This is a genomic window from Pseudomonas sp. BRG-100, assembly GCF_000737955.1.
GTDB lineage: Bacteria > Pseudomonadota > Gammaproteobacteria > Pseudomonadales > Pseudomonadaceae > Aquipseudomonas > Aquipseudomonas synxantha_A.
In genome coordinates, this window is sequence record NZ_JPRX01000001.1 from 1 (window position 1) to 57,671 (window position 57,671).

At 57.3% G+C, this 57,671-nt stretch carries 46 protein-coding genes and 2 pseudogenes (1 of these 48 running past the window's edge); 13 read left to right on the plus strand and 35 right to left on the minus strand.

Annotated features, from left to right (window positions below; translation table 11 throughout):
- Nucleotides 1–292: 292 nt before the first annotated feature.
- Together JH25_RS27720 and JH25_RS26705 are read right to left on the minus strand one after the other, a co-directional pair.
- A pseudogene (locus JH25_RS27720) lies at nt 293–815 on the minus strand (hypothetical protein).
- Between the two features lie 94 nt (nt 816–909).
- Nucleotides 910–1,296: a TIGR03067 domain-containing protein gene (locus JH25_RS26705; protein ID WP_032875090.1), complete on the minus strand. Its 387-nt coding sequence runs from the start codon at nt 1,294–1,296 to the stop codon at nt 910–912.
- A 338-nt stretch (nt 1,297–1,634) separates the two neighbouring features.
- Between JH25_RS26705 and JH25_RS26700 the strand changes: the two genes are divergently transcribed.
- Both JH25_RS26700 and lpxO read left to right on the plus strand, forming a co-directional pair.
- Complete coding sequence (locus JH25_RS26700) at nt 1,635–2,972, plus strand: Wzz/FepE/Etk N-terminal domain-containing protein (RefSeq protein ID WP_032875096.1); 1,338 nt, start codon at nt 1,635–1,637, stop codon at nt 2,970–2,972.
- 264 nt (nt 2,973–3,236) lie between these two features.
- The gene (lpxO, locus tag JH25_RS26695; RefSeq protein WP_032875099.1) at nt 3,237–4,136 is read left to right on the plus strand and encodes a lipid A hydroxylase LpxO; all 900 of its coding nucleotides are present in this window, start codon (nt 3,237–3,239) and stop codon (nt 4,134–4,136) included.
- Between the two features lie 19 nt (nt 4,137–4,155).
- Here the strand turns inward: lpxO and ligD are convergent, their stop codons facing one another.
- Nucleotides 4,156–6,675 (minus strand): DNA ligase D, encoded by a 2,520-nt coding sequence (ligD, locus tag JH25_RS26690; protein WP_032875102.1) that lies wholly within the window; start codon nt 6,673–6,675, stop codon nt 4,156–4,158.
- 24 nt (nt 6,676–6,699) lie between these two features.
- The gene (gene ku / locus JH25_RS26685) at nt 6,700–7,539 is read right to left on the minus strand and encodes a non-homologous end joining protein Ku (protein ID WP_032875104.1); all 840 of its coding nucleotides are present in this window, start codon (nt 7,537–7,539) and stop codon (nt 6,700–6,702) included.
- Between the two features lie 184 nt (nt 7,540–7,723).
- Between ku and JH25_RS26680 the strand changes: the two genes are divergently transcribed.
- Together JH25_RS26680 and JH25_RS26675 are read left to right on the plus strand one after the other, a co-directional pair.
- On the plus strand, nt 7,724–8,038 hold the full coding sequence (locus JH25_RS26680) for a hypothetical protein (RefSeq protein ID WP_032875107.1): 315 nt from the start codon (nt 7,724–7,726) through the stop codon (nt 8,036–8,038).
- A 12-nt stretch (nt 8,039–8,050) separates the two neighbouring features.
- Nucleotides 8,051–9,208, plus strand: a complete 1,158-nt coding sequence (locus tag JH25_RS26675; protein WP_032875110.1) for a PQQ-dependent sugar dehydrogenase — start codon at nt 8,051–8,053, stop codon at nt 9,206–9,208.
- A 62-nt stretch (nt 9,209–9,270) separates the two neighbouring features.
- On the opposite strand, the gene JH25_RS26670 is transcribed toward JH25_RS26675, so the two are convergent.
- Complete coding sequence (locus JH25_RS26670) at nt 9,271–9,750, minus strand: nuclear transport factor 2 family protein (RefSeq protein ID WP_032875113.1); 480 nt, start codon at nt 9,748–9,750, stop codon at nt 9,271–9,273.
- A 56-nt stretch (nt 9,751–9,806) separates the two neighbouring features.
- Entirely contained in the window at nt 9,807–10,358 is a 552-nt protein-coding gene (locus JH25_RS26665; RefSeq protein ID WP_005788500.1) for a TetR/AcrR family transcriptional regulator, read from the minus strand.
- Between the two features lie 125 nt (nt 10,359–10,483).
- Between JH25_RS26665 and pssA the strand changes: the two genes are divergently transcribed.
- The gene (pssA, locus tag JH25_RS26660) at nt 10,484–11,827 is read left to right on the plus strand and encodes a CDP-diacylglycerol--serine O-phosphatidyltransferase (protein ID WP_032875119.1); all 1,344 of its coding nucleotides are present in this window, start codon (nt 10,484–10,486) and stop codon (nt 11,825–11,827) included.
- Between the two features lie 71 nt (nt 11,828–11,898).
- On the opposite strand, the gene efeO (JH25_RS26655) is transcribed toward pssA, so the two are convergent.
- Genes efeO (JH25_RS26655) through efeU form a run of 4 tightly spaced genes read right to left on the minus strand, consistent with a single transcriptional unit; the run spans nt 11,899 to nt 16,118 of the window.
- Nucleotides 11,899–12,717, minus strand: a complete 819-nt coding sequence (efeO, locus tag JH25_RS26655; RefSeq protein ID WP_032875122.1) for an iron uptake system protein EfeO — start codon at nt 12,715–12,717, stop codon at nt 11,899–11,901.
- A 24-nt stretch (nt 12,718–12,741) separates the two neighbouring features.
- A complete protein-coding gene (gene efeB, locus JH25_RS26650; protein ID WP_032875125.1) occupies nt 12,742–14,046 on the minus strand; it encodes an iron uptake transporter deferrochelatase/peroxidase subunit in 1,305 nt (434 codons plus the stop codon).
- A gap of 13 nt (nt 14,047–14,059) precedes the next feature.
- On the minus strand, nt 14,060–15,262 hold the full coding sequence (gene efeO, locus JH25_RS26645; RefSeq protein WP_032875128.1) for an iron uptake system protein EfeO: 1,203 nt from the start codon (nt 15,260–15,262) through the stop codon (nt 14,060–14,062).
- 10 nt (nt 15,263–15,272) lie between these two features.
- On the minus strand, nt 15,273–16,118 hold the full coding sequence (gene efeU, locus JH25_RS26640) for an iron uptake transporter permease EfeU (protein WP_032875131.1): 846 nt from the start codon (nt 16,116–16,118) through the stop codon (nt 15,273–15,275).
- Between the two features lie 168 nt (nt 16,119–16,286).
- On the opposite strand from efeU, the gene JH25_RS26635 reads away from it, so the two are divergent.
- A complete protein-coding gene (locus JH25_RS26635) occupies nt 16,287–17,306 on the plus strand; it encodes an AraC family transcriptional regulator (protein WP_032875133.1) in 1,020 nt (339 codons plus the stop codon).
- A 725-nt stretch (nt 17,307–18,031) separates the two neighbouring features.
- Here JH25_RS26635 and JH25_RS26630 read toward each other — a convergent pair.
- The 17 genes and pseudogenes from JH25_RS26630 to JH25_RS26560 form a co-directional block, all read right to left on the minus strand.
- On the minus strand, nt 18,032–18,556 hold the full coding sequence (locus JH25_RS26630) for a hypothetical protein (RefSeq protein WP_032875136.1): 525 nt from the start codon (nt 18,554–18,556) through the stop codon (nt 18,032–18,034).
- A gap of 291 nt (nt 18,557–18,847) precedes the next feature.
- On the minus strand, nt 18,848–20,263 hold the full coding sequence (locus JH25_RS26625; protein ID WP_032875139.1) for an efflux transporter outer membrane subunit: 1,416 nt from the start codon (nt 20,261–20,263) through the stop codon (nt 18,848–18,850).
- Nucleotides 20,260–23,439: an efflux RND transporter permease subunit gene (locus JH25_RS26620; RefSeq protein ID WP_032875142.1), complete on the minus strand. Its 3,180-nt coding sequence runs from the start codon at nt 23,437–23,439 to the stop codon at nt 20,260–20,262. Before JH25_RS26620 ends, JH25_RS26625 begins: the two co-directional genes overlap by 4 nt.
- Nucleotides 23,440–23,454: 15 nt before the next feature.
- Nucleotides 23,455–24,696 carry a multidrug efflux RND transporter periplasmic adaptor subunit MexE gene (gene mexE / locus JH25_RS26615; RefSeq protein ID WP_032880943.1) on the minus strand — a complete coding sequence of 414 codons (1,242 nt, stop codon included), beginning with the start codon at nt 24,694–24,696 and terminating at the stop codon, nt 23,455–23,457.
- A gap of 178 nt (nt 24,697–24,874) precedes the next feature.
- On the minus strand, nt 24,875–25,771 hold the full coding sequence (locus JH25_RS26610; protein WP_032875145.1) for a LysR substrate-binding domain-containing protein: 897 nt from the start codon (nt 25,769–25,771) through the stop codon (nt 24,875–24,877).
- An 84-nt stretch (nt 25,772–25,855) separates the two neighbouring features.
- On the minus strand, nt 25,856–27,199 hold the full coding sequence (locus JH25_RS26605) for a TolC family outer membrane protein (RefSeq protein WP_032875148.1): 1,344 nt from the start codon (nt 27,197–27,199) through the stop codon (nt 25,856–25,858).
- Nucleotides 27,200–27,221: 22 nt separating this feature from the next.
- Entirely contained in the window at nt 27,222–28,739 is a 1,518-nt protein-coding gene (locus JH25_RS26600) for a DHA2 family efflux MFS transporter permease subunit (protein WP_032875151.1), read from the minus strand.
- Nucleotides 28,736–29,803 (minus strand): HlyD family secretion protein, encoded by a 1,068-nt coding sequence (locus JH25_RS26595; protein WP_032875154.1) that lies wholly within the window; start codon nt 29,801–29,803, stop codon nt 28,736–28,738. The genes JH25_RS26600 and JH25_RS26595 overlap by 4 nt, the downstream gene beginning before the upstream one ends.
- 29 nt (nt 29,804–29,832) lie before the next feature.
- Complete coding sequence (locus JH25_RS26590) at nt 29,833–30,648, minus strand: DUF3050 domain-containing protein (protein ID WP_032875157.1); 816 nt, start codon at nt 30,646–30,648, stop codon at nt 29,833–29,835.
- Nucleotides 30,649–30,694: 46 nt separating this feature from the next.
- On the minus strand, nt 30,695–31,654 hold the full coding sequence (locus JH25_RS26585) for a fatty acid desaturase family protein (protein WP_032875159.1): 960 nt from the start codon (nt 31,652–31,654) through the stop codon (nt 30,695–30,697).
- A 10-nt stretch (nt 31,655–31,664) separates the two neighbouring features.
- Nucleotides 31,665–32,492: an SDR family NAD(P)-dependent oxidoreductase gene (locus tag JH25_RS26580; protein ID WP_032875162.1), complete on the minus strand. Its 828-nt coding sequence runs from the start codon at nt 32,490–32,492 to the stop codon at nt 31,665–31,667.
- Nucleotides 32,489–33,631, minus strand: a complete 1,143-nt coding sequence (locus JH25_RS26575; protein ID WP_032875165.1) for an acyl-CoA dehydrogenase family protein — start codon at nt 33,629–33,631, stop codon at nt 32,489–32,491. Before JH25_RS26575 ends, JH25_RS26580 begins: the two co-directional genes overlap by 4 nt.
- A 3-nt stretch (nt 33,632–33,634) precedes the next feature.
- Nucleotides 33,635–34,078, minus strand: a complete 444-nt coding sequence (locus tag JH25_RS26570) for a type II toxin-antitoxin system RatA family toxin (RefSeq protein ID WP_032875168.1) — start codon at nt 34,076–34,078, stop codon at nt 33,635–33,637.
- Between the two features lie 15 nt (nt 34,079–34,093).
- A complete protein-coding gene (locus tag JH25_RS0126715; RefSeq protein ID WP_268872671.1) occupies nt 34,094–35,035 on the minus strand; it encodes an aspartate aminotransferase family protein in 942 nt (313 codons plus the stop codon).
- A pseudogene (locus tag JH25_RS29180) lies at nt 35,002–35,352 on the minus strand (aminotransferase class III-fold pyridoxal phosphate-dependent enzyme); the annotation flags it as partial. The gene JH25_RS0126715 and the pseudogene JH25_RS29180, both read right to left, overlap by 34 nt.
- Complete coding sequence (locus JH25_RS26565) at nt 35,349–36,413, minus strand: SDR family oxidoreductase (RefSeq protein ID WP_081883348.1); 1,065 nt, start codon at nt 36,411–36,413, stop codon at nt 35,349–35,351. The gene JH25_RS26565 and the pseudogene JH25_RS29180, both read right to left, overlap by 4 nt.
- Nucleotides 36,414–36,595: 182 nt before the next feature.
- The gene (locus JH25_RS26560) at nt 36,596–37,324 is read right to left on the minus strand and encodes a helix-turn-helix domain-containing protein (protein ID WP_032875173.1); all 729 of its coding nucleotides are present in this window, start codon (nt 37,322–37,324) and stop codon (nt 36,596–36,598) included.
- A 673-nt stretch (nt 37,325–37,997) separates the two neighbouring features.
- Between JH25_RS26560 and JH25_RS26555 the strand changes: the two genes are divergently transcribed.
- From JH25_RS26555 to JH25_RS26545, 3 genes are all read left to right on the plus strand, one after another.
- Entirely contained in the window at nt 37,998–38,798 is an 801-nt protein-coding gene (locus JH25_RS26555) for a hypothetical protein (protein WP_032875176.1), read from the plus strand.
- Nucleotide 38,799: 1 nt separating this feature from the next.
- Entirely contained in the window at nt 38,800–41,265 is a 2,466-nt protein-coding gene (locus JH25_RS26550; RefSeq protein WP_032875179.1) for a DEAD/DEAH box helicase, read from the plus strand.
- Nucleotides 41,266–41,468: 203 nt separating this feature from the next.
- Entirely contained in the window at nt 41,469–42,668 is a 1,200-nt protein-coding gene (locus JH25_RS26545) for a hypothetical protein (RefSeq protein ID WP_032875182.1), read from the plus strand.
- 181 nt (nt 42,669–42,849) lie between these two features.
- Here the strand turns inward: JH25_RS26545 and JH25_RS26540 are convergent, their stop codons facing one another.
- From JH25_RS26540 to hxsD, 7 genes are read right to left on the minus strand one after another with little or no spacing between them, the layout of a single operon-like run.
- A complete protein-coding gene (locus JH25_RS26540; protein WP_032875185.1) occupies nt 42,850–44,583 on the minus strand; it encodes an ATP-binding protein in 1,734 nt (577 codons plus the stop codon).
- 9 nt (nt 44,584–44,592) lie between these two features.
- On the minus strand, nt 44,593–45,606 hold the full coding sequence (locus tag JH25_RS26535; protein WP_032875188.1) for an SIR2 family protein: 1,014 nt from the start codon (nt 45,604–45,606) through the stop codon (nt 44,593–44,595).
- A 53-nt stretch (nt 45,607–45,659) separates the two neighbouring features.
- The gene (locus JH25_RS0126720) at nt 45,660–45,992 is read right to left on the minus strand and encodes a hypothetical protein (protein WP_032880944.1); all 333 of its coding nucleotides are present in this window, start codon (nt 45,990–45,992) and stop codon (nt 45,660–45,662) included.
- Between the two features lie 50 nt (nt 45,993–46,042).
- On the minus strand, nt 46,043–46,651 hold the full coding sequence (hxsA, locus tag JH25_RS26530) for a His-Xaa-Ser repeat protein HxsA (protein WP_032875191.1): 609 nt from the start codon (nt 46,649–46,651) through the stop codon (nt 46,043–46,045).
- Nucleotides 46,648–47,883, minus strand: a complete 1,236-nt coding sequence (hxsC, locus tag JH25_RS26525) for a His-Xaa-Ser system radical SAM maturase HxsC (protein WP_032875193.1) — start codon at nt 47,881–47,883, stop codon at nt 46,648–46,650. Before hxsC ends, hxsA begins: the two co-directional genes overlap by 4 nt.
- Nucleotides 47,883–49,370: a His-Xaa-Ser system radical SAM maturase HxsB gene (gene hxsB / locus JH25_RS26520; protein ID WP_032875196.1), complete on the minus strand. Its 1,488-nt coding sequence runs from the start codon at nt 49,368–49,370 to the stop codon at nt 47,883–47,885. The genes hxsC and hxsB overlap by 1 nt, the downstream gene beginning before the upstream one ends.
- Nucleotides 49,367–49,666 (minus strand): His-Xaa-Ser system protein HxsD, encoded by a 300-nt coding sequence (hxsD, locus tag JH25_RS26515; RefSeq protein WP_032875199.1) that lies wholly within the window; start codon nt 49,664–49,666, stop codon nt 49,367–49,369. Before hxsD ends, hxsB begins: the two co-directional genes overlap by 4 nt.
- Before the next feature lie 2,045 nt (nt 49,667–51,711).
- Between hxsD and JH25_RS26505 the strand changes: the two genes are divergently transcribed.
- The 4 genes from JH25_RS26505 to JH25_RS26490 are packed head-to-tail and all read left to right on the plus strand — an operon-like array spanning nt 51,712 to nt 56,535.
- Nucleotides 51,712–53,148 (plus strand): hypothetical protein, encoded by a 1,437-nt coding sequence (locus JH25_RS26505; RefSeq protein ID WP_032875205.1) that lies wholly within the window; start codon nt 51,712–51,714, stop codon nt 53,146–53,148.
- 10 nt (nt 53,149–53,158) lie between these two features.
- Nucleotides 53,159–53,968, plus strand: a complete 810-nt coding sequence (locus JH25_RS26500; RefSeq protein WP_032875209.1) for a hypothetical protein — start codon at nt 53,159–53,161, stop codon at nt 53,966–53,968.
- Nucleotides 53,969–55,492 carry a hypothetical protein gene (locus JH25_RS26495; protein WP_032875214.1) on the plus strand — a complete coding sequence of 508 codons (1,524 nt, stop codon included), beginning with the start codon at nt 53,969–53,971 and terminating at the stop codon, nt 55,490–55,492.
- The gene (locus tag JH25_RS26490; RefSeq protein WP_032875217.1) at nt 55,492–56,535 is read left to right on the plus strand and encodes a hypothetical protein; all 1,044 of its coding nucleotides are present in this window, start codon (nt 55,492–55,494) and stop codon (nt 56,533–56,535) included. Before JH25_RS26495 ends, JH25_RS26490 begins: the two co-directional genes overlap by 1 nt.
- A gap of 19 nt (nt 56,536–56,554) precedes the next feature.
- On the opposite strand, the gene JH25_RS26485 is transcribed toward JH25_RS26490, so the two are convergent.
- Nucleotides 56,555–57,671, minus strand: partial view of an ImmA/IrrE family metallo-endopeptidase gene (locus JH25_RS26485; protein WP_032875220.1) — the 3' portion only. Its footprint extends 179 nt past the window's final position; only the last 1,117 of its 1,296 coding nucleotides appear in the window; the start codon falls outside the window, past its right edge — the gene reads right to left on this strand; the stop codon is at nt 56,555–56,557.

Consider the following 57,671-nt stretch of genomic DNA (forward strand, 5'->3'; position numbering starts at 1 on the left):
ATCAGCACCGGTCAGTGGGCCGGGTAGTCGGCTATGTATGTATGGACTCGCCCCCACTTTCAACCCGCTTTTCAAACATTGGTACCCGGTTGCATCTATGTATCAGGCCTATCCGAGGAAGCTCCAAACAGCTTCTGGCCAACATTGGATCAGCTCGCGATCTGCCCATTACAAAAAGGGCCTCAAGGGCCGGTAGGAGCGCAGGCATCAATTCGCGACGGTCTGACCAGGGGTCAATGTTCGTTAGCGCGGGTTGGAGCGGCTAAACGCCCCGGTGGCAGAACTCTGTAAATCAGTGGCTCATCGCAGCCTCCTGACTATTGCCTGGCTGACTTCGATAAGTCTGGTCGTTTTGCAAGAGCCGCCAGAGGATACGCAGGTTGCGGTTGGCCAAACGCACCGCCGCTTCCTTGCGCCCTAAGGCGAGATACCCAACGCTGTAGCCGCTGGTCGTCGGGCTGTTCTGAATCCGGTCGCACCTGTCTTAACACGGCGTGGGCCCCCTGGACCGCCAGGCTGCGCAAATACGCATCACCCTTCTTGCTCATCTTGCCGAAATTGCCCTATGCCTGCAGTAATCACGCCCATGCCTGAGCACCTGGCCCGGTTTCCACCAGCACCGTCACGCTTGCTGGAAGCTTAAGAAGAAAGGTTTGAAAGGCCTCTCGTGACTTAATCCGATCCTCGAATATCACCTGTCCGAGCGCATTCTCACCGGCCACCTGGAAGACCTTTTTGGCAAGGTCTACCGCGACGTTTACGCAAGTAGATACATCGGCTGACAAAGACTGATTGATCGTCGTATGCTTTTTCATGGGCTCGCCCTCGCTGTCGTTGGCTTCTATAAGAATGCCACCGTGGCGCATAGACGCCTCGGCTTGGGCGAGTCCATCTAATTACAGAGGTAACTCATGAGCGCCGCACAAAGGTGCGCATGGTTTGCCCAGGGCCGGTGCTGAATACGGTGGGCCTGGGCATGCCTTCATCCGCTGCGATAAATACGAAATCATCGCCGTCGAGCCGGTAACTGGCGGGAAGCTGCTTGCCCGCGTCATCGCCGATAGCGTCAATCCAGGTAATGCTTTTGGGCGTGGTACTGGCATCCAGGAAAAAACGGCCCGCCAGCAGTTGATCACCATTGACGGTGGTCACTTCGAAGCAATCGCCCGTGATGGTGGTAATAGCCCCTGGCGCACTGTGGGCGTCGGCGGGGTTGAGGATGCCGCTGTCTTCAAGGGCAGTCTGCTCCCAGGTGCCTTGTAAGCCGCGTAAATCGAGAGTTGAAACAGACAGCATGCAAATTCCTTATTGCTGATCAGGGAAGCGCCCCGTTGCATCAGGTACGCAACCACGACGTAGGCGGATAAGTTTTTTCTTTAGAAGACAGCTATTTGACAGCATTTTGATGTTCTATTGACTATGCTTGCAAGCGCGCAAGTCCGACGATGCTGCGCCATTTGTACTACTCCTCGATATAAAACCGAAATAATCCTTGGAAATGTGGGATATTTCGGCTGGCTAAGTGGTCACATCGCCACCGGTCCGGCGTATCCAGGGCGTTGTCCCTGATTTTTGAAGCCATTTAGGTTTCTGAGAATGATGGCCTTTTAGTATTATTTTAAGGTGTTCTTATTTTGAATCGCACTTCCCCGCTCCCGCCCTCCGTAGCGTCTGATGAAATTGACTTGTTTGAATTGTTTCACGCCATCTGGCGACAAAAAAAGCTGGTAGTCGGATGTACGCTTCTGGTGGGCGTATTAGGGGCAGGGTACGCGTTCCTGGCACCCAAGACTTATGAAGTCAGCAGTGTGCTGCGGCCTGCGGCAATCAATGAACTGGATGCGTTGAACCGTTCGGAAGTCTATAAGTTGCCTCCCGCTGACGCCCTGATGAAAGTGGGAGCACAGTTAGACTCTTACGAGGCGCGCTTGGGATTTTTCAAGGAACACGAGGAATTGTTCAAGGCGTTCAAGAAGCCGGGGCAGAGCCTTGAGCAAAGCTTTGAGGCGTTCAATCGAAACTCTGTCAACCTGATCTTGCCGGACCCGAAGAAATCAGACTCGCTGAGCAGCTATATTCGCTTGGAACTGCAATATCCGACAGACGTTGATGGTGTCGCGATCCTCAACGGCTTTGTAGACTACGCCATCGCCGCCGAGCGTCAGCAGGTTGGCGCCGACCTCAAGGTGATCGTCAATAACCGCTTGAGCGAACTCAAAGGCAAGATCGCCGCCGCCCGTGACAACTACGATACGGAAAAGGAATCCAAGATCGCCAAGTTGCTCGAGGCTGACCGACTCAAGCGTGCCCAGTTGCAGGATGAGCTCAGCGCGCTGCGCTTGCAGATGAAGATGGAGCGTACCAATCGCCTGGCCGAGCTGGCGGAAGCCATCGCCATTGCCAAGTCCATGGGCATCCGCACCCCGACGACACCATCTTCCATGGCGGACTCCACGCGCAGTGGGTCGAGCCAGGTCATGCGCACAGAGGTGAACAATCAGAAGATCCCGCTGTACTTCATGGGCACCGAGGCTCTGGAAGCCGAACGCGCTGCGCTGCAACAGCGCACCAGCGATGACTTCACCAACCCGCGAATTGCCGAGATCGGCAAGGATTTGCAACTGCTCGAAAGCAACCGCGAAGTCGAGGTGCTGCGCAAGCGCGGCAATGAGGACATATTCCTGCAGGACGTCGAGCCGCTTCGTGCTGAAGTTGCCAGGCTGCGTGGCTTGAACATCGACATGAGCAACCTCAAGCTGGTAACGGTCGACCGCCGCGCCCAAGAGCCTCTGGCGCCGATCAAACCGAAAAAATCGCTGATCATTGCTTTGAGTCTGGTGGGCGGCCTGTTGGTGGGACTCATGATCGCGCTGATTCGCTACTTCATCCGCAGCCGCAGCCAGGCCGTACCCTTTACGGCGTTGGGAGACGGCAGTTTGCCCCGCCGCGAGATTAAGGACACCCCGCAATAATTTCAGCAAAACCTTTAAGCAGGTGGGCGGGAACGCCCGCCTGTTCCCTTCCCCAGCACACTCAGTAGACAGCTTTTCACAATTCTTAGTTAACCTTTGGTTACAAAGTATGGCTAAATAACGGCCAATGGTTACACGCCGCAGGTCGCCCAGCCTGCCGTGTCACCTGTACGTGAATTGTGATTTCAGGTGCTGCATATCCATCCTCGGCCGTTGTGGGCCCGCAGGAGCAGCCTGTTCTCTCCCTGACTTGTGACGAATCCCTTGAAACTCATCATTGTTGCTCTCTACGTTGCCTCCATTGCGTATGTACACCTGCGTGGTCGGGTGCGACACAAGCTGGGTCGCCAGCTTAGCGATCACTCGACGTTCCTGGCGCCGATCAACTGTTTCCTGTACTTGTTCTCCAAGCAGCCCAGCCGTCCCTATCTGTCGCCCAGCGATTTTCCAGACCTGAGCCCCCTGCAGGAACATTGGCAAGAGATCCGCGAGGAAGGCCAGAACCTGATGCGGGCCGGGGAGATCAAACGTTCGGATCAGTACAACGACGTGGGTTTCAACTCGTTTTTCAAGTCGGGCTGGAAGCGCTTTTACCTCAAGTGGTATGGCGACAGCCACCCTTCGGCGATGAAGCTGTGCCCGCGCACCACCGAGTTGGTGCAAGGGATCGGCTCGATCAAGGCCGCGATGTTCGCCGAACTGCCGCCGGGCTCCAAGCTGGTGCGCCACCGTGACCCGTACGCGGGCTCCTATCGGTATCACCTGGGGCTCGATACGCCCAACGACCCGGGGTGCTACATCAATGTGGATGGCGAGAGCTATTACTGGCGCGACGGCGAGCCGGTGATGTTCGACGAGACCTACATTCACTACGCAGAAAACACCACCCAGCAGAACCGCATCATTCTGTTCTGCGATATTGAACGCCCGATGAAGTACCGCTGGGCGGCGGCATTCAACCGTTGGTTCAGCCGCAATGTAATGGCCGCTGCAGGCTCGCCCAATGATGATGGCGACAAGACAGGCGGCCTCAACCGCGCCTTTACCCGCTTGTACAAGATCCGCCTGCGCGGCAAAGAGCTCAAAAAGCGCAACCGCACACGCTACTACCTGGAAAAATGGGCGATCTTTGCCGGTCTGGCGCTGATCTTCATTCTTATCTGAACCCTGTGCCGGGCGCGAATCACTGCGGTGGTTTTGCGCCCAGCTTGTCCCACATCTTCTTGCCGATTTTCTGCCGATTGGCATAGCCGGCCCATGGGTCGCCCTTCAACCCCTGCAGACGCTCATGCAGGTTCGCCACCGTCCACTGCTGGGCCCCGCGCAATCCTTTCAATTCTTCCCGACTGACCGGCACCGATACCGGCAGACCCGGCCGCGCACGCACGGAGTATGCCGCCACAGTGCTGGCGCCACGGGCGTTGCGCAGGTAGTCGATAAAGATCTTGCCCACACGGTTTTTAGGGCCGCTGGTGGCGGTAAAGCGTTCGGGCAGTTGCTGGCTCATAAATTGGGCGATGGCCTTGGCGAATGCCTTGACGGCGTCCCAGCCATCACGCCGGGCCAGCGGCACGATCAGGTGCAGACCTTTACCGCCGCTGGTCTTGACGAAGGCTTGCAAGCCCAGCTCATCCAGCACCGACAGGGTCAGTTCGGCCGCTTCCAGCATGGATTTCCAAGGCAGGGCCGGGTCCGGGTCGAGGTCCAGGACGAACAGGTCAGGGGTTTCAATCTTGCCCGTAGTGGCGCCCCAGGTATGCAACTCGACAGTGCCCATTTGCACGGCGCCGGCCAGCGCCTCTGCGCTGTCTACCTCCATCAGGCGTGCATGACCGGGATCCAGGGCCTGATCCAGTTGCTTGATGTGGGGTATTGCCAGGCGTTCGGAGTGCTTCTGAAAAAACTGCTCCCCTTCGATGCCTTCGGGTGCGCGCAGCAGCGACACAGGACGACCGCGCAGGAACGGCAGGATCCATTCGCTGATGTCGGCGTAGAACTGCGCCAATTGCTGTTTTTGCGTGCCACTGTGCTTGTCGATAATGCGATCGGGGTGGGTGATTTTCACGTTCTTCACCGCTATGTCGGCTTTATCGGTTTTCTGCTTCTTCGAGGCATTGACCGACTTTGCCGCACGCGGCTGTTCATGAATGATCTGCGACGCAGGCTTATCAGTGCGCAGCCCCACAAAGGCCGCCTGGCGCACCACGCCTTCACGCGTCCATTCGGCGAATTGCACTTCACCCACCAGGCGCGGCTCGACCCAATGCACGCCACGGGCCTGGGTGCTGGTCAAAGGCTTTTGCAAGGGCGAGTCCTTGCGCTCCAATGGCGTGAGCTTGGCGTAGATGGATTTCAACGTGGCCTGATCAAATCCGGTGCCCACACGCCCGGCATATACCAGCCCGGTTTCATCGTTGACGGCCAGCAGCAGCGCGCCAAACCCGCTGCGCGAACCCTGAGGGCGGGTGTAGCCAACAATCACAAACTCCTGGCGCAGGCGGCATTTGAGCTTGATCCAGTCAGCACTGCGGCGGGACACATAGGGGCTGCCTGCACGCTTGCCGATCACGCCTTCGAGCGCCAGGTCGCAGGCGCTTTCGAAAATATCGCGGTGGTTGGCGGCAAAGGCTTCGGAGAAACGCAGCAGTTTGCTTTTGCTGCCGGCGAGCGCAGCTTTAAGCGCAGCCCGACGCTCCTCGACCGGATCTTCGCGTTGATCACGGCCGTTCAGGAAGGGGGCATCAAACAGGTAATAGACGATGTCCAGGCTGCGGCCGATATCGAAGGCATTCTGCAACGCCTGGAAATCCGGCAACCCGTCGCCGTTGAGGCTGACCACTTCGCCATCCAGCCAGCTGTCCTTGAGCTTGAGGGCTTGCAAGGCTTTGGCCTGGCGCGGCAGGCGTTCGGTCCAGTCGTGGCCGTTGCGAGTGAACAGGCGCACTTCACCGTCATGGATGCGCGCGAGAATGCGATAACCGTCGAACTTGATCTCGTAGCTCCAATCGCCCTCGGGGGCGCGATCGACCAAGGTCGCCAATTGCGGGGCAAATTCTTCGGGTATGGCGCTCACTTGCGTGCGGGCCTTGGCCTTTGGCGCTGGCTTTTTTTTGACTGGGACCTTGGCCTTGGGCGTGCCGACCACCGCATCGCTGAGCACGCTGGCAGGCTCGGCGTCGACAATATCGTATTCAGAAGCGGGGCGTGCCTGCTGGTCTTTTTCCTTGATCAGTAGCCACTGCTCCTTGTCGCCACTGCCCTTGAGTCGGGTGCGTACCAGGGTCCAATCCCCAGCGAGTTTTTCGCCCACCAGCGTGAACTTGAGCTTGCCGGCCGCATAGGCTTTGCGCGGCTCGTCATGGGGCTGCCAGATACCTCGGTCCCACACAATCACATCGCCTGCGCCATATTGGCCGGCTGGGATGCTGCCCTCGAAACCGCCATAGCTCAGGGGGTGGTCTTCAACGTGGACCGCCAGGCGCTTCTGGCTTGGGTCCAGGCTCGGGCCCTTGGGCACCGCCCAGCTCAACAGCACGCCATCGAGCTCCAGGCGAAAGTCATAATGCAGGTTGCGCGCATCATGCTTTTGAATCACGAAGCTCAGCGCCGAGGCTTTCCGCTTGCTGGCGGGTGAGCTGCCGGCGGGTTCGGCGGTGATCTTGAAATCGCGCTTGCGGTTGTATTCGCTCAGGGGCTTTGCCATGTCGCGCTCCAGTCAATGGCAGGCTCAAGAGGCCTTTTTGTTGGATTTCTTCGCGGCGGGCTTTTTCCCCGCGGGTTTGCCCGCCAGGCTGCGTTTAAGCAGTTCGGTCAGGTCGATAACGTCGGCGGATTTGCGCTCTTCGCTGTCTTGGCTCGACTCCACGTCTTCGATCTTGCCGGCCTTGGCCTTTTTCGCCACCAGCGCCATGATCTTGTCCTGGAAGCTGTCGCGGTACTCGTCGGGTTGCCAGTCTGCACTCATGTCTTCCACCAGGCGCTTGGCCATGTCCAACTCACCCTTGGCCAGGGTCGGTTTGGTTACATCGGCACCGAGTTCCAGCTCGTCCAGGCTGCGCACTTCTGCGGGCCAGCGCAGCATCACCAGTACCAGGGCCGATTCGAGCGGCATCAACGCGGCCAAGTGCTGTTTGGTATGCAGCACCACATTGGCCAGGGCGACCTTGCCGGTTTTCTTCAGGGTTTCGCGCAGCAGTGCATAGACCTTGCCGCCACGTTTGTCCGGCGCCAGGAAGTAGGGCGTGTCGATGTTTTGCAGGGGGATCTGGTCAGCGGCGACAAACGCGATGATCTCAATGGTCTGGGTCGATTTCGGATGGGCCGAGCGAATTTCATCTTCGCTGAGCACCACATAACGGCCCTTCTCAAAGGCGACGCCCTTGACGATATGTTCCTTGGTGACTTCCTTGCCCGTGGTTTTGTTGATGCGCTTGTAGCCGACCGGGTCCATGCTGCGTTTGTCCAGCCAGTCGAAATCAACGCCTTGGGAAGATGTCGCCGAGACCAGCGACACCGGGATATGAACCAGACCGAAACTGATAGCGCCTTTCCAGATTGCCCGTGGCATAACTCCGATTCCTTAAAAAGTGAGCCTGTTCTGGTGACTCGCAGGCCGCGGCAAAAGTTTCGGCGGGCAGATGCTCGGACAGATCGTGTTACACCTGATGAGAAACTATTTAGTGTCGCAAGCCGAACCCATGGCGTAGCGTGTTATCGAAAGCACGTAGTACTCGGCATAGAGAGGCTCCGTCATGAATGCTTATGTACGTTATCTTGCAGTACTTGCGCTGGGCCTGGCCCTGGCGCCTTGGGCCCAGGCGCAAAACCTGCCAGGCCAATACGACACCAACAACAGCCCGATTCACCGGGCCAACCCCAATAGCATGCAGGGCACTCAGCCCAATGCACCTGCGGCCGGCGTTATCCAGACTGCGCCCACCGGCCCTCGGCCGACCGTGGAAAACCGCGGAATCGGCAATACGTATCCCAAGCGCGACGTCGCTCCCAGTCGCCCGGCCACCGAAACCAAAGCACCCACCTATGATGCCAACGGCAATCGCCGGTAAGGACTTCGCCTTATGTTTCTACGCAAAACTCTGCTAGCGGCTGTCTGTGCCGCCACGCTGCTGCCGCTGACCACCGTGTATGCCGCCGATAGCCAGCAGTTCCCCAGCGAGCAAGGCAGCATCACCGTCACGCCGATCGCCAAAGGCCTGGATCATCCCTGGGCGCTGGCGTTTCTACCGGATCGGCAGGGCTTCCTGGTGACCGAGCTTCCCGGGCACCTGCGATTTGTCAGCCCCGACGGTAAGCTTTCCGCTCCGTTGAAGGGGGTGCCGCAAGTGTGGGCCAAGGGGCAGGGCGGGTTACTGGATGTGGTGTTGTCACCAGACTTCAAGCAGGACCGTATGGTCTACCTGTCGTACGCCGAAGGCGGCGGGCAGGATGGCAAAGCCGGAACCGCTGTGGGGCGCGGGCGCCTGTCTGCTGACATGAGCGGCCTGGAGGACTTCAAGGTGATCCTGCGCCAGGAGCCCAAGCTGTCTACCGGCAACCACTTCGGCTCGCGCCTGGCGTTCGATCGTGACGGCTATCTGTTCGTGACCCTGGGCGAGAACAACGACCGCCCGACCGCCCAGGACCTGGACAAGCTGCAAGGCAAAGTTGTGCGCATCTATCCAGATGGCCGCGTACCGGATGACAACCCCTTCGTCGGTCAACCCGGTGTACGTCCCGAGATCTGGTCCTACGGCCAGCGTAACCCACAGGGCCTGGCGCTGAACCCGTGGAGCGGCACGATCTGGGAAAACGAGCATGGGCCGCGTGGGGGCGATGAAGTGAACATCATCGAGCGCGGCAAGAACTACGGGTGGCCGCTGGCGACCCACGGCATCAACTACTCTCTGCTACCGATTCCCGAAGCCAAGGGCAAAACGGCAGAAGGCACGGTGCAGCCCCATCATGTCTGGGAGAAGTCCCCGGCCATCAGCGGCATGGCGTTCTATGACGCCGACCGGTTCAAGGTGTGGCAGCACAATCTGTTTATCGGTGCGCTGGGCACTCAGGAGTTGATTCGGTTGCAGTTCGAGGGTGACAGGGTCGTTCACGAGGAACGTTTGCTGGGCGAGTTGAAAGCGCGAATTCGTGACGTGCGGCAGGGGCCGGATGGGTTTCTGTATGTGCTGACGGATGAGGATAATGGCGTGTTGTATCGGGTCGGGCTGAATCAGGACTGATGCCTTTCGGTAATCGCTTTTTGTAGGAGCGAGCAAGCTCGCTCCTACAAAGGGTAAGAGAGCTACAGCCCTAGGTCTGACAAGCCCGGATGATCATCCGGGCGACGCCCCAGCGGCCAGTGGAACTTGCGTTCGCTTTCCTGGATCGGCTTATCGTTGATGCAGGCAAAGCGGTTGGCCATCAGGCCGTTCTCATCGAACTCCCAGTTTTCATTTCCGTAGGAACGAAACCAGTTGCCGGAGTCGTCATGCCACTCATAGGCATAGCGCACGGCGATGCGGTTGCCGGTGAACGCCCACAACTCCTTGATCAATCGATAATCCAGTTCCCTGGCCCATTTACGGCTCAGGAACTGCCTGGCTTCTTCGCGGTTGTGGGCGAATTCGGCGCGGTTACGCCACTGGGTGTCCAGGGTGTAGGCCAGGGAAACCCGTTCTGGGTCGCGGGAGTTCCAGCCGTCTTCGGCCAGCCGGACTTTTTCGATGGCTGACTCGCGAGTAAAGGGCGGTAGGGGCGGGCGGGCTTGTGCATTGGCTGACATGGGGTGGCTCCTTAAAACAATAGGGTTGAATGATAGAAGTTGCCAATTCCGAGAATTCAAAGTCCCAATAACGTTCGCGCCATGCATTGCGCATTATCGGCAGCTGTTGAATCACCCATGATCAGGGCAACGGTAATGGCGCCATCGATCAGGATCAGCAGTTGCGCGGCCTGCTGTTGCGGGTCGGGGGTGCCATGTGCTTGACACAGTTCAAGTGCGTACTCGAACAGTTTGTGTTTATGGGCCTTGGCCAGCAGGCGCACCGGATCTTGAGCGTTGCCGGTTTCGCCACTGGTGTTGATAAAGGCGCAGCCGCGAAAATCCGCGGAACCGAACCAGCTTTTCAGGGCGCTGAACAGCGCCAGCAAGCGCTCGCCGCTGTTGTCGCTGCGTTCCACTTCGCTGCGCAGCCACTGCATCCAGCGTTCGTCGCGACGCTGCAGGGCGGCAATCACCAACTCGTCCTTGTTGGCGAAATAGCGATAGATGCTTTTTCTCGATACGCCAGCGGTTTTTACCAGCAAGTCCATGCCGGTGGCGGCGATGCCATGGCGATAGATCAGCTTTTCGGTGACGTCGAGGATAATGTCGCGGGTTATGTCGTTCATGCTTATTACAGTAGAACGATCGTTCTTCTTGGTCAACCGGCTTTTTTCCATGCCGTACGGCGAGACCTGAGCAGCCCCATGGTGTAAGCTCTGGACCTCTTCGGATTCGACCCATTGCGAGCCCTATGCCGTCGTTCTTCAAACGCTCCCTGTTGCCCAAACTACGCGGTTTCCCGCTGTCCCCGGAGGCCATCGAGGTGCTGTCCGGCGCCGATGCCTATCGTCGCTGCCTGCTGGAAAAAATCTCCCAGGCGACGCGTCGCATCTACATCGTCGCCTTGTACTTGCAGCACGACGAAGCGGGGCAGGAGATCTACGACGCGCTTCACGCTGCCAAGGCGGCACGGCCGGAGTTGGACATCGTGGTGATGGTCGACTGGTTGCGCGCCCAGCGTGGCTTGATTGGCGCCGGCAAGCAGCCGGGCAACAGCGCCTGGTACCAGGCCATGACGCAAAGCCACGCCAGCGAAGTGCCGGTGTATGGCGTGCCGGTGCAAACCCGCGAGCTGTTTGGCGTATTGCACCTCAAGGGCTTTGTGATCGATGACAGCGTGCTGTACAGCGGCGCCAGCCTCAACAATGTGTATTTGCACAAGTTCGACAAGTACCGCTTTGATCGTTACCACCTGATCCATAGCCAGGTGCTGGCCGATTCTATGCAACACCTGATCGAGCACGGCCTGGTGGCATCCAAGGCCGTGCACCGCCTGGACCTGCCCAACCCGCCGACCACCCGCAGCCTGCGCAACGATATCGGCGACCTGCGCAGCCGTCTCAAGCACGCGGCCTATGACACCACGGCCGGGCAGTTGCCCAATGGTCACCTCTCGGTGAGCCCGTTGCTCGGCGTTGGCAAGAACAACCCCCTGAGCCGGGTCATTCTGGAGCTGATCGCCAGCGCCCAGCAGCAGTTGACCATCTGCACCCCGTATTTCAACCTGCCGTTGCCGGTGACCCGCGAGATCAACCGCGCACTGGCACGTGGGGTGAAGATCGACATCGTGGTCGGCGACAAGACGGCCAACGACTTCTATATTCCGCCCAGCGAGCCGTTCAAGGTGATCGCGGCATTGCCTTATCTGTATGAGATCAGCCTGCGGCGCTTTGCCAAGCGTCACCAGCCGATGATCGACAGCGGCCAGTTGAACCTGCACCTGTGGCGCGATGGCGACAACACCTACCACCTTAAGGGCATGTGGGTTGACCAGCGCTATACCTTGCTGACCGGCAACAACCTCAACCCCAGGGCATTTCGCCTCGACCTGGAAAACGGCTTGCTGATCGACGACCCCAAGGGCCAATGGCTGGAGCCGCGGCGTACCGAGCTGGCGCAGATTTTCCAGCACACCACGCGTATCCGGGGCTACCAGCAATTGCAGACGTTGGTTGATTACCCGCCGGCAGTGGGTAAATTCCTGCGTCGGGTCAGCCGAGTGCGTATTGAGCGTTTGCTGTACCGCATTTTGTAGCCGTTATCCTGCAGGCAAAAAAAACACCCAGGCCCTGTTGAGGGGCCTAGGTGTTTTTTTGCCGGTAGTCTTTAATTCAAACCCAGCTTGCCGCGCAGCATCGACAAGTCTTCAGCCAGGGTGTTGACCGGGCCAACCAGGGCCTTGCGGTCGTTGTCCTTGACCTTGTCGTAGGTTTCAAAGCCGCCATCCTGGGTCTTGTACTTGGCCAGGATCTTGTCCACGGTGGCGAAGTTTTTATCGACCTTGGCCAGGAACGCCTGGTCCTGCTGCCCGATCTGGCCACGGAACAAATCGACGATTTTCTTCGCACCGTCGATGTTGCCCTGGAAGTCATACAGGTCGGTATGGCTGTAGCGGTCTTCTTCGCCGGAGATCTTGGTGGCAGCGACTTCCTCCAGCAGCGCCGCAGCGCCGCCGACGACTTTTTCCGGCGGGAAGGTCAGGCCATCGACCCGCGTCTTGAGATCGTTCACATCGGTATTGAGCTTGGCGGTCAGTGCTTCCAGGCCCTTGGTCGAGTTTTGCGAGAACAGCGCGTATTCAATCCGGTGAAAACCGGTGAAGTCTTCGGCCGTTACACCTTTTTCATGGTCATCGACACGCGAATCGATGGACGCGTCGAGGTCGCTGAACAGCTCGGCGATCGGCTCGATGGCCTCATAGTGCACGCGGGTCGGCGCATAGAGCTTCTTGGCGGTGGCCAGGTCACCTTTATTGATGGCGTTGGTAAACGCCTGGGTCTGGGTGACCAGTTCGCCGATTTCCTCGGTAACGTAGATCTTGTAGTCCGATACCGGGCCTACCAGGTCGAGCGGCGCGGTAGCGGCGAAGGCAGCCAGCGGCGCAAGGCTCATTAACAACGACAACGCGATAGACGACTTCTTCATGGGGGCATTCCGCTCTGGTGTGTTTCAGGTCTTGGCAGGGGTGGTGGAGTGCGTTGCAGCAAGCAGCGTGCGCCCGATGAAATCCTCAGGGCCGGTGACGCCGGGCAAGGTGAAGAAATACCCGCCGCCGACCGGCTTGAGGTATTCCTCCAGCGGTTCGCCGTTGAGCCGCGTTTGCACGCTGATAAAGCCTTTCTCCAGGTCAGCCTGATAGCAGATGAACAATAGGCCCATGTCCAGCTGACCGTTTTTGTTGACGCCGTTGGAGTAGTTGAACGGCCGCCGCAGGATCAGGTTGGCCTGGGTCTGCGGGGTGCGCGGGTTGGCCAGGCGGATGTGCGCATCAAGCTTGGTCAACTTGCCATGCGGGTCTTTGCTGTAGTCCGGCACCTGGGTTTCATGCTGGCCATCCATGGGGGCGCCGGTGGGTTTGACGCGGCCGATGATGCTTTCCTGTTCTTGCAGTGGGGTGCGATCCCAGCGCTCGACAAAGTTGCGGATGATACGCACGGCCTGGTAACTGCCATGGGCCGCCCAGGCGGGTTCGTCGCTGCTCGGTTGCACCCAGACGATCTGGTCCATGGCCTTGGCATCGTTGGAGTCGGGGTTGGCCGAACCGTCGCGAAAACCCAGGAAGTTACGCGCACTCTGCGCCGGTTCGCCGGGCTTGGCCGGGGCCTGGGGCGGCACGCTGCCTTCTTGTTTCCAGCGCACCAGCAGCAAGTCAGGCAGGTTTTTCACGATATCGCGCAGGGCGTGGATGTTGGTATCGGGCGTGTTGGAACTGAACTGCAGGCTCAGGTCGCCGTGGCACTGCGCCGGCTCCAGTGCATCGTTGGGGAAACCCACCATGCGGATCAGGCGCTTGGGCTTGACGGCACTGAGGCCGAAGCGCTCATCGAACAACGATTCGCCGACCGACACGGTGATGGTCAGGTTATCTGGGGTAACCACCGGGCCAAGGATGCCGGAGTCGGTGGGTGGCAGTTTCGGGTCGACCTGCGGCACGGTGCCGCCGCTCATCAGGAACGCGATACGCTCGTTCAGGGTGCGGAACAAACGTTCGAGGTCTTCGCGGTCGCTGGCCAGTACGTCGAAGGCCACCACCATGCCGCAGGCCGGGCGCGGCGTGACAATGCCGCTCTGATGCTGACCGAAAAAAGCCTGGTGATCGTGGGTCTTGTCGCTGCGCGGAGCGCTGGTGACTTGCTCGGCCGCTGCGGCCATGGCCGGACAGGTCAAGGTGCTGCCGGCGATGGCCGCGCCGGTGGCCGCCATGCCCAGCAGGACGCGGCGACGCGCAAGGTTTAGCTGTTCTGAATCACTCATGTATGCGTTCGTCTCACTGCAGGCCGGAAAGGCCAAGGGCGGGGTCGATTCCATCGAGTGCGGCGGCCAGTGCCTTGGCCTTGTCGGCGATCTGCTGGCGCTGATCGGCGGTGATGCTGTCGTACGTGCTGTAGGTATTGCCGACTTTGAATGCAGCGAGTTCGGCGTCGAAGGCATTCAGCGCGCTGTCGATATCGGTCAGCAAGCCGGCTGCGGACTTGTCCAGCAGCGGGCGCATCAAGTCGACCACTTTACGAGCGACGTCCAGGTTGGCGGCAAAGCCGTTCAGATCGATATGGCTGTAGCGCTCCTCTTCACCACTGCGGGCACGTACATCCGCCAGGCTGTTGAGGTTGCGTACCACAATGCTCACCAGTTGCTCTGGGGGCAGCGATTGCGCCAGCAACTGTTGCTTGAGCTTGGTGACGTCGGCCACCAGGCGTTGCGCGACCGGCGCCAGGCCGTCGAGACTGTGTTGCTGGAACAGGCTGTATTCGAGGCGATGGAAGCCGCTGAAGGCCGGGTCCTGCTCGCGCTTTTCAAAGTAGTCGGCGCGGGCGTTGATTGCGTTATCCAATTCGGCCAGGCGTTGAGAGGCAGGCGCCAGGCGCTGATACGCCTCACGGGCCGGCACATACAGGGCCTGCGCCTGGGCCAGATCACCGGCGTCGATAGCCTGTTGCAGCGCCGTCACCGCCTTGATCAGCGCACCGCTCTGGCCGCTCAAGTACACACGGAACTCCGACAACGGGCCGATAAACGCCACCATCGACGGCTTGGCCTTGGCCTGGGCGTCGGACTCCGTGGTGGGGGTGACATGCAAGGTGCCACGCGGGTTGCTCAACAGGCCACAGGTGATGGCGTAGTCACCGGGCAACAGGTTGGCGTTGATCACCTGGCTCAGGCCAGGGGCAATGTTTTCCCGTTCCTCGACCACCAGCACACCGTCGAGGATTTCCCACTCCACCGCACGGTCGGAGCGGTTGATGATACGAAAGCTTGCGCGCCCGGCCGGCACGGTGAGGGCGTTGGGCTCGCAGGCGTGGCTGTGAATCGTGACTGCGATTTCATTGTGGTTGGTCTGGCGCTTGGTCGCGGCCAATTGCGAGGCGTAGTAGAACAGGCCACCGGCGGCGATCATCACCACCACCGAGCCGGCCACACCCCAGCGCAAGGCGCGGGATGGCGGGGCCGATTGAGGGGTTGGGTTGGACAAGAGACGGTCCTTACTGGCTGGAAACGGAAGAAGTCGTGGCGACAGGCTTGGCGGGGGCCGAGGGCAGGAAGAACATCACCAGGGCCACCACCAGGTAAATCACATAGGCACCCAGGGTGCTGACGGTCGGCGCCTCCTGATAACCGAACATGCCGGCCAGTACCGAGCCCAACGGGCTATCCATGGGCAGCGCAGCGCTGAAATCGAACAGCACGGTTTGCCAGTGGTTCCACACACCGGCCTCATGCAGGGCTTGCACCGAATTGGCGAGAATGCCGGCCGCCACTACAAGGATGAACAGGCCGGTCCAGCGGAAAAACGCGCCGAGGTTCAGGCGCATGCTGCCGGAATAGATGAGGAAACCGACGACGATGGCCAGGATCAGGCCGAGCAGGGCACCTATCGGCGCGCCCATACCTTCGCTCTGCTGAAACACCGCCAGCAGAAAGAACACCGTCTCCAGCCCTTCGCGGGCCACGGCAAAAAACACCATGGCGATCAGCGCAAATACCTGGTGCCTGGAGCCGGTCAGGGCATGGTCGAGGGACTCATGCAGAGCGTGTTTGATTGACCGCGCCACTTTGCGCATCCAGAACACCATGGAACTGAGGATGCCCACTGCGACAAGCCCTACGATCCCTTCGAACAATTCCTGCTGCTTTTGCGGGAATTCAGCGCTGACCAGTTCCAGACCGCCGCCCACCAGCAACGCCAGGGCCGCGGCCAGGAATACGCCAATCCACACCGCAGGCATCCACTGGCCACGGCCGGTCTGCTGCAGGTAACTGGCGATGATGCCAACGATCAAGGCGGCTTCAATGCCTTCGCGCAGCATGATTAAAAAAGGAACGAGCATCGGGCACCAGGGCGTAACTAGTTAGGAAGCTAAGTTGTAACATAATGATACTCATTGCTAAACAAGAAATATTGACCTTTGCTGAACGAGGGCTGAACAGTGGTGGCGAAGCGCGACCGCCCTTATGATGCAGGCCACCTGGTTTGCAGTCGGATAACTCAACATCCCATGTCGGAAAAAGACACCATCTCCATCCACCTTGTGCGCGAAGCGCTGTTGCAGAGCTGTGCGCCTGGTGCGGCCACTGTCGAGGCATTGAGCAAAGTCGGGATTGACCCTGCGTTGCTTGAGCAGCCCAATGCCCGTGTCCCGGCCACGGCCTATGCGCGCCTTTGGCGTTTGCTGGCGCGGCGCAGGGATGACGAGTTTTTTGGCATGGACCCGCGCGCACTCAAATCCGGTAGCCTGGCGTTTCTGTGTCGCGCCGCCATGGCGCAACCGAGCCTGGCGGCGGGCCTGGAAACCGGCCTGGGGTTTCTGTCGTTGATGCTGGAGCACATGCCGGCACAGTTGGTTCGCCAACAGAGCCTGGCGGAGATCGTCCTGCTCGAACCCGATGAGCCCAAGCGTGCGTTCACGTATTTCACTTATTGGATGATCGTCCACGGCGTTGCGTGCTGGCTGGCGGGGCGTCGCATCCCGATCCTGGCCATTGAGCTGCGTTGCGCGCAGCCGGACTTCTGTGACGATTACCAGGTAATGTTTTCCGACAACCTGCGCTTTGATCGACCTCGTACCCGCATGATCTTTTCTGCCGACTGCCTGGACCTGCCGATCAAACGCAGTCAGCAGGAGCTCCAACGGTTTCTGGCCCATGCACCCGCTAACATCCTGGTCAAATACCGCGACCCTGAAAGCCTCGCCACGCGCATCAAGCACGACCTTCGGCAGATGCCTCCCGACACCTGGCCGGAAACGGAGGGCCTTGCCGCCAGGCTATGTATTTCTGCGTCCACCCTGCGTCGGCGCCTGGCGGAAGAGGGGCAGACTTATCAGGGCCTCAAAGACAGTGTGCGCAAAGAACTGGCGATTGTGTGGTTGGCTGAACCGCAGATCAGCTTTGCCGAGATTGCCACGCGGCTGGGGTTTGCCGATGCGAGTTCGTTCTACAAGGCGTTTCGCAAGTGGGTGGGGTCGAATCCGGGGCATTATCGGAGTTTGATTTTGAGCGAATCGAGTCGACTCTAACTTCCGTCATGCGGGATTAGGATAATTCTCACTTATTCCTTCACCCAAGTATGACAGAACGCTCCTTCGATATTTTAGGACGTGGCTGGCATATTTAGCGCTTGATTTCGTGCACAGTAAGCAACGTGTTCCTACCCGCATTAGTGGGTGCTTGATATCTGCTGGGCTGATATCGAGTGTCATGTACTGGCAGCCGTTGCTTAACTGCGAGGTGCGCTTATGGGGAAATAAAAGATCAGATATTTTGAGTGGGTATTTATTTACTATTTTCTGATTTGAGGTGAGATCATGAAAGGTCTTATTGCGTTGCCGTGTCTCGCGTTAATGCTTTTGTCTGCTCAGGTGTCGGCCTTGTGTCTGTATATAAGTGATAGCTATAGCGGGCTTTTGCCACCTGGTGTCGAAACGACAGTGTATGGCCCGTTCATAATAACTTCCGCGAATGGATGTGCGGGTGCGACTATTGATGCCTCAGCTTCCACGGGAGGAGGGCGGGCGCCACAGTTGATTATCCAAAAGCAGTTGGGAGCCTCTTGGCAATCTGTTGCGACAAGCTTTGGGAGCAGCGCTTCATACTCTGGATCGTTTGGTACCTATCGAGTCGCTATGTTCAATTCCGACCCTGATGTGAAATCCTACTCAGGCACCGCCAAATACGGCCGCTGAAGGCCTGCAATGGCAGTGCGTTAAGATCCTCCTTAGCGCACTGCCCAAACGACTTGGATTCAAGCTTGCTCATGAATCTTTAAATCACTTCTGGAAGAATTGACGAAGTAGGTCAATGCGCCTATCGCGTGATTGGCATCTATCATCCCACGCCGCCACCTCAAAGTATCTTCTTTCACGTCTGCAGGATTATTTTCAAGGAAATCATTGTAGTCCTCAAGCCGCTCATTAAACAAAGCGATGGCGTTGAATTTGACGTCTGTTTCTGTAGGAAGACCATCTGCACCACTCGCCAAATTGCCTTCGGCGAATATTACAAATGCATGTATATCTATCATTTCATCGTCGAATAATCGTCGCGCTACTTTTCTGAGGTCATCTGAGCTTATGGCTGTCATGTCAAAGCCCTTTAAATATTCTTTCAGGTCGGCGATTTTTTTTGTTTCACCAAGATTTAGTGTGTCAGCTGCTACGGACTCCTCAGTGATTGTGAATTTATTCGTTATTTGTTCAGGATTTTTAATAACGTAAGCGTTGGTTGCCTTGGTATGCCTCATCTGCTCAGCAGTCAACATGATAGCCATGTCGCCTTCCTCCATTAGTAAGTGGCACTTGGTTGTCGACACGTGCGCCAATTACTTTAACGTGGGTGTACCACTTGCCTACATGAAAATGCACTGTTGTTTCTGAAGTATTAAAACCTGGAAGCCAGGTATAGCGCAGTACTAGGACATTACCTACGAAGGACTTCTTAATTGGCTTACAGAAATAACGTTCAATATTTTAGGAAGTCCTGACAAAAAAAAGCCCCGCGACCGAATGGATCGCAGGGCTAAAAATTGGCTGGATGCGACCAACCAAAGGAGCTCTTTACATCACTTGTTGCTGGCCACCACTGCATCCGGTTGCCAGCCACCACCCAACGCCTTGTAGATCGCCACAATGCCGCGATACAGATCCACTTCGGCCTGGGCCTGGGAGTCCTCTGCGGCCAGGCGTTCGCGTTGGGCGTCGAGCAGTACCAGGAAGTCCACGGTGCCTTCGCGGTAGCGGATCGCGGCGAGGTCGGCGGCGGCGCGGCTGGATTCGCTTTGGCGGATCAGAGACACCAGGCGTTGCTGACGCTTGCCGTAATCGCTGAAGGCGTCCTCGGACTCTTCCAGGGCCAGCAGCACTTGCTGCTCGTAGGTTGCCAGGGCGCCGTCGGCCTCGGCATTCGCACCGCGCAAACGCGCACGCACACTGCCCAGGTCAAACGCGGCCCAGGTAATGCTCGGGCCCAGGGACCAGGCATTCGCTGCAGCCGAGCCGATCTGCGAACCACGCCCGGCGGTAAAGCCGAGGAAGCCGCTGAGGCTGACCCGTGGGAACAGGTCGGCCTTGGCCACGCCGATACGCGCGGTGGCGGCGGCCAGCTTGCGTTCGGCGCTGAGGATGTCCGGGCGCCGTTGCAGCAATTGCCCCGGGTCGCCAATCGGCAGGGCCTTGGCGATTGCCGGCAGGTCTTTGGGGCTCAGGTCCACGCTCAGCTTGTCGGGACGCTGGCCGAGGAGGGTGGCGATGCGATTGCGCTCGCGCACTTGTTCGGCTTGCAGCTGCGGCACGCTGGCTTCCACCGCCGCCAGGCGTGCGTCGGCACGCTCGACGTCGAGTTGATCACCCACGCCGGCATCGCGCAGGCTGACGGTGATGGTGCGTGATTCTTGCTGGTTCTTCAGGTTGTCCAGGGCGATGCGTTCACGCAGTTGCGCCCCGCGCAGTTGGCCATAGGCATCCACCAGTTCAGCGATCATGGTGACTTGCAGTTGGTACAGGTCGGCTTCGGCCACCTGTTGGTCAGCGTCGCTGGCTTCCAGGTTGCGGCGGATGCGCCCGAACAAATCCACTTCCCAGGCCATGTCCAGGCCCAGGTCATAGCGCTCGCTGTTGACACGCTTGGTAGTCTGGCCGGGAATCTGGCCCTTGCCCACATCGCTGCTGGCGCGGGAGGTGACCACTGGCATGATGTCGTTGGCCGCGTCGTCACGGATAGCCCGTGCTGCCCGCAGGCGGGCAAAGGCTACGCGCAAATCACGGTTGCCGCTCAGCGACTGGGTTACCAGCTGGTTGAGCGTCGGGTCTTCGAACTGCTGCCACCAGATGCCTTCGTACTTGGCATGGTCGTAGCTTTTGCTGTCGGCGGCTGCCGTGATGTTGGCCGCCTCCAGTTGCTGGGTCTTGTAGTCCGGGCCTACGGCACAGGCGGCGAGCGCCAGTACCAGCAAGCTCGGCAGGAATACTTTCACACTCATTGCTGTGTCTCCAGCTTCAAGGCCTTGGCCGCTTTGCGCGCTTCCTGGCGCTCAACATAGCGACGGATCAGTACGTAGAACACTGGCGTCAGCAACAGACCGAAGAAGGTCACACCAATCATCCCGGAGAACACCGCCACACCCATGGCATGGCGCATCTCGGCACCCGCACCGCTGGACAATACCAACGGCACCACACCCATGATGAACGCGAACGAGGTCATCAGGATCGGCCGCAGACGCAGGCGGCAGGCTTCCAGTACCGCGGCCAGCGGGTCGAGGCCCTCCGCTTGTTTATCCTTGGCAAACTCGACGATCAGGATCGCGTTCTTGCAGGCCAGGCCCACCAGTACGATCAGGCCGATCTGGGTGAAGATGTTGTTGTCGCCGCCCGAGATGATCACCCCGGTAATGGCCGACAGCAGCGTCATCGGTACGATCAGGATCACCGCCAGCGGCAGGCTCCAGCTTTCGTATTGGGCGGCCAGTACCAGGAACGCCAGCAGCACGCAGAGCGGGAACACGAACAGCGCGGTATTGCCCGAGAGGATTTGCTGATAGGTCAGGTCAGTCCACTCGTAGGTCATGCCGTTGGGCAGTTCATCCTTCAACAGCTTTTCAATCGCAGCCTGGGCCTGGCCGGAGCTGTAGCCCGGTGCGGCGTTGCCGTTGATTTCAGCGGTGATAAAGCCGTTGTAGTGCATCACGCGGTCCGGGCCCGAGGTGTCGCTGACCTTGATAAAGGTCGCCAGGGGGATCATCTCGCCTTTGTTGTTGCGCACTTTCAACTGGCCGATCTGATCGGAGTCCTGACGGAACTGCTGCTCGGCCTGCACGTTGACCTGGTAGGTACGCCCGAAGCGGTTGAAGTCGTTGGCATACAACGAACCCAGGTAAACCTGCAGCGTGTCAAAGATGTCGCTGATCGCTACGCCATGGGTCTTGGCCTTTTCGCGGTCGATGGCGGCGTCGACTTGCGGCACGTTCACTGTGTAGCTGGTGAACAGGCCGAACAGTTCAGGCACACTGTGACTCTTGGCAATCACGTTCTGGACTTCTTTGTACAACTCGTCATAGCCGAGGTTGCCACGGTCTTCGATCTGCAGGCGAAACCCGCCGATGGTGCCCAGGCCCTGTACCGGCGGCGGCGGGAAGATCGCCATGTACGCTTCTTCAATGTTGGCGTATTGGCCATTCAACGCCCCGGCAATCGCCCCGGCCGACATGCTCGCGTCTTTACGCTCATCGAAGGGCTTCAAGGTCACAAACACAATGCCGCTGTTCGGGCTGTTGGTGAAGCCGTTGATCGACAGGCCCGGGAAGGCAATCGCGGCCTCCACGCCGGGCTGTTTAAGGGCGATCTCCGACATGCGCTTCATCACGTTTTCGGTGCGGTCCAGGCTTGCAGCATCGGGCAGTTGAGCGAAGGCCACCAGGTATTGCTTGTCCTGGGCCGGTACGAAACCGGTCGGGGTGTGAGCAAACCCGAAGAACGTCAGCACCATCAGCCCGGCGTATACGAACAGGGCAATACCACTGCCGCGAATCACTCGGCGTACGGTACCCACGTAGCCATGGCTGGCCTTTTCGAAAAAGCGGTTGAAGGGACGGAATAGCCAGCCACCGAAGAGCTTGTCGAGGAACTTCGAGAAGCGATCCTTCGGCGCATCGTGACCGCGCAACAACACGGCGGCCAGGGCAGGGGACAGCGTCAGCGAGTTAAACGCCGAGATCACGGTCGAGATCGCGATGGTCAACGCGAACTGCTTGTAGAACTGCCCGGTCAAGCCACTGATAAAAGCGGCTGGAATGAATACCGCACACAGCACCAGCGCTGTAGCGATGATCGGGCCGGTAACTTCGCTCATGGCTTTTTCGGTGGCCGGGAACGGCTCCAGGCCCAGTTCGATATTGCGCTCGACGTTCTCCACCACCACGATCGCGTCATCCACCACGATACCGATGGCCAGTACCAGGCCGAACAATGACAGGGCGTTGAGCGAGAATCCGAACAGGTGCATCACCGCAAACGTACCGATCAAGGATACCGGCACCGCCACCAACGGAATGATCGAGGCGCGCCAGGTCTGCAGGAACAGAATCACCACCAGCACCACAAGAATCAGCGCCTCGAACAGCGTGTGCACCACCGCTTCGATAGAGCCGCGTACAAAGATGGTCGGGTCATAGGCGATGCGGTAATCCATGCCCGCCGGAAAACTCTTTTTCAGCTCGGCCATCTTGCTGCGCACATCGTTGGAGATGTCGATGGCATTGGAGCCGGGGCGCTGGAAGATCGGAATCGCAACGGCCGGCTGGTTATCGATCAACGAGCGCAGCGCGTATTGGCTGGAGCCCAGCTCGACCCGGGCGATGTCCTTGAGGCGCGTGATTTCACCGTTGGCGCCGGCACGAATCACGATGTTCTCGAACTCTTCCTCGGTGACCAGGCGGCCTTGGGTATTGACCGACAACTGGAAGCTGGTGTCACTCGGCGCAGGCTGAGCGCCCAGGGCACCGGCAGCCACCTGGCGGTTCTGCTCGCGGATCGCCGTGACCACATCGGTGGCGGTCAGGTTGCGCGAGGCGGTCTTGTTCGGATCCAGCCATACGCGCAGGGAGTAGTCACCCATGCCGAACAGCTGAACATCGCCGACGCCGCCCAAACGGGCCAGTTCGTCCTTGATGTTGAGGATCGCGTAGTTGGACAGGTACAGCATGTCGTAACGCTGATCCGGGGAGGTCAAGTGCACCACCATGGTCAGGTCGGGGGAAGCCTTGTCCACGGTGATACCGATGCGTGTCACTTCCTCCGGCAGCTTTGGCTGAGTCCGCGTCACACGGTTTTGCACTTGCACCTGCGCGTTGTCCAGGTCGGTGCCCAGGGCGAAGGTGATAGTCAGGGTCAGCTTACCGTCGGCGGTGGACTGCGAGGACATGTACAGCATGTTCTCGACACCCGTGATGGCCTGCTCCAGCGGTGCGGCCACGGTTTCGCCGATGACTTTGGGGTTGGCACCCGGGAAGTTGGCGCGTACCACCACAGTCGGCGGCACTACTTCCGGGTATTCGCTGATCGGCAGTTGGAACAGCGAGATTGCACCCGCGATCAGGATCAACAGCGACAGCACCGCTGCGAAGATCGGCCGCGAAATGAAGAACTTGGAAAAATTCATCTTGAGTCTTATCCCTTAACCGCGTGGAGTCGCAGTGCTGGCGAGCTTGGGCGCGGTCGTTTCCGGCGCCACTTGCTCCAGGTTGCTGGCTTCAAGCGCTTGTCGTTGTTGGGCCAAGGCGGCGAGGGTTTCCTTGCTGGCCATCGGAATGGTTTCCGGCGCGACCGGTGAGCCGGGGCGCACACGCTGCAGGCCCTTGACGATCACGGTGTCGTCCTTGGTCAGGCCGCTGCGTACGATGCGCAAGCCTTCGATCTTGGGCCCCAATTCCACCGCGCGGTAAGCCGGCCTGTCGCCGTCCATCACCAGCACAAACTTCTTGCCCAGGTCGGTACCGACGGCTTCATCGTTGATCAGCACGGCGGAGTAGGTGCCGCTGCCGACCAGCTTCAAGCGCGCATACAGGCCAGGGGTGTATTCGCCCTTGCTGTTGTCAAACACCGCACGGCCACGGATGGTGCCGGTGGACGGGTTGACCTGGTTGTCGACGAAGTTCATCTGGCCCAGGTGCGGGTTGCCGGTTTCGTTGGACAGGCCCAGATACACCGGGGTGGTTGCGCCGCGACGGCCTTCACGGGCCAGTTCGGTGTACTTGAGGAACACACGCTCGTCGGCGTCGAAGTAGGCGTAGACCTTGTCGGTGGACACCACACTGGTCAGCGCAGTGGTGTCGGCGGTCACCAGGTTGCCGGCGGTGATTTCGGCACGGCTGACGCGGCCGCTGATCGGTGAAGTGACACGGGTAAAGCTCAAGTTCAGGCGGGCCAGGTCCAACTGCGCCTGGATCCCGGCCATGGCGGCGCGGGCCTCCTGGGCGGCGGTGGTGCGCGAGTCGGCCAGTTCAGCGGAGATCGCATTGCTCTGGCGCAGGCGTTCGCCGCGTTGCGCTTCGTTTTCGCTGCGGGTGGCGGCGGCTTTGGTCTGAGCCAACTGGGCTTCCAGGCGGCGCACTTCGGCCTGGAACGGGCGCGGGTCGATCTGGAACAGCAGGTCGCCTTTCTTGACCAAAGCGCCTTCAGTAAAAGCGACTTGGTCAATCTGGCCGGACACCCGAGGACGAATTTGCACGGTTTCCGGGGCTTCCAGCCGTCCGGTAAATTCGTCCCACTCGTTGACCGGCTGTTCCAGTACCTTGGCCACGCTGACCTTGGCTGGGGGCATGGCGGCCGCTTGTTCGGGAGACTTGCCGCACGCGCTCATCACCACCACGGCCAGAATCGCCAGGGGGAAGCGCAAAAGTTTGAGTGACTGTTCCATGAGGTGCATCCGCCAATGTATTTGAGATGGGCGGATCATGCGCGGCGGGGTGCTATGTCACGAATCGAATGAAGCAAAGGTAACTATCATTCGGAATGATATAAGAGGGGAGTCAGCCCTCTAGCATGGGGGTTTCGTTAGGGAGCTATCAATAGCCTTGATGACAAAAGACTGTTGCCTAAGGTGCATCGAATGCTTCACCCAGAAAATCGATCAAGGCGCGCACCGACGGCATCAGCCCGCGCCGGGATGGAAATACCGCCGTGATAACGCCTTGCACGGGCTGCCACTCAGGCAGCAAGACAACCAGACGCCCCTCGGCGACATCCTCCTTGACCACCACCCATGGCAGGTTGGCGATGCCTACTCCCGCCAGTGTCGCGTTTTTCAAAGTCGGCACATCATCGCTGACCAGGCGCGGCGTGTGCTGGATCTGCGTCGTCGCGCCATCCTGGCCGGTCAGCTCCCACACGTACTGAATCATCAGGTTGCCCCAGTGCACGGTGGGCAGCCCGGCAAGGTCGGCGGGTTGCGAGGGCAGGGCATAGTCCTGCAAAAAAGCCGCACTCGCCACCAGCACCTGCGTACTTTTACCGAGCAGTTTCATCACCAGTTCACTGCTTTCCAGGGGTGGGAAACACAGGCTCAAGGCAAGGTCATAACCCTCGGCAATCACATCGACCTTACGGTTGAAGCTCTTCACATTCAGTTCGACGTTGCCGCATTGCGCCATGAATTGAGCCAGCATCGGCGCCACCCAATAGTTGAGCAGCGCGGTGGTGCAACTCAGGCGAATCAAGCCGCGAGGTTCTGATTTGTTGAAGGCCACCACATCTTCTGCCGACTCGGCCTCGGCAATCATCGCCACACAATGTCGATAATAAGCCTGGCCGATATCGGTAACCTGGAACTGGCGCGTCGAACGCTGTATCAGCCGCGCTCCAAGCCTTGCCTCAAGCTGACCGACCCTGCGACTCAGGGTCGACTTGGGCAGGTTCAACGCTCGACCCGCCGCCGCAAAGCCGCCGTGCTCGACCACCTTGGCGTAAAGGAAGAGTTCGTTCAGGTCGAACATGGGCAGTGTTCCATTTTTGAGATGCCCCAGCTTAATCCAACTCAGGCCCCACGTTGAGCGAATATCAGCGCATTCATCCGTGCGTCAGTTCAGTGTACGGCTGACCTCACGCAGGCGCGCGTCGCTCAGGTTGCCGGTGGATGCCAACAGGTGCAACTGGGCCATTAGAATGGCATAGCGCTGCTGGGCCAGGCGTTGTTGGGTATCGGTGACTTTCTGTTGGGCATCCAGTACGTCGGTGTTGATGCGGGAACCGGCTTCGAAGCCGTGGGTCACGGCGGCGAGGTTGATCTGGCTGGAGTTCAAGGCCTGCTTGAGTGCCTGATATTGGCTCATGCCGTTGGTGACTTGCAGGTAGGCCTGACGGGCCTTCATCCCGGCGTTGCGGCGTGCGTCTTCGACTTCGTCCGCTGCCTTGCTTTGCAGTGCATGGGCTTCGCGCACGCGACTGCTGGTGCGGCCACCGCTGTAGAGCGGAACGCTCAGTTTGACCCCGACCACGGTCTGGTTATAGCGATTTTCCGGTAACGTCACATCGTATACATCACCGCCGACAGAGGCGAAGCGGCCATGGGCGGCGATCAGATCAAGGGTGGGCAAATGGCCGGCCCGTTCCTTGTCGATGTCCATTTCGGCCAGGCGCTGGGCAATCTGCGCCGCCTGTACGGCGAGGTTGCCTTGTTGCGCGGTCGTGGCCCAATCATCGATGACAGCGGGCACCGGGGCACTGAACTGCGGCTCTTTGCCTGACCACGGCCCCACCTGTGCGGCAGTCAATTGGGTGAGTGTTTCGTTGGCGATGTCCAATGCACCACGGGCGGCAATCTGTTCGGCGAATGCCTGGTCGTATTTGGCCTGAACCTGCGCGAGCGCGTTAGCGGTGGTAGCCCCGTCGGCCAGCAGTCGCTGGCTGCGCGTCTGGCTCTCGCGCAGGGTTTGTAGCTGTTGTGTGCGGGTGCTCAACAGTTCCTGATTGAGCAGCACGTCGAAATAAGCGCGGGCAACGCGCAGCATCAGCGCTTGGCGCGCCTGTTCAGTGTGCAGTTCACTGGCGCTGATCAACAGTTTGCTTTGGTCGTGGGCGATCACATTCTGCCAACGCAGCAGCGGCTGTGTGAGGACCACCGCGTAGGCGTTGGTGTTATTGCGATTGCGATGATAATCGGAAGAGTCCTCGGCATCGACCCAGGCCGCGCCGCCGGTGACAGACAGGTCTGGCAGCAGGTTGGCACGGCTTTGCGGTTCCTTTTCTGCCGTGGCCAATTGCTGGGCCTGTGCGGCGGCGAACTGCATGTCGTGGGTCAGTGCCTTCTGGTACAGGTGGTACAAGTCATTTGCCGATACCTGGGTGGGCGCGCAGGCGAGTGCCAGCCAATACAGAGGCATGAGCAGGGGGGCGGTGTTGAGATGCAGGCCTGGAATACGCAAGGGGTGTGCTCCACTTAAAGATTTATCGACTGATGTGGCTTCTGCGCATCATCAGCACCATGGGAATACCAATGGCCATTACCGCTCCCAAGGTGCCGAACAGCATGCTGAACGCCAGCATTTGCCCTTGTTCGCGTGCTTGCATGTAGGGCATCAGGGCCAGGGCTTGTTGATGGCTCGCCAGGCCCAGGGAAAGAAACAGCGGGTCGGTTTCCACGCCTCCCCAGCCACTGGCAACCAGACTCGATTCGGTGACATGTTCGGAAAGCAGGCGGTAGCGTTCCCACGAGAACCGTGTGAGCAGGGTGGCTGCGATGGCGATACCCACGCTGCCCCCCAACTGGCGCATCAGGTTGAGTACGCCTGAAGCACCGGAGATCAATGTCAGCGGCAGGCGGCGCATCGCCAGGTTGGTCAGCGGCACGAAGATCATGCCCAGGCCCAGGCCGCGGATCACCAAGGGCCAGTACAGCGTGTCCGGGTTACTGTCGAGGGTGAACTGGGTGTGCAGGAACATGGCATAGCAGTACATGACGATGCCCAGCGTGACGAACACGCGCTCGTCGATCTTGTTTTCCTGGGACAGCTTGCCGATCACCAAGGTGCTGATGGCGCTGGCCACTGCCCCGGGGAAAATCACCAGCCCGCTCTGGTAAGCGCTCTGCGCCAGTAAGGTCTGCAAGAACAGCGGCACCATGAACAACGTGCTGTACAGCCCGAAGCCCACACAAAATGCACAGATGCATCCCATCAGGAACTCGCGATTCTGGAACAGTGCGACGTTAACGATTGGGTTGGCCACACGCCGCTCCCACCAGAAGAAGCCCACCAGGCTGAAGCTGCTGAGCAACAGGCAGGCTACGGTCCAGTTGGACGCCATCCAGTCCCAGTGTTCGCCGCGCTCCAGCAGGATCTGCAGGCTGCCGACGCCCAGAGCCAGCAAGCAGAAGCCGCTGTAGTCGACGCTGGAAGGTTTTTGTTCGTTGGGCGAGTCGTTGATACACAGCCAGCACAGCAACAAGGCCACGGCACCGATCGGCAAGTTGATCAAGAAGATCCAGTGCCACGACAAGGTGTCGATCAGGTAGCCGCCGACGGTCGGGCCGAGGGTTGGCCCCATCATCACCCCCACGCCGTACAACGCCATGCCGCTGCTGACTTTTTCCTTGGGGAACACGTCGTAGATGATGGCCTGGGAAATGCCCAGCAACCCGCCGCCCGCCAGGCCTTGCAGCACCCGAAACGCGACCAGTTGCCAGAGTTCGGCAGACATCGCGCAACCCAACGATGCCAGTACGAACAGCGCAGTAGAGACCAGGTAATAAGTACGCCGGCCGAACCACGCCGATAGCCAGCCACTGACCGGAAGAATCACCACGTTGGCCACCACATAACCGGTGGAGACCCAGGAGATTTCATCCACCGACGCCCCGTAGGTGCCCATCAGACTGGGAATCGCGACGTTGACGATGGTGACATCGAGCAGCTCCATCATCGAGACCAGCGTGACGGTAAACGCAATCAGGTAGGGCGACCTCATAGCGTCTGGCCGGCGTCGTCAGGTGCGGCCACTTCGACGAACGCGCTCATGCCCGGGCTCAACAGCGACTTGTAGTCATCCGGCACAGCGTTGAGCGCGATGCGCACCTGCACGCGCTGCACCACTTTGGTGAAGTTGCCCGTGGCATTCTCCTGGGGCAGCAATGAGAATTTCGCCCCGGTGGCCGGTGCCAGGCTTTCGACGACGCCGTCGAAGGCGTGCCCGGGGAAGGCGTCCACGGTAACTCGGGCGTTCTGGCCGACGCGCACGCGGCCCACCTGGGTCTCCTTGAAGTTGGCGGTAATCCACAGCGGTTCGGTGGCGATCAGGCTCATGAGCTTTTGGCCGGCGACCACAAACTGGCCAGGCTCCACTTCTTTTTTCGAGACAATGCTGCGCAACGGCGCGGTCTGGCGGGTGTCGTTGAGCTGGATCCTGGATTGTTCCAGCTCAGCTTGCGCGGCCGCGATCCGATAGTCCTGCACCTTGAGTTCGGCCTTGTTGGCCAAGGTGCTTTGGGCCGCGGCCTGGGCGTTGCTGCGCGCTACCCCCTGGGCATGGCTGAGGGCATCGAAACGCGCCTTGGCCACTTCCTGGTCCTGGGTGCTCAGCACGCCTTGAGCGCCGAGGCGACGGGCACGCTGGTAGTCGTTACGCGCTTGCTCAAGGTTGGCGCTCGCTTGAGCCAGGGCCGCTTGCGCGGCCTCGCGCATGGCCACTGCACCGAGCACCTGGCTGTCCAGCGCCCCCGGCACGCCTGCGCGCCCGGCGGCGGCGAGCAGCGCTTGCCACTGTGCTTCGCGCTGCTGCAGCTGGTAGCGGTATTCACTGTCGCGGATCTGAAACAGCAGGTCGCCGCTTTGTACCGTGACGTTGTCCACCACCGGCACACTGATCACCACGCCCGAGAGCTTGGCCCGTACCGGGATGATCACCCCGTCGAGTTCGGCGTTGTCGGTACTCACGTAGGTGCTGGAATACTGCCAGCGCTGCCAGCCCAGTATCAGCAACCCGCCGACCACGACGCCGCACAGCGTCAGTTTTATCAACTTGCCTTTGGTCATGTGGTACTCCCTGTCGATGCACGTTGAGGTCAAGCAGGCTCAGAAACGGTGTGGACCTCCCGCGCAGGACGGCTCACCGTCGGCTGAGCCTTGTCCAGCAGGAACTGATGCACGCCATTCCACAGGTCAATCCGTGAGTTGATTGCGGTTTTCGCACTCTCGACCATGTGCAGGTGTTGCGCGGGGCTGGTGACGATTTCGGCGATGATGCGTTTGGCCGCCGGGCCGTGATCGTCACCATCCATCTCGATGTGGCGCTTCAAGTAATACGTGAGCATCGGTACCTCGCTTTCACTGACCGACCATTGCGACAGCAGGCGACCAAACATGTCGGGGATAATGTCTTCACGCCCGAAGAAGAAGTACGCCAGGACCGCTTCGGTGCTGCCGTGTTGCGCAATATCGAGGGTCTGGCACATGAACACTTTGGCCGCCGTTGGAATCTCTCCGTGGTTGAGCGCCTTGGCCAGCGGAACCTTGGCCTGGATAGCGGCCAGGAAGCGGCGGAATACGCTGCTGTCGGCGCCGATTTCATCCATGGCCGCGAGGTACAGGTCCAGGTGGCTGATAAAACCGCCCTCGGGATGCTCGTCGGTCTCTTCACCGACCACGATTTCGTTGATCAGGCGGGCGGCGGTGATGTGTACCGGCGGTACCCAGGGCAACTCCACGCAGGTGAGGTCGCGCTGGATACGCTTGAGCAAGGTCATGAAGTCCCAGACGGCGAACACGTGAAATTCCATCAGGGTGCGCACGTCTTCTACGGTGCGGATACTGGCGAACAAGGGGTGACTGAACAGCTGCTCGCGCTCGGTTTCAATGTGGCTATCGATATCAAAAGGCATGCGTGCTCCTGCGGCCTGAAGGGTCAGGCAGAAAATCCAGCGGAAATTAAGGGTGTGTGTCGTTTACCGTGTTTGTACGGTAGGGGTGGCGCCCGGTGGCATACCGGAAAGACCGCACGAAGTGCTTTTCCAGCAGGTATTGCCGGTTTTCGTACCACCCCGCGTCCAGCAGTTGACGGTGTACCTTGGGCAGTCGCCAGCAAGGCACCGCGGGGTAAAAATGATGTTCCAGGTGAAAGTTCGAACCCGCGTGCAGCCAGGTGTTGAGGCGCGAAGTGCGTGAACGCGCTGGCGGCAAGTGCGGGCCTGCGTCGAAAGCATGTTCTTGATAGGCATTGACCGCCGACAGCATGAACGCCACCGCCAGGCTCAAGGAAAACCCCAGCAGCAACCCGTCGATGAGCCACATGGCCAGCCCATAAAGGCTGAGCCATACAACCTGACAGGCGATATTGCAGCGCGCCAGCCATTGCACCTGGGCTGAACTCAACGGCAGCGCCGAGGGATTGCCCAATGGCCCGAACGCCAGGCGCCAGGTGGTCTGCAGATAACGCAGGGTGGCGATCAAGCGCGACAGGGTGATGCGGCTTACCAGTGTGTGGTAACGCGAAAAGAGCCGGTAGTCCGGGTCCTTCGTGCTGTTGCTGTAACGGTGGTGTTGCCAATGGTCTACAAAGTAACCGGTCACACAGAACCCCGGCAGCAGCGAACTGGTGGCAATGCCCAGGTAGCAACTGCGCATGGGGTTCGCACTCAGGTTGAAGTGGAAACCTTCATGCCCAAGGATCGCTTGCAGAAATAACCCGTATCCCGCCAATACCACCAACGGCAAACACACCAGCGTCCACAGGGTGGAAGCTGTGGTCGTCACCCACACAAACAGTGCCAGTGGCAACAGGTACAGGCTCAAGGCGTAGGCGATGATCAGCAAGGACTCCCTCGGCCGGGCCTTGAACAAGGCACGGTCGAGACGGACCTGGGGCTTGGGGTGCAGGTGGCTGGCCATTGGCGACGGCTTACTCGATCAGTTCAGGGTTGAGCACCAGGTGGCCGCCGCGCGTGAGCGTGCGCAGGCGCATGGCGATAAAGCCATCCACCACGCTCGGCACGCTGCGTGCGGTATACATGGCCAGCGTGCCCATGAACGTCAGCCCCCGGTTGCGCAGGCCATTTTTCTGGCAGGCACGTACCAGGCCGTTCGCGGCGGCATCCAGCTTTTCTTCGAGGGACAGCAGGGTCTTGTCACCCCATTTGAAGGTCACCAGGCGTTTGACCGACAGGCCCACACGCTGCGCGGGCAAGTGGATCGCCGTGTCGATGAACCCCGGGTACACCGTGACCACGTCAAGTTCCCCGCGATACTGCATACGCAGCACATCCGAATAAGCGCTCAGCGCACGTTTGCTCGCAGCATAGGCGGCCACGTAGGGTGCATTCACCAGCGCGAACAGTGAGGACACGTTGACCACTTTGCCGCGCTTTCGCAGCAACCCCGGCAGGAACCCCGAAGTCAGTTGCCAAGGCGCGAACAGGTTGACATCCACTGCGCGGGTCACCTCATCGGTGACGCCGGTTTCGCCGCGTTCCAGCGTCAGGGTGCCGGCGTTATTGACCAGAATGTCGATGTCGCCGAAATCGGTGCTGATGGCGCTGATCACGTTGGCCACGGCGTGGCGGTCGCACAGGTCGACTTGATAAAACGCGTCCAGCAGACTGCTGTCTTGCGGTGCGAGGATGTCAAGGCCAATCACGGTGGCGCCCAGTTGCTTGAGTTTGCAGGCCGCTGCGAAACCCAGGCCGCGCGCGGTGCCGGTGATAACAATGGTTTTTCCGAGCAGATTCATGAGTGCGCTCCGGTCATGCTGAAGGTTGATGCGGACAAGTAGGTGTCAAGGTTGGTCGCCATCGAGATCCTGGCCGGTGGATGAAATTGCAGACCGCGGCAGGCCATCAACCCGTTGGAGCTCAGGTTGCTGGTGATGAACGCCATCCCGCCCAACATGGCGTGAGCCTGGTCGGAGAGCTGGGCAAGGCGTTGCTCGATGCCGTAACGCACCAGCAGCAGACGGGCCAGCACGTTAGGCAAGTCCTGTGGGTTGCGCTCGATATCCAGGGCCGCGCCTTCCAGCGCGCTGATCGCCAATTGCAGGTCGGCTGCCAGGTCCACGCGGTGATGCGCGGTCCAGCGGGCGGCGTCTGTGACCGACTCGATCAGGCCGGCGCAGGCACCCACATAGGATGCGCAAATCAACAGTTCGAACCAGATAAAACCCACGGTTTGCACGTCGCCCAGCTGGTGGGTGTAACCGGCGGAAAACACCATGCGCTCGGGCACCAGCACTTCGTTGAGGCGCACTTCGATGCTTTCAGCGCCGGCCAAGGCGCTGTTCTGCCAGAAGGGATTACGGCTGATGCCCGGCGCAGTGGCCGGAATCAATGCGACCATCAGCTCTTCGCCGCCAGGGGTTTGGCGGATATAGCTGGCGGTGAGCAAGTCCATCGACTGTCCGAGGCAGCAGGGCTTCTTGCTGCCGCTGAGTAACACCCCCTCTGGGGTGTGCACCGCTTGCATGGCCGAGTCGAGAATGCCCGCTCCGCTGGTGCCCTCGGCAAACCCCGAAGACAGCAACAAGCGTTTTTGTGCGACGGCAGCCAGCAACAGGCCTTCGGCGCCGCCACCGTTCTGCGTGAGTGCCAATAAGCTCGCCACGGAAAACTGGTGCATGGTGCTGGCCACTGCCAGCGAGGGCGAGCGGGCCCCCAGGGCGATCTGCACATGCACCGCGTCGAGGATATTCGCGCCCAGCCCGCCGGCTTCGCGGTTGACCAGCAAACCCACCGGGCCATGTTGCTTGAACAGGGCGATGACCTCGCTCTGTGGCGCCTCACGCTGGGCCGGAGGAATGGCCGCCAGACGCTCGTCAAAACCAGGGGCGTAGCGTTGAAGCAGATCGCGTGAGCGATTCAGTAACGACAGTGACATGGTTCAGGCCTTCAAGTAGCTCGCCGGAAACAGGCCGGTGATGATCGAGTGAATGTTGTCCCGGATGGCTTGTTTGGCCACAGGGTCGAGCATGTCCGCGAGCATCGGCAGGCCCAGGTCGAAGCGCGATTTGAAGGAGATGATCGCGTCCTTGCCGTCCGGCAAGACGTGCCAGGTGCCGGAGAAGTGATCGACGTCGCCGGCCATCTGCTCGAAATGAATTTCCCGGGTGTCGGCATTGAAGGTGTCACGCTCCTGCCACTTGAGAATGCCGCTGTGGAAGTTGACCTCCCAGGACGTAAACGACACCTGGTCGCTGACCTTGTTGATGCTGATATCGCGCACCGACTCGCAGAGCTCGACGTAATTGCTGAAATCGCTGATCACCGCAAATACTTCATCAGCGCAGGCATGGGGAATATGGGCCTGCACGTTGACTTCTTGCATGGGGGAAAACTCCATTTAAAGGGATGGCATCGAAGTGGTCAGTGCCTGGGTGAAGCCTTCGATCAACCAGTTGCAATCCTGGGCCGTCAGCAATGGCGACGGCGTCAGCCTTATCACTCGGTGATCATTGAGCGAGTGGCACACAATGATGCGTTGCTCGATCAGGGCCATGACCATGTTGGCGGCAATTGAGGCCTCGGCGAACTCAAAGCCCAACAGCAAACCCGCACTGCGCAGTTGCACACGTTCGGCCCAACCTCTTTGTTGCAACAGCGCGCTGAAGCGGGCGTGCAGGTCCTGGCCCAGTAACCGGGCACGCGCGACCAGGTCTTCTTGCACCATCACTTGCAGCGTGGCCTGCACGGCCGCCATGGCCAGCGGGTTGGCGCCGAAGGTCGAGGTGTGGACCGTAGGGTTGCGATTGAACGGCGCATAGATCGTGGCGCTGGCGACCATGGCGCTCACCGGTACGCAACCGCCGGACAGGCTTTTACCTACCAGCATGATGTCGGGCACCACCTGTTCCTGGTCACAGCCCCACCAATAGCCGGTGCGGCCCAGGCCAGATTGGATCTCGTCGATAATCAGCACGGCGCCATACTGATTGCACAGCTCGCGCACACGCCTGAGGTAACCCGATGGCGGCAGAATGACTCCCGCTTCGGCCTGGATCGGTTCGAGGATCACGCAGGCCTTGTCCGGCGATGCGCGTAGTTGCTGCTCAAGTGCGACGCTGTCGCCAAACGGCACGAACTCGCTGTCGCTGAGCAACCCATTGAAGGGTTCTCGGTAGCTCTCGCGGCCGGTGACGGCGAGGGCGCCGAGGGTCTTGCCGTGGAACCCCCGAAGGTCGACAGCGTACGACGGCAACCGTTGAGGCGCGCGAGCTTCAAGCCGGCTTCGGTGGCCTCGGCGCCTGAATTGCAAAAGAACACATAGTCCAGGTCGCCCGGGCACTGCGCTGCCAGGGCACGTGCTGCAAAGGCCTGTTGCGGGTTGAGCAACAACTTGCTGGCCAAAGCGTTTTGCTGCAGTTGCCGAGTAACCGCCTCCACGACGACCGGGTGGCCGTGCCCGAGGAAAAACACGCCATAGCCGCCTGCATCCAGGTATTGACGGCCTTGCTCGTCGTAGATATAGACGCCACGGCTGGATTGCTCGATCGGCAGGTTCATCAGCGAAGCGAGGCGTGCGTAGCCCGAGTTGACGTGTTGACGCAGGTATTGGTCGACCTGTGCGGCGTCGAGGGTGGGTTCGATGACTGTCGGATTCATGCCACGCTCACTTCTGTGTTCGGTGTCACCGGCTGCTTGAGCATGCGCGTCAGTGCCCCCAGCTTGGGTGCCAGGTGGTTGAGCGACAGCAGCAACTCGCGGCCAACATCACGCTGGCTGAACGCCGGCTCACCGAGTAACTGTGGCAATGAAGTGGGCAGTGGCGTGCGCAGGCAGGCATAGCGGCACAACTGAGTGGCACGGGTCAGGGCAGCCTGGATATTGCCGCTCAGCGCCGGCAGAAATACCGGGCGGATCAACCGTTCGTAAATATCCGGCGCCATGCAGCGTGGCCGTGTGAAGGGTTGCATCTGGGCTTCCATGGATTGGCACATCAGGTCCAGCAGCCCCGTCAGATCCAGAGCCTGTGGGCCGCTGGTGAGAAAGTAGTCGTCGCCGATCAAACGCTGGTGCAGCGCGTTGGCAATCGCTCGGGCCGCGACGTCACGGGCGATCAGGTCGACATAGCCAGCAGGCGGGCAGGGTACGATGGGCAGTACGCCAGACATCATCAGCCCCATGGTCATATGGAAACCCTGAAAGTTGGGCATATGCCCGGTGCTGGCGTCACCGATAATGATGGACGGACGAAAGATCGACACATCGATGCCAGCCGAGCGCACCAGGGTTTCGGCCTGGCGCTTGGCGACTTCGTATGGCGTTTCCGCTTGCACGCCTTCGTAATAGTCGCAAGGGTGGGTAAAGGCGGTGCTGATGTGATACAGCGGCACCTTGGCTTGCTGCACGAAGGCCACGACGTTTTCGGTGCCAAGGTAGTTCACCGAAAAGATCTGATCGATATCGCCGTCCAGGCGCGTCACTGCCGCGGCGTGGATCACCCAGTCGACACGCTCAACCAGCGCCGCATAAACGTCGCAGGCCAAGCCCAGGTCAGCGCTGCAAATATCACCCTTGAGCACTTCCACTCGGGGATCGCGGATACGGCTTTTGCGCGCCAGGCAGACCAGGTGAAAGTCCTCTGCCAGGCAGTCGATCAGTGACTCACCGAGCACCCCTGAGCCTCCAGTGAGAAGGACGGTTAGTTTTTGCTGTGCTGACATGTAGGGCGCATCCTGCGGATTCATCGAAAGAATTCATGGTGCGTTTCGCCGAATTGCAGGCACAGATGCCCCGGGCGAACACTCTTCTATTCACTTTCGGCGGCGCTGAGGTGCTCTGGGAGGAGGTGATCAGCGCTTAACGTTGTCGCGAATAAGATGCGATCGATATTGGCGTTTTGATATCAGTGCGTCTTGAACGAAACGCTTGTCTTACGCAAAACCTCAGCGGCGGTGCGCGGCGTCATGCCAATCATGCGGCGCATCATGCGAGCCAGATGCGCCTGGTCGGAGAAACCGCCGTCGGCGGCCGCGTCCGATAACGTCGAACCGCCGGCCAGGGATTTGGAGGCCCGTTCCAATTTGTTCCAGATGATCCACTGGGAGAGGGAAACACCCATCTGGTGGGTGGCGACGCAGCGCAACCGGGGGCTGGACAACCCCACCGCCTGGGCAGCGCGACTGACGCAACCTGGGCCGTCGCGGTCCAGGCGCAAAATATTCAGGGCTTTGTGGAGCCTATGGTCGATCGGCGGGGTAATTGCCAGCAAACGCGAGAGGGCATCGACAAAGTGCGACAGGGATGTACTACGGCGAAAGCACGTCAGCAGTTCATCACTGGCCAGGGCGATGCCATCGTCCTGGAGCAACGCATTGAGTGCACGGCCCAACGCCGTGTCCGGGCTGACATATAAAAACGCTACCGGATGACTCTCCGCCACGGCACGGTGTTCGACGTTGGGACCGATGATCACACCTGCCGCACGCAGCACCCTTCCGGGCAACTCAAGGGTGGCGGGGTGACCTACGCCGATGCACAGTTGGATGGCGACATGGGAGTGAGCAGTGTTTTGATCCGCACGGCCAATGTAGCCGGCCCACGAGTCGCCAAAGGTAACGCTGCCATCCCACATTTGAAGTCTTCCTTGACGTGTTGGGTGATTGTTCGACGCGTGCAGGGTAGGCCTGCACAGGTCTGGATTCAAGCGTGACGCTGGGTCGCTGTCTTTTCGTTGCACAGCGAGTGCATATCAAGCCGACTCTTGCTAGAGGCTATCCGGATCCCCGAAAAACATTTTGACTGGGCTCTAGGACGGTATTTTCAGGCGGAAAAAATTCAAATGTGCCCCCAGTTTTGCCCCCAGTGCATCAGGTTCGCGAATGGCGATCTCCGGCAGAGCCAGATGGATTCAGATGGCTTTCAGTAGTTCATAAGTGAAGGGAGGGGGGCTCGCATTGCCTACCTCTCAGTCGGGAATTACCAGCGACGTCGGATAGAGCTGTCTACGGTGCTGCGAATCTTTCAGTCCGACGCTGATTGATCTGCGAACATCTGGATACTTATACAGCCATTGCGCAACCTCCGACGATTTGCACCAAAAATTGTCTCCGTTGTTGTTTACCGCTCCCGTCAATCACGCTAACTTGCGGTAACGCTGGCAGAGTGCTGCTATCGGTCATCCCTGACCAGATCTCACTCGCGCGCACAGCTGCTCAGCTGGTGCCTACCCTTAATCAGGGCGGGATCATTGATCGCGCGCAGCAACCGCAAGAGGATTCTGCGGTTTAGTGTTTGTAGGAAGTGTTATGGATGGCGTGAGCTTCAAGCAGGTAGATCAGTATGCCCTGTGTTGTGTCGAGAATTTTTCTGATGAGCTTAAGCTCGCGCTGAGGGAAAACCTCACCCGTATCTGCCATGGTGCTGATCAGGCCAGCAAGGACAGGGCGATCTACAAATACCCTGCGACGATTAAGCACTTCTGGAACGAGCGCTATTCCAAGAAAACTTGGGAAACCCGGATTGGTATGCTGGGTGAGCTCCTGTCTCACGTCATCATTCTGAAGCTCTTCCCCAACTTCGATGTGGTCTCCCCGTTCTTCAATATGGAAGAGAAGAGTATCCGGAAGGGCTTCGATCTCCTCCTATACGAGACCTCAACCAACAACGTCTGGATCACCGAGGTCAAGTCGGGCGGCAGAGGGGCGGACAAGACTTCTTGCTCGGCCACAAGTGCTCAATTGCGTTTGGCTCGGGATGACCTCAAGAGGCGTTTGGCTGAGCCGGAGCTCAATCACTGGCTCAATGCGATAAATGCCGCGAAAAATGCGATCCACAACAAAGCTAATTACCGGGACTCGGTTATTGAGATCTTGGAGATGGAAGGTGATTTGGCTGAAGAAGACGGGGCGAGTGCTTCGGACAACAATGTGTTTCTGGTCTCTGCCCTGTTCAGCGAAGTGTCCCAGGCTATCGCCGAAAATACCGTGTCAAATTTCACCACCAAGCTGGTAGCTGAAGCTGTGTTCAAAACGGTGTGGGTGCTGTCCCTCCACAAAGGCACCATGGAAAAGCTGGAAGAGTTTTTGAGGCAGGAGGCGGAGCAGTAGCATGGAAGAGCTGACTATCAGGAAACTGGGCAACACCAAGTTCAAGGATCTGTATTTCCAACTCCTCAAGGGAGACGAACTGGGTAACACAGAGATTGTGAAACTTTTGGCGATCGCCGTGCTGCTCCTTAACCACAAGACCCTCGAAATTCGACGTCTCGGCTACCGCATTATCCTGTTTTACGGTAACGCTTCGGGTCAGTACCAGGCGCTGTACGATGTAGCACTCAACAGTGGTCTTCACCCTGTCTCAGCAGTAATCAGCAGCTACTTTTCCGAGGATGATCACCGCAGCGAGTCGTTCATCCGAAACATCGTGGGCAGCTACATCGATACCTTCCGTGATCAAGGCATCGTGCTGACTGAGCAACAGGATGCCCTGCGGACATTTGTTCAGTCGGAGTACCGTAAGTCGTCAGTCGTGGTTGCTCCGACCAGTTACGGTAAATCTGAGCTCATCATCCAATCGGTGAGGGAAAATCCAGGGCAGCGCATCCTGATCCTTGTGCCTTCTAAGGCTCTGCTGGCCCAGACGAAAAAGCGGTTGATCTACGCGGACATTGAGGGGTTGGGCAAGGTGGTGACCCATCCCGAGATGTATTCGGTTGAGCGAAAGAACAGGGCATTTGTCCTGACCCAGGAGCGGCTCAACAGGCTCTTGAACGAGAACGCCGGGCTGAGCTTCGATATGGTCTTCGTCGACGAGGCCCACAACCTGCTGCAGAGCGACCGCAGAAGTGAGTTACTGGCTGCCATGCTGTGCATCCTGGGGGCTCGTAATCCGGAAACATCATTCAAGTTCCTGACTCCCTTCCTATGCGATGAACTCAACGTCCGTGTGCGCTTCCTGGACATGATCCCGAGCGGATTCAAGATCGACGAGTACATCAAGTCTGAGCGCTTCTACATCAGGGATTTTAGGGGAGGGAGGGGCCAGACGAAGCTCAAGCTCTATGACCATTTCCTGAATGACTGGATGGAGTTCGATCGGAGGTATGCAAACTGCTTCGAGCTCATCAAAGGCGAAGCACTGTCCAAAAACATTGTTTACGGCAACAGGAAGAAAAGCATTGAGTCATTTGCGGTTGAACTGGCAGCCGTGCTGCCGCCCGTAGATTGTCCGCTGATCCAGACGGCCTGTGCCGAGCTAGGAGAGCTTTTTGACCGACGCTACAAACTGATCGGCTGCCTGCGCAAAGGCGTTATGTACCACCATGGTTCGATCCCTGACACCATCCGTCTTTACTTGGAGAACCTCTTCAGTAGCTCCAAGCAGATGAGGTTTCTGGTCTGCAACTCCACGCTTCTGGAAGGGGTGAACCTGCCGATCGAACGACTCTTCGTTTTTGATTTTTTCAAAGGGAAGCAAAAGCTGACACCATCTCAATTCAAGAACCTGGTCGGACGCGTCAATCGGTTCAGTGAGGTCTTTGCGCCTGGAGCTAAGGCTGCGTTGAGAAAGCTGGAGTCCAGCATCTACCTGTTGGGCGTAAATGGCTACACACGCGAAAATGCAGCGCTTGAGACTTTCTACGATAAATCCGTCAACGTCTCAAAGGTGGTCAAGGACACTGTCAGCAACGTTCTGCTTGAAGCCACCAAGATCATCGATGGGAAGGTGTCGGTTCTCTATGACGACGCCGTGGCTCGTCTAGAGAATCTGCATCCTGGCGTGGTTAAAGATCGAGAGTGTCGTTACGTTACTACTCAGGTGGGCAAGCTCCTCATCGCGAACAGTGTCAGTGAAATTGACGTGTTCTCAGAGGAGCAGGCTATTGAACGGAAGATCAGGCGAGGCATCGAGGCGAACGGCGTCATCAATACCGTTGACAGGCTGATGCTTGCGATCTCCAAATCGTTCGTCGATCACTTCGACGACAGCCGAGAGTACAGCGACCTGGTGCGTCTCAAGCAAGAGCCTGCCCGGAATTTTTACGCCATGATCCTGGATTGGAAGCTGAAGAAACTCAGCGTCAAGCAGACGATCCGACAGACGCTCGCGTACTGGAAAAAGCTGGTCGAGACTAGCCATAGCGATCACGTATTCGTGGGTAAATGGGGTGATACCAAATATCGCGACAGCAAGTACGAGAACTGGGTAAGAATCTCCCAAAAGGATGACGGCGAGCGTATTAACCTGGCAATCGTCCGTCTCAAGGACGAGAACGATTTCTTCGACAACAAGATTTTCAAGTTCGTCGAGGTGCTGAATGGGGTTGGTGTCCTGGATCCAGGCTTCTACAAACTCATCAAATACGGTACTGCGGATGACACCAAGATCAAGCTCATCCGCGATGGCTACAGCCATGGCCTGGCGGATCTGATGCTCGAACGGTACCCCGAAACTGTGCGTGCGACGCTCGGCGGCGAGATCGAAGTGAGCCCTCGCCTAGTGAACATGATGATTAACAACGAGGAAAGCGATCTGCTGATTTTTGAAGCCAAGATGAACCTCAAACCCATCTGATCGGGAAGACTAAGATGTGATGAGCGGACGTAGAAATTGAGTAATTTGCATCGACCCATTGGCTTTGCGAATCGCCACTGATCTTTATATGAATCGATACAAGGATGTTTGTTGCTTTGGGCTTGATGAGGCTGCGTGCGCATTGCTTGTGATTGGAATTATACTGTTGGCTAAAATTCTTTGGTTTTCACTGGTGAAAAATAGTGCAGCTGATATTCATATTTTTTAAGCCGTATTTTTTCTTCGCATACATAGCGGCATACGGCATATCTCAAAATCTTGAGGGTGTTGGTCTATTTGGCTTATTGAATAATATCCATGATCCGGATTTCCCGCTACCCATACTTAATTTAAGTCCGGTTGCGGGAGTGAAAATAATCGCAGGGCTGTTGTTTGTATTGCTTGCTCCTCTCGTGCTCATACTTGTTAGAGGTGGATTTATTCTCGGGAAAACGGCGGGAATAACCATGCTCGCAATCGTACTCCTGCCAGGCGTTTTGTCGTTGCTGGGTATATCTATGCCGCTGGTTTTTTTCATCCCGAATGAGTTTCATTTGGGGGCGGGTTATATTGGAGGGTTTTGGAGTAATGGTGCAAGCTTTCTAATTGCATTTATGTGGGGGTGGGCCGCTATTATGATGGTGGCAAATATTTTTAAAAGCCAAAAATTCAAACACGCTTACGATCATTTATGGTGTCTCTTAACACTTGTAGGGTGTATGTATTTGGTTGTGGATTCACAGGCGAAATCTCATGAGGAAAGCAAGGTCCGAACCAATGCAATAATTGGTAAGTATCTAGATTTCTATAATGACAGATATACGGTTTTGAATTCGCTTTGTGAGGCTAACTTGGCGCTTGCTATGCAAGAAAAAAATATTTGCGAAAGGGCGCGGAGTATTTTTAATACATTGCCTCCTGAGATAACGCAGTCGGAACCTGAATTTAGACGATACGGTGACTCTTGGTTGGCGAATATTCCTAGCAAGGATGATATTGAACGTTTGAATTCAAGCGTCTGTTCGCATCGCGATGGCTCGAAGATTTGTCAGGAAACGCCTGTTGAGCTTCTGATAAATAGCCAAGAGCTTGGCGATAAGGTACTCATTCCAACGTCTGGACATACTGAAAGGCTGAGGAGATTATACGGCAAACTTAACTCTGAAGTGGAGAATGTTACTCGCTCAAAAGAACATACGCATTTAAAATATTTTCTATTCTGTGTGATCTGTTTTATTGCTGGAGGTAAGTCTGCAACCTCCTCGATTTCATTTGTTGGTGAGAATAATATGAAGTCGCGGTCTTGGAGTCGAAAGATTGCATTCTCAATATTTTTTAATATTTGGTTTTTTGTCTGGCTCATAAGGGGGAGCTTTGGCCAACCTTCAGCTAGTAAGTTATAGTCTATTTCTGAAACGACATAGCCAAGAGCGGTTAGGCAGAGATTCTGGCGTTGGCAGTATTTCAAAGCCTTGGATGAATACTGGTGGGGGTTAAAATCTATATCCTTCCTGTGCAGGAAGAAGCATACTCAGTTCGAATAATAAAACCTCAAGGGGCAGATGCTCCTTGAGGTTTTATTTATTACTGGATGTTCTGCTTGCGCCAGTTTTCGACAGCAGTCGAGAGGCGGTTATCTTTGGCATTTTTTTGCCATTCATCCCAGAAATTTACCGTACCGCTATTAGGTTTGTTTGCGGGCTCGTCGATCCTGATCCTGCTCGGTAACAAGCTAGCATCACCTACGACCAGGGCTTCACCCGTATCAAGAGTCGGAAGAATGTCGCTGAAGCCGCCAAGGCTGTCAGGAAGCAGACGCTTGATAACACTTTGGTCCTCTGCGTTCGTCAGCCTCATGGAGACGAAGTTACTGCACTGACTGAGCATCGTCTTGTTGACTTCAGACGGGCGCTGGCTGATCACCACCAGGCTTACACCGTATTTTCGACCTTCCTTGGCGATACGTTCAAAGATATCCAGGGAGATATCATCGGCAGAATCGGCCATGTTGCGTTGCGGCATGTAGAGATGCGCTTCGTCACAAAGGAGCGCAATAGGATGACGCATCTCAGAAGGAGTCCACTGCTGAACGGAGAACGTGACTCGCGCAACAAGGGATACGATCAGCGGCAGAACGTCCGACGGCACCTCCGAGAAGTCGATAATCTTAATGCCAGCCTTACCGTTCTCACCAGTGCTGCCGAGCACGGCGCTGGCGAATTTTTCAAGCCAGGTGAAATCCAGAACGTCTCCACCGCCGTTGAACATAAAGCCCAAGCGTCTATCGGAGATCTTGTTTTCAAGCCGAGAGATCATTCGAGCAAGCTTGCCAAAGAAATCGCCCTGCTTTTCACTGCCAGCCTTAGCGCCAGGGACCATCTCGATGTTGATCTCATTCAGTCTGCCCATCAGGAAATCGAGATCAAATGGAACCGGGCTGTCCACTGTGAAGTGTTTCAGCACATCTGTTTGGTCGTTGTCCTCAAGGTACTTTCTTTTCGCCTGGTTAATTTCACGCGCCATGATCATGGCCTGGTTAGGCGCGTTTTGGTCGCTCCGGTCGACAAACATGGAAACGAGCGCTTCGTACGACAGTAGCCAATACGGTAGGTAAAGCACACCTTTATCAAGGGTGCGTCCAGCCTCAACGTCTGCGGGGCCCGCCACTTTGAAGTGCTGAATACCGGCACCAACCAAAGGCAAATATTCGCCATGCAGATCGAAGACAATCGCGTTAGCAGAAGCCAGCCCCGACATCTGCTCAATGATTTTGGCGGTCGTCCAAGACTTTCCGGAGCCGGTGCTTCCGCCAATGAATGCATGGCGCTGGAAGAATTTGTTGCCGTTAAGATAGGCAACAGCATGCTCATCCAAAGTGTATTTGCCGAGTGTCAGGGCGTTACCACCTGCGGCTACGTTAGAGAGTGTGCGCATGAACCCGGTAAGATTGTCACCCTCCAGCGAAAAGCAATTGGCATCAATTTCTGGAACGCTTTCCAGCGTACGGCGAAAAACATTCTCACGTTCTCCATCGCGGTCAAGCATGGTGCCAATTAGAGAGATACGGCACAGGTTCAACTCAGAAGGTTGATCATTGATCCCATCAATTACGAGATCGCCGATGGCCCGCTTCCGTGTCACCTGTGTAATGAGACCGATAAGGTGTTGGCCGATCCTGCTGCTTTGCAGAACGGCCAGATGATTCACCTGCAGGCGCTTGAGCTGGTGGACATTCTCCACTTCCACCATGACAGTTGCGGTATCGACGGAGGCCACTTTGCCAAGCGCTTCTTCATCCTTAAAATTAAAGATCGGCATATTGTTTTCCTACATTATGAGTGACAGATAACCTTCAAGACTCCAGATATTCCTTTCTACCGTCACTGGGGTATCACTCAGAGAGGAGTAGACAATTGATTGGTCGTTTGTTGCGCCGCGCTCGATTGCCAGATAGTTTTGGGCCTTGCCTTCAAGAATTAGTCTTTTGGCAGACTCGGAAAGCGCAAAGGTTATAATTGTGACTGGCGCTTTCTGGCGAAGGCATTTCGCCATGAGCTTCGGCTGGATGTGTTCGTCATTGAAACCGTAGCCAATGCACAGATATGAGCCTGCCTCATTAATGGCCGTATCGGCGTTGTTGATGATGGAACGGAATGGCTCAAGGTGAGTTTTCTGATATTTCTGGCTGCCAGGGGTTACGATCTGAGGCTCATATTTATCAGGTACATCCTGAGTGACCGAGAAGGCAACGGTATCGTTAAGAGGGGACTGGAACCAATCAAGGGATCCATGCACCTTCCAGATATTTACGCGGCGCGCAGCGTTTATTTCCGTCGCAGCTGCAAGCTGGCGGAAATAACCATGCGTGAACCCGGTGTAGTGGTGAATCCGACCCTGATCGCAGGCGTACTCTGCCAACCGATCATAATTCGTAGTCACGATGTTAATAATTTTCAGACTGCTCATGAACATATGTTCAAGCAGCCGACTCAGGGGGAACATCGAATTGTTCTGGAGGCTATCCTGAAAGATTTTGCTGTCTTCAGAGTTTATCAGCGCCCAAGTTGACTTGATGATTCTTGCCGTGAGCGTGTTAGAAGCATCGATCTGGTGCAGGGCTGCCTCCAAGTCGACATTATCCTTCAGCAACTGACAGAATTTGGCCCACGCGTCGATCTCGGCAGTGTTCAATCCTGAAATGTCCGTATTTTCGACCAAGTGGTTCGCCAATGCCCACATTCCAGACACGCCATGTGCAGCGGACGCGCCGCTGCCCAGAATGATGACGGGGGCCTTACCATAGTAGTCCTGCGCCTGTTTTTGATAATTTAGGTCTGACAAGGCTCTGTCCCTTGCTGTCTGCAACAGCCCAAATGAAAATTTCTACTTTTGCTTCAATAATGAAGACTGCCCGGTTTATTTTCGGCTCTGTAACGAGCCGCTTGGCAAAGTGGGCCGGCTTTTTCGTACGTATGGTTGGAGCTGACTTCCACAGCTTGTGCTTGTCCGAAATAATTGTTACCAGCGAGGTAGTCCAACGTTTGCTGGAAAGCTGCTCGAGTCAGCGCCAACTGCGAGTCTTCCAATCCGGTCTCAATCACAACGCGATTTGCATCAACGGTCGTGATTCGGAAACGGGCGCTACGCGACGGTATTTGCAGTTCCTTGCCTTGCAGACGGCTGGTTAATGCCCAGAGAGTGTTGTCGACCTGAATGATATGCTGCATGGGATAATTCCTCCGTTGCTGAACGGACGCTAGCTTTAACTTGAAGCGACTTATGGAATCTTGATCCCCAACGCATTCAGCGATGGTGTATCCATCCGGCCATTCACGGTCAGCCCACTGTCCATCTGAAAGGCCATCAACGCACCACGTGTCGCCTTGCCCATCACCCCATCAATGGTGCCTTGGTAATACTGGCGCACCATCAGCGCGGTCTGCACACGGGTGACCAGGTTGCTTTTCTGCTCATTGGTCGCGCGGCTCTTTGAAGTGCTCGAACTTGTCCCGCTGGTAGTGCCAGACGACCGATAAAGGCTGTTGCTGCTTGGGATGCTGCTCGAAGCACTCGGCGCGCTGTAGCTTCGGGTGCTGGTAGCGGGTGGGCTGTAGTAGCGAGGTGCGCTATAGCCACCCGAGCCGCTGTAGTGAGAACTGTGCGAACTGTGGGACCGGTGAGAACTGTGCGAGCGATGTGCCGCATAGATGTTGACGGTGTTTGGCGCATTGAGCGTATCGGCAAATACCGGGGGCTGTAGCTTGTCGGGGGGTTGCCAGTTCGCATCCGCGAGCGACAGATGGCCCGCCTGTGCCAGGGTGGTACTTGCCATTGGCAGCAGGCTGATCCCACTGATGAGGACTTTCCAGCGATCGAGCAATTTCACTGTGCACTCCTTGCATAGGCGCTAAAGGCCTCGGTCGATAGTAGTTGTACGCCGCGGCTCTGCCAGCGGTCGGTGTGGGATTTGAAGAAGCCAGAGCAATGTTTGACGGCAGCGCATTGCTGGCAGGTATCGATGAACAGGTTCTTCCAGTCCGAGATGCTCTGGCGGGCGAAACGCGAGAGGTGGGCCGGGATCAGGCACAGGGGCAAGTTGTAGATCGAAACCGGCACTCCGCGGTTGAACAGGAAATACACGGCCTGGCTCAACGACTCCTGATAGTCCAGCGGGTCAATCCACAGTTCTTCATAGTGCTTCCTGGCCAGGCCGGTACTCTCGATACCCATCAGCGCAACATGCCGCACGAAGGGCAGGTTCCTGAACACGTAGTGGGCAAGTTCTGGCAAGCGTGGCGTGGTCAGGCGATTGAGCACCACGCGTATCTCGATGATCTGGTTGGCACGCGCCAGGTTGTAAAGACCTTGCAGGGTTTCGCTAAACGCGCCGGGAGCCTGCACCACATGATCATGGTCTTCGGCATTGTCGGCATACAGCGGAATACCCCAGCTCAACTGAGGGTGGTCGATAGTAGAGAGTGCTTGGATCCAGCTCGGATCTTTGAACAGGCGCCCATTGCTGAGCACATGAATGGATTTCTGCAGCAAAACGGCTTTGCACTTGGCCAGAGTTTCGAGTAGGCCGTCGCGATAGAGTGTTGGCTCGCCGCCGCTGATGCCCAAGTTTTCCTCGCCCGGGTCCATCAGGTCGATCAGCCGAAGGTTTTCCTCGATGTGCCAACGGTCATCGATATCTTTGGGCGGCTGCGAGCACATCAGGCAGAGGCTGTTGCAACGATCGGTCATGAACAGCAGGTTGCTGTCCGAGCCTCGTCGATACAGCACTCGCACCAAAGCGTTGCCTGGTGTGATGGCAATGACATCGCCGGGCTGCACGACATCCGCATCTTTGGGTGTGTGCAGGTGTAGCCGCTCGCTGTCGAAGTCGCCAATCAATGGCTCTGGGGTTAGGAATCCACCCACGGGCAATGAAAGCAGGTTCGGGCTCCGTAGCCGTTCTTGGTTTGGCAGCCAAAGCAGCAGCTCACCGACCTCAGCGTTTCCGGCACATACAGCCAGGCCTTGTTCGATAAACTCATCCAGGGTGATGACTTTGAGCAGCTTTGGCTCATTCAGGTGATGGATTTCGAAATGGGTGTCTTTGCGCAGCATCGCCATCAGCCCCTGTAACCCGGGAACCGAACATCGCTGTAGGAGCGCCTGTTCAACCAGGACAACAGCACCCTCTGCGCGTTGTCGTCGCCATCGCGAAGCAGGCCGAATAAATGCTTCAGCAGTCCCATGTTTTTCTTGCAGAAGCTGCTGAACTCCCGGTGTCCGATTGGGTCGCCTTGGCGCGCATAGTGTTCGATGGGGTCTGCGCCGCAGTAGGGGACCAGTGCGCAGTCCGAGCAGCCCGGCAGTGCCTCCGCAACACCACTGGCAAGCAATGCCTCCATGACGGGCGATGCCAGTAGTTCAGACAAGTGTTGCTGTACGGTGCCGAGCCTCAAGCCATCTTCACCCATCTCCAGCAACATTCGGGCTTCGTCCGAGGGATAGACATAACCGTCATAGTTGTAAACCAACGCCGCAGTGCCTGCGCCAGCAGGGGAGCGCAGGTCCACATAGCCGGAGGAGAAGGGCGTGAGGATGTTCTTCAGCAGCAGGCTCGTGTAACTCTCCGACAGGTAAACGCCCTGCTGGTTGATACGCAGCAAATAGTCCAGTGCCTTCTTGTAGAAGGCCAGGTATCGCTCAATCGGATAATCAAGTCGATGGGCACTCTTGGTGGCAAACCCATAAGGGCTCAGAGGCCGAAGCGAGATGCTGGAGAAGCCCTGGCTTACATACTCATCGATGATCGCTTCAGGTTGTTCGAGGCTTCTTGAAGTCAGCGTGGTCAGCGCGGAAACTGCATCATGGCCAAGGCGCTCACGGACCCACTGGATGCCTTTTACAGTGCGTTCGTAGGAGTCTCGTGACGGGGTAGGGCGGTTGGCATTGTGCAAGGGCGCGGGCCCATCGAGCGAGGTCGAAAACTGGATGCGATTTTGTTCTGCGAAGTCGAGTATTTCCTCCGTCAGGTGGTGCAGCGTGGTGGTGATGACGAACTGGATATCCCGTTGTTCGACCACGTTCCGTTCAACGACCCATTCGACAATCTGGCGGACGCGCTCGAAGGCCAGAAGCGGCTCGCCACCCTGAAACTCCACAGTCAGGGCGGGAGCATTCGATTCGAACAGGCGATCGACCGCCGCCTGTGCATCCGCTTCCGACAGGTCGTGGCCGGATCCTCCCAGAGGGGCCCGCGACACCTGGCAGTACTGGCAGGTGTGGTTGCAGCGCAATGTAACCACGAACAAGTGCAGTGCAGGGCCCTGGAAGATGAAGTCCTTGCGGCTGCGATACTGCGCGGCCATTTCTGGGAACGGGTCGTGGCGGCCGGGTTCGTAGATGAAGTGGCGGGCCAGCAGGTCCTTGTAAAAAGGCGTACTTGCTTGAACGTCGAAGTAACTGAGGGCTCGTAATTGCGCGTCGTTCACGTGCATGTACTCACCGGTATCGGAGGTGAGTAGGATGTCACGGTCATGTCCCGTGTTCATGCGCATGAATCGAAAAGGCAGCAAGCGGTAGTGCTTGGCGTCTGTCGCAATCAGTGTCACTGCGAAACCCCACATCCAGCGAGCGCGGCTCGGGCCAGGACTTCGCGCAACCCTGCTGTTTCGCGGTTTATATGGTCGCGTAGGGCGAAGTCGTTCAGATGCTGGAGGATCAGCGAGTGAGCCTGCTCCGGTGAAAGCGTTAGCCTTGCTTCAGCGGGGTGGGCCAAGAGACTTATCTGATTGGTTTCAATACCGACTTGGATCGCGACAGTGCCGGCAAGGGAGTAAGCGACACGTTGCACCACGCTGAGCGGGTAGGCTGCGCTGTCGAGTTTCAGCATGACTGGCCATGTCATCGGAACCGCTCCTTCAAATCCATTGGAAACGTGTGGATTTTGCAGGGTGTCTAGGCATTATGCCATCATAATTTTTTACATTTTCACGCGTTTGCCCAGCGTGGTAGGTGGTGCGCGCACTACGGCTCGGCCAATAGTACGGGGTAGGACCGGTAGCAAACCAATGGAAGTGAATGGAACTCCATTGTTTGTGGAAAGGCAAAAAAGGTCAGATGAACAGCCTGCCCAGCAACGCCTAGAGACTATCCGGATCCCCAAAGAACATTTTGACTTGGCTCTAGAACGGTGGTTCTAGACCAAAGAATGCGAATTTTGCCCCCAGTTTTGCCCCAATTCGCACCGGGTGTGCGAGCGATCGCGAATGTCGATTTCTGACCGACTCCAGGATGGCAGTGACTGGTATTCAGTGCGTCCCGTATACTGGATGAGCAATATCGTTGTTAAAAGCAGTTCGCAAATAGCAACCAGAAAGCCATCGGTAGCTTAATATGTGTAGCCAGTCAAGGAGGGCCCTAGTGCCGGGCTTTAAAAGGATCGGGAGATTTGATTACGACACACATGGGCTCCTTGAGCGCCGCTCGCAGGGGTTATGCCTACCAAGATTTGGTTACCGCATACTTACTGGTTCGAGCACTTGTTCACCAGCATGAAGCGGTCATCGTGGATCGTAAAACTGCGAAGACGACAGCTTCGACGTTCTTGAGGTGACGGCCAATGGAACCAGAATCCAGCGCCAGCTAAAATCCAGCCTGAACCCCGACGTCGCACTGAAGCTTCAAGATTTCACAGGCTGCCTCCTCACTTCGATTTGACCGCTTGGTTCAGACGTTCACCCATGCAGGCATTGACGCAGCTGACGAGTACAGGCTCTGCGCGACCTGGCAGGCCCCTGTTATAACCGATGCCTTGTCCGCTTTATTTGAATTGTCGGACGCCGCTGGCACGTTCGCAGGGTTTACTACAACGCGATATCGCATCGATTCAGCTCGAATATGGCCAGATTCCGAAGGCCCCAAACTCTCGGTACTCTGCCCCTCCAAGGAGGGCTCAGCACCGCTTACTCGAGATCAAGTTGTCGCTCTCTGTGAGCGCTTTGTCATTGAACTTGCTTTGCCCTCAGCAAAGCTTGATCTTGATAGCCCCGGCCCGTTAGAGGGTTTACTGCTCGACTTGTTGATGAAGGATGTTGGAATAGGGCTATACCCCAACGCCGAAAGACGGCCTGAGGATGCTGCAGCGTTAGCCATTCACATCGCCACCAACGCGCGCATTCAAGGCGAGAGACTGACCCCTGGGGACTTAGCAAGTCGTTTGATGCTGCGCACAGATTTCGGGCGAGTACTTCAACAGTTCCCGATTGATAATTCTGTCACGGACCGGGGAGGAGGTGAGATTGCGCTTACGAGGTTTGAAAATAAGCCAGCATATGCACCCAATCGCGATGCCCACGGAGAGAACAATCCAAACAGGCTTCGGAATCTGTGCGAACAGTCCAACCAAGATGACGAGGGGGAAGAGGGTACCGAGACCCACGTTCGCCCCTTTGCGCTTCCGTGCCATAACTGCAATCCATAGAATGATAGTGGCTTATTAGAATTATTGCGGATTTCTCGGATGCGGCCAAGGCACCTATGGATTACCGGGCGAGCGGTACATCTCCTGACCTTGAACGATACCCCCTCGAATATGTGTTGTGAGTTTCGGCTCAGCATCAGTAGGGGGCTGCCTATTTAAGGACGCTCTAAAACGAACGGAAAGCGAACCGGATGCGTAAGACGCGCCGCCACCGACGATCAACTCACAACCAACATACCGCTCAAGTGTGCAGCCTAGCTGACGATATAGCTCCAGCTTCCCTTGCCAATCCATCTCCCCAGCGTCATGATTCGGGCTAAATGATGGCCTTTTGATCTCGGGCTCACGTTACGGAAAACGCATTCACTGAACCCTATCAGGCCATCGTCGCGGTGCAAACATAGCGACTAGGTGCGCTGTTGGGAAATTTCAGGAGTCGTTCTAAGGCAACGATTTACGGATTTTTCTCAATGAATTTTCTCAAAAAAATCTTCTCCGGTATCGTCAAGTTTTTCGAAAGCCGGCCGGAAGAATCTGTCGAGCCGCTGCTCAAGCCCTTCGATGAAAACGAAATTCGTGAGCGCCTTGATGTTGTACGCAAGGCCCACGAGCATGGTGCTGCCCGCGTACCAGCCCCTGACCAAGTGCAAGAAAGCCCGGTTGAGCATGCGATCAAGTCGGAGCTCGGCAATCTGCGATCAATGGGTTTCAAATACGGTGCGCACCGCAAAGTGTTGATCCAGCGCGGTCTGGATGAGGTTGAGCTCACGCGTGACGCCAATCGAATTGCTCAATTGGGTGATGAATTCGTCCGCGCAGCTGATCGAATTCTTTCGATGGCTCAGCCTAAGATCCAAATCACCGGTCAGCAGATGAGAGAGCACAAGGAGTTGCTCGATGCCTTCCGGCTTGAAAATCACCTTCCTGAGACCGACGCGAAGCTCCCGACCAAGAATAAACTGAGCCAGCGCAAAGCTTGGCTCATCCTTGCGGTGGTGTTCGAGGGTGTTTTCAACGCGATGTGGTTTGCTAATGGGATGGCCGACGGTCTCGCAGGTGGTTTCGTGCTGGCCGCCGGTTTCTCTATTGTCAACGTCGCGCTCGGGCTTCTTGCAGGCTGGATCTTCACCAACACCAATCACGTCAACCTGGGCAGACGGCTCTGTGGATGGATGTCCGGGCTGATGGGGCTGCTGGCTACGGTGGCCATGGGGTGTGTTGTGGCTTACTTTCGCTATGCTCTGGGCGTACTGGAGGACGGAAGCGAAAGTGCTTTGGGCCTCGCCGGGCACGCATTTGCCAACCACGTAAGTCCTTTCATCGACTTTGAGTCGATCATGCTCTTCGCTGCGACGGTGGTTTTCGGATTGATGGCCATGTGGCACGCTTACCACTGGACCGACCCTTATCCCGGTTATGCGAAGGTCTTCAAGGCCTACAAGGATGCTTTCCTCGTAAACCTAAAGGCGATCACCGACCTGCGCAAAAAGCTTGAATCTGAAAAAGCTGGAAAGCTTTCTCAGCTGGAAGCTGAGATCAAACACGCTGAACAGCGGATTCTACGCTTCAAAAGGGGCATGAATGACAAAACCGTGGTTGGCAAAACCCTGACGGCGTATACCGTCAAAGTCGAGCACACCATGCGCTCAATCGTTCAGTCTTACCGCTATGAGAACCAGCTTAAGCGGCCGGCTGACTGCCCGCGCCCAGCCTACTTTGACGAGCCCGTGATCTTCGAGTCGGACACGATGCCTGATTTCAGCATCGTTGACGATCAGCAGCGTTTGGAAAAGCAAGAGGCGCTACTGGAAGAGATGATCGCGACGATCGAGCCTACGCGAAACAAAATTGAAGCGTCCTTCAACCAGCAATATGAATTGACCCACCCATTGGAAAGCAACGCTTAAGGAAATCACGATGTCGATCTTCGAAGAAGACGAGAAGACCTCTTCGCACACCCTCGTGATCTGGGCGGTGGTTCTATTGGTGCTTGCTGGTATTGGATGGGGCATCTGGACGATGCTTCAAAAAGACACCCTCGACAAGGTGACCTTGTGCCCAAGCAAGGGGCCAGTTGCACAATACGTGGTGTTGATCGACAACACCTCGCCATTCTCATTCAACGAGAAAGCGGCCCTATCTCAGCGCATCAAATCGCTGGTGATCAATGATCTCCCGGTGGGAGCCCTGATCTCCGTATTCCTGCTGGACGAAGATTATAAGCAACATGACACGCCCCTGTTTGAGCGATGCAAGCCTACCCAGTGGAAGGATGACATGAAATATCTCTCCTCAAAGCGGCTGGTTGAGAAGGACTACGCTGACAAATTCGACAAGCCGCTGGATGTTGTAATGCAGCACATCTCGCTCGATGAGAAGGCCAAGACGTCGCCGATATTCGAGATGCTCCAGCTAGTAGGCATCAAAGCCTTTGAGCACTCGAACGTACAGGGCGACAAGCAGCTGATCATCTTTAGCGACATGGTGGCAAACGAGGCCTCCTTCAGCATGTACAGATCGACGCTGCCGTCCTACAAAGAATTCGCCAATACGCCTTACGGCCGCAAATCTACGGCCATGACACTCCAGGACGTGAAAGTCACCATCAACATGCTAACAGCCGAGCCAAGCGCTGCGCCTTATGGAAAGCGGTCGGATTTCTGGGCTCATTATTTCGAAGCCAACCAAGCGAAGCTTGAAAGCGTGAACCCCATGGAGGGACTGTAAATGGACATTAAGGCCCACCTGCGAACGGTAAGGTTCTGGTTCATCATTGCGCTGGTGCTCAAGGCGAGCTCCGCTGTGCTGAGCCTTTATGTCGGCACCTTTTTCTTTGGTCTGGTCGTTCCGATTGCCGTCATGGCCGGGTACTGGTGGGTAGGCAACCGCATTCGGGAAAATTACGACATGCAGCTGACTGTGGCCAAGTTCGCTGACTCAGTGTACTACTTGGGTTTTCTGTTCACGGTTGGCAGCATCATCGTCTGCCTGATCGATATTCAGAGCATCGGTGACAACCTGAGCGGTATGGCAATGCGTTTCGGCGCAGCCCTCGTCAGTACTGGCATCGGCATGATTGCCAGAACACTCTATATCGGGTTTAAGGCCGATCAGGATGACGTCGCTGAAAGCATCCATGAGCAGGCGGTCAAGGCGTCTGAGAACTTGGCGCACATGTTTGAGGATGCTTACCAGCAACTTGTGATGTTTAGAGACAACGTGATTGCCACTTCTCGTGATGCGGTGTCGAGCGTGCAAGAGCAAATCACTGAGATGTCAAAGCAGAACATGGCGGAGATGGACAATTACTTCGCCCACGCGACTGGGCGAAGCAATGAAGCTTTTGCTGCCATGCTGAGCGATGTCAAAGGTGCCAGCGATGAAATGCTGAGTACCATCTCCGGCCTTGCTCAACGCAGTGAGCAAACGTTGGAGCGAATGGAAAGCCACTCACTTGAATTCGGTGAAAAAGCTTCGGCGCGGCTGGAGCACACTCTTTTCCCGGATGACCTTTTCGCTAAGAAGCTGAGCCCTGCGCTTGATACGCTGGCCAATGCAACCGATGGCGTCAACACGAGTATCTCGACACTGGCGGATGATGTGAAAACAGCAGCCCGCGCGGTAGGTACCGCGATCCGTGGACTGAACACAAAAACGCAGTCGCTTGAGGAAAACCTAGCGGCTGTCGGCAATATCGTCGACATCCAGCAACGATTAATGGACAGCATTACGGCGCAGGGCGGCCAGGCTGTCGCTCAGTTTGAGCGTGTTCAGAAAGAATTTCTGAGTTCACTTAATGGGTGTCACAAGGATCAATTGGAATCGGCCAGCGCTAATCGTGAGGTGATGTTCAAGTTGTTGGATCGCTTCCAGGATCTGAATCAGGCTTCTGAGACATCGTTCAAAAGCTTCGAACAAGGGATCGGCAAAGGCATCCAATCGGTGATCGAACAGGGCGCCAAGTCCAACGAAACCCTCGCGATGAGCATCCTGGACACGTTGACGCCACTGATCGAGGCGGTGGTTGACAGCAACAAAGTTCACGGCAAGATGGCTGCCCGAGTCGAGCAAAGCGATGCAAATGCTAAACATGCGCATGTACAGTTGGACGAGTTGACCCTCAAAATTGAACATCTCAGCAAAATCGAAGTGATCCAGCCAGCGGTCAATGAGGCGTCCGTCGCACCTGGAACAAGCTTAGAGTTCGTCGCAGTCAACGATGCAGTTGAGTCTGATGCGAGACCTGCTTGATGAGTCAGAAAAACGATCAAGTCTTCAGTCTGTCCATCTCAGAGATTTGGATGGTGATCGCATTTCTGCTCCTGATGCTGACCGGGTACCAAGTCTACAAGCTCAACGCCGATAAACATGTCCTGCAGCAGAAGCTCGATAGCTTCAACGGTCTAGACGAGCGTGAGAAGACAATTGCTGAGGCCACGCAGGCTCTAAGAACACGACTGGCTGAAAAGGGTATCACCAACCCCGACGAGGTCATCAGCAAGCTTGTGGATGCTTCAAAAGCCCGAGATGAAGCCTCCGAGCTGAAAGTACTGCTGACGCAGAAAGAGCAGGAGGTAACAGCCCTGGCTGCAATAGACAAAGCCCTAAAAGATGCCGGCAGTGCTGGTAAGCCTGAACAAAGCAAGCGGCTGATACTCGAAACCCTGATGTCCTACGATCAGCTTAAGAAGCTGGTCGCCGACCCAGACAAGGATCACCAGCCTACCGACATCGTCAAGCGCATTGGGCAACTGAAGTCTACCGAGCAAATGCTCAAGGCCGCGCTCGCCACCGATAGCGCGCCAACCACTGAACAAGTACAGGATCTGGTCAAGCATGCGCAGGCGTTTACCCAAGCCGAAAAGGATGGGTTGAACCCCGCCGTATTGCAGAAAACGAATGCCGATCTAAAGGGGCAGGTGCAGTTTCTCCAGAACCGCCTCAACAAGGGTAAGGGCGGGGATCTTCCGCCGTGCTGGGCCGACAGTGCTGGTAAACCAGAGATGTTCCTCACCGTCTACCTTCGTGATAACGACATGAGTTTTGAGCCCGCCTGGCCTCAATCACGGCTGGCGGATGCACAGGCCTTACCAGGGTTTACAGATCTGATGGCCAACACGACTCGATCCTATGAGGATTTCGTCAAGACAGTGCAGGGCATTAGAGCCCTCGGCGAAAAGAACGAGTGCCGCTATTTCGTGAGGCTCTCTAGCCAGATTCAGGGAGCGGTAATGTCTGACCGGCGCAGGTTTCAAATCGAGAGCGTATTTTATAAGCTTGAAGTTAGGCGATAAACGTACCCGTCCGGCGAAGTCACCTTTCCACTTCGACCAGCAGGCCTAGTGCTCGCATTCGCAAGCGGATCGCGGTCTTGGAGACATTAAAATATTTGCTGAGCGAGGCGCACACGGTTTCGAATTGGCTGACGTTGTCAGGTTGGCTATCAAGGTACAAGGGGCCGTGCCCTCGATTACGAATACCGAGATGCCGCAGCAAGAGCCAAAAAGCCGTCTGAAAGTCTTCACTAGGCATCAGTAGACACGAGGCGAACGTATTGGCTTGCCACTCCAACCGCTCGACTTCCCCTTTGGGGATTGTGATAAATTGGGCTTGGTCAATCTCTTGAGCCCGGATGCTTTCCCGGGTCATATAGCGCTTGTGATTGAGAAAATGGTGGCCCAACTCATGAGCGAGGGTGAAGCGTGCCAGTTGGGATTGGCTGTCTTCAGCGAAGATTTTGATCTCCAGAGGACGGAACGTAATGCTGCCCAACGCAGAAGTTGAGGACTCCAAGTAGCTCACAACCAGTCCGTTGACGGTCGCCTCCTTCTTCACAAGCGCGTCCAGATCCACCGCGCCGTGGACGTACGAGATTGATCCCAACGCCTGCGTCGCCAGGCTCTCGATCCTGTCCCGCGAGATGAACGCCACCCTCGGCGCGGCAACAGGAGCGGGCAATCGAATGAGAGACAAGTCAGTCTCCCGGAACGCGCTCTCTAGGCCCAACCCTTTCCATATACCGTCCCAACCGTCGGTGAACCCGGAGGGAGTAACGGCATACGCGTTGTGTACCCTAGGCTTGAAGCCTGGCTGGGTCAGTGCATATTCAATCTCGGCGCGCTTACGGGCTCGCACGCTACGAGCGCCAGTCAGGAGCGTACGGGGAAGCTCCCAGCGGAATTCAGACTGGTCGAAAAACCGCAGCGCACCGAAGCCACGATTGCGAGCAATGTTGAATGTGCCGGACTGGAACGCGCTGGCAGATGCGAAAATCCCCTTGGCATTGAAACCGGAGACCTGGCTGATCTTCGAGCCGAACTCCTCGATATCACCAACCGGCACCGTACCGCTGTAGTTCTTGCATTCAATGAGCACAAGCAACGAAGGCGTTTCAAAGCCGGGCAGAAAGATTTCCACTGACACATCGAAA

Coding starts and splice junctions, on each gene's coding strand:
- JH25_RS26570 (WP_032875168.1), bottom strand. CDS start 34,078: ATGCAAGAAGTCAACGTGCAGGCCCATATTCCCCATGCCTGCGCTGAT.
- JH25_RS26580 (WP_032875162.1), bottom strand. CDS start 32,492: ATGAATCTGCTCGGAAAAACCATTGTTATCACCGGCACCGCGCGCGGC.
- JH25_RS26610 (WP_032875145.1), bottom strand. CDS start 25,771: ATGTTCGACCTGAACGAACTCTTCCTTTACGCCAAGGTGGTCGAGCAC.
- hxsC (WP_032875193.1), bottom strand. CDS start 47,883: ATGGCGATGCTGCGCAAAGACACCCATTTCGAAATCCATCACCTGAAT.
- JH25_RS26590 (WP_032875157.1), bottom strand. CDS start 30,648: ATGCCTTTTGATATCGATAGCCACATTGAAACCGAGCGCGAGCAGCTG.
- JH25_RS26495 (WP_032875214.1), top strand. CDS start 53,969: ATGGACATTAAGGCCCACCTGCGAACGGTAAGGTTCTGGTTCATCATT.
- JH25_RS26675 (WP_032875110.1), top strand. CDS start 8,051: ATGTTTCTACGCAAAACTCTGCTAGCGGCTGTCTGTGCCGCCACGCTG.
- ligD (WP_032875102.1), bottom strand. CDS start 6,675: ATGGCAAAGCCCCTGAGCGAATACAACCGCAAGCGCGATTTCAAGATC.
- JH25_RS26575 (WP_032875165.1), bottom strand. CDS start 33,631: ATGTCACTGTCGTTACTGAATCGCTCACGCGATCTGCTTCAACGCTAC.
- JH25_RS26670 (WP_032875113.1), bottom strand. CDS start 9,750: ATGTCAGCCAATGCACAAGCCCGCCCGCCCCTACCGCCCTTTACTCGC.
- efeU (WP_032875131.1), bottom strand. CDS start 16,118: ATGCTCGTTCCTTTTTTAATCATGCTGCGCGAAGGCATTGAAGCCGCC.
- JH25_RS26550 (WP_032875179.1), top strand. CDS start 38,800: ATGGAAGAGCTGACTATCAGGAAACTGGGCAACACCAAGTTCAAGGAT.
- JH25_RS26625 (WP_032875139.1), bottom strand. CDS start 20,263: ATGAGTGTGAAAGTATTCCTGCCGAGCTTGCTGGTACTGGCGCTCGCC.
- JH25_RS26505 (WP_032875205.1), top strand. CDS start 51,712: ATGAATTTTCTCAAAAAAATCTTCTCCGGTATCGTCAAGTTTTTCGAA.
- JH25_RS26585 (WP_032875159.1), bottom strand. CDS start 31,654: ATGGCCAGCCACCTGCACCCCAAGCCCCAGGTCCGTCTCGACCGTGCC.
- efeO (WP_032875122.1), bottom strand. CDS start 12,717: ATGAAGAAGTCGTCTATCGCGTTGTCGTTGTTAATGAGCCTTGCGCCG.
- ku (WP_032875104.1), bottom strand. CDS start 7,539: ATGCCACGGGCAATCTGGAAAGGCGCTATCAGTTTCGGTCTGGTTCAT.
- JH25_RS26705 (WP_032875090.1), bottom strand. CDS start 1,296: ATGCTGTCTGTTTCAACTCTCGATTTACGCGGCTTACAAGGCACCTGG.
- hxsD (WP_032875199.1), bottom strand. CDS start 49,666: ATGACATGGCCAGTCATGCTGAAACTCGACAGCGCAGCCTACCCGCTC.
- JH25_RS26635 (WP_032875133.1), top strand. CDS start 16,287: ATGTCGGAAAAAGACACCATCTCCATCCACCTTGTGCGCGAAGCGCTG.
- JH25_RS26565 (WP_081883348.1), bottom strand. CDS start 36,413: ATGTCAGCACAGCAAAAACTAACCGTCCTTCTCACTGGAGGCTCAGGG.
- JH25_RS26665 (WP_005788500.1), bottom strand. CDS start 10,358: ATGAACGACATAACCCGCGACATTATCCTCGACGTCACCGAAAAGCTG.
- JH25_RS26620 (WP_032875142.1), bottom strand. CDS start 23,439: ATGAATTTTTCCAAGTTCTTCATTTCGCGGCCGATCTTCGCAGCGGTG.
- pssA (WP_032875119.1), top strand. CDS start 10,484: ATGCCGTCGTTCTTCAAACGCTCCCTGTTGCCCAAACTACGCGGTTTC.
- JH25_RS26540 (WP_032875185.1), bottom strand. CDS start 44,583: ATGCCGATCTTTAATTTTAAGGATGAAGAAGCGCTTGGCAAAGTGGCC.
- JH25_RS26680 (WP_032875107.1), top strand. CDS start 7,724: ATGAATGCTTATGTACGTTATCTTGCAGTACTTGCGCTGGGCCTGGCC.
- JH25_RS26560 (WP_032875173.1), bottom strand. CDS start 37,324: ATGTGGGATGGCAGCGTTACCTTTGGCGACTCGTGGGCCGGCTACATT.
- JH25_RS26555 (WP_032875176.1), top strand. CDS start 37,998: ATGGATGGCGTGAGCTTCAAGCAGGTAGATCAGTATGCCCTGTGTTGT.
- JH25_RS26595 (WP_032875154.1), bottom strand. CDS start 29,803: ATGACCAAAGGCAAGTTGATAAAACTGACGCTGTGCGGCGTCGTGGTC.
- efeB (WP_032875125.1), bottom strand. CDS start 14,046: ATGAGTGATTCAGAACAGCTAAACCTTGCGCGTCGCCGCGTCCTGCTG.
- mexE (WP_032880943.1), bottom strand. CDS start 24,696: ATGGAACAGTCACTCAAACTTTTGCGCTTCCCCCTGGCGATTCTGGCC.
- JH25_RS26490 (WP_032875217.1), top strand. CDS start 55,492: ATGAGTCAGAAAAACGATCAAGTCTTCAGTCTGTCCATCTCAGAGATT.
- JH25_RS0126720 (WP_032880944.1), bottom strand. CDS start 45,992: ATGCAGCATATCATTCAGGTCGACAACACTCTCTGGGCATTAACCAGC.
- JH25_RS26600 (WP_032875151.1), bottom strand. CDS start 28,739: ATGAGGTCGCCCTACCTGATTGCGTTTACCGTCACGCTGGTCTCGATG.
- JH25_RS26630 (WP_032875136.1), bottom strand. CDS start 18,556: ATGGCTATCATGTTGACTGCTGAGCAGATGAGGCATACCAAGGCAACC.
- JH25_RS26500 (WP_032875209.1), top strand. CDS start 53,159: ATGTCGATCTTCGAAGAAGACGAGAAGACCTCTTCGCACACCCTCGTG.